52 protein-coding genes and 7 tRNA genes (1 of these 59 running past the window's edge) are annotated in these 55,707 nt (G+C 70.6%); 16 read left to right on the forward strand and 43 right to left on the reverse strand.

The features are described from left to right. Nucleotides 1-731 carry the 5' portion of a histidine--tRNA ligase gene (gene hisS, locus AC07FA_RS21045; protein ID WP_479077371.1) on the reverse strand. Its footprint begins 532 nt before the window's first position, so the window shows 731 of its 1,263 coding nt (coding positions 1-731); it begins with the start codon at nt 729-731; its stop codon lies off the left edge, out of view. 15 nt (nt 732-746) lie between these two features. Further along, nucleotides 747-1,433, reverse strand: coding sequence for an MBL fold metallo-hydrolase (locus tag AC07FA_RS21050; RefSeq protein WP_479077373.1), 687 nt, complete (start codon nt 1,431-1,433; stop codon nt 747-749). A 148-nt stretch (nt 1,434-1,581) separates the two neighbouring features. Between AC07FA_RS21050 and AC07FA_RS21055 the strand changes: the two genes are divergently transcribed. Together AC07FA_RS21055 and AC07FA_RS21060 are read left to right on the forward strand one after the other, a co-directional pair. Next, on the forward strand, nt 1,582-2,370 hold the full coding sequence (locus tag AC07FA_RS21055; protein ID WP_479077374.1) for a peptidylprolyl isomerase: 789 nt from the start codon (nt 1,582-1,584) through the stop codon (nt 2,368-2,370). Nucleotides 2,371-2,560: 190 nt separating this feature from the next. Then, entirely contained in the window at nt 2,561-3,790 is a 1,230-nt protein-coding gene (locus AC07FA_RS21060) for a DUF349 domain-containing protein (protein WP_479077375.1), read from the forward strand. Between the two features lie 80 nt (nt 3,791-3,870). On the opposite strand, the gene AC07FA_RS21065 is transcribed toward AC07FA_RS21060, so the two are convergent. The 15 genes from AC07FA_RS21065 to pgsA all read right to left on the reverse strand — a co-directional run bounded on the left by AC07FA_RS21065 (nt 3,871) and on the right by pgsA (nt 19,297). Then, nucleotides 3,871-6,198, reverse strand: a complete 2,328-nt coding sequence (locus AC07FA_RS21065) for a RelA/SpoT family protein (protein WP_479077784.1) — start codon at nt 6,196-6,198, stop codon at nt 3,871-3,873. A 538-nt stretch (nt 6,199-6,736) separates the two neighbouring features. Beyond that, nucleotides 6,737-7,288, reverse strand: a complete 552-nt coding sequence (locus AC07FA_RS21070) for an adenine phosphoribosyltransferase (RefSeq protein WP_479077376.1) — start codon at nt 7,286-7,288, stop codon at nt 6,737-6,739. Further along, nucleotides 7,285-8,397, reverse strand: coding sequence for a protein translocase subunit SecF (secF, locus tag AC07FA_RS21075; RefSeq protein ID WP_479077378.1), 1,113 nt, complete (start codon nt 8,395-8,397; stop codon nt 7,285-7,287). Before secF ends, AC07FA_RS21070 begins: the two co-directional genes overlap by 4 nt. A gap of 1 nt (nt 8,398) precedes the next feature. Beyond that, nucleotides 8,399-10,159 carry a protein translocase subunit SecD gene (gene secD, locus AC07FA_RS21080; protein WP_479077380.1) on the reverse strand — a complete coding sequence of 587 codons (1,761 nt, stop codon included), beginning with the start codon at nt 10,157-10,159 and terminating at the stop codon, nt 8,399-8,401. A 146-nt stretch (nt 10,160-10,305) separates the two neighbouring features. Continuing rightward, nucleotides 10,306-10,770 (reverse strand): preprotein translocase subunit YajC, encoded by a 465-nt coding sequence (yajC, locus tag AC07FA_RS21085; protein WP_479077381.1) that lies wholly within the window; start codon nt 10,768-10,770, stop codon nt 10,306-10,308. Nucleotides 10,771-10,936: 166 nt separating this feature from the next. Further along, nucleotides 10,937-12,052 (reverse strand): Holliday junction branch migration DNA helicase RuvB, encoded by a 1,116-nt coding sequence (gene ruvB / locus AC07FA_RS21090; protein WP_479077382.1) that lies wholly within the window; start codon nt 12,050-12,052, stop codon nt 10,937-10,939. 65 nt (nt 12,053-12,117) lie between these two features. Then, complete coding sequence (ruvA, locus tag AC07FA_RS21095) at nt 12,118-12,744, reverse strand: Holliday junction branch migration protein RuvA (protein ID WP_479077384.1); 627 nt, start codon at nt 12,742-12,744, stop codon at nt 12,118-12,120. After that, complete coding sequence (gene ruvC / locus AC07FA_RS21100; RefSeq protein ID WP_479077385.1) at nt 12,741-13,274, reverse strand: crossover junction endodeoxyribonuclease RuvC; 534 nt, start codon at nt 13,272-13,274, stop codon at nt 12,741-12,743. Before ruvC ends, ruvA begins: the two co-directional genes overlap by 4 nt. Before the next feature lie 132 nt (nt 13,275-13,406). Further along, nucleotides 13,407-14,159, reverse strand: a complete 753-nt coding sequence (locus tag AC07FA_RS21105) for a YebC/PmpR family DNA-binding transcriptional regulator (protein WP_328909077.1) — start codon at nt 14,157-14,159, stop codon at nt 13,407-13,409. A gap of 61 nt (nt 14,160-14,220) precedes the next feature. Next, on the reverse strand, nt 14,221-14,814 hold the full coding sequence (gene pdxT, locus AC07FA_RS21110; RefSeq protein WP_479077387.1) for a pyridoxal 5'-phosphate synthase glutaminase subunit PdxT: 594 nt from the start codon (nt 14,812-14,814) through the stop codon (nt 14,221-14,223). A gap of 6 nt (nt 14,815-14,820) precedes the next feature. Further along, complete coding sequence (gene pdxS / locus AC07FA_RS21115; protein ID WP_479077388.1) at nt 14,821-15,741, reverse strand: pyridoxal 5'-phosphate synthase lyase subunit PdxS; 921 nt, start codon at nt 15,739-15,741, stop codon at nt 14,821-14,823. A 112-nt stretch (nt 15,742-15,853) separates the two neighbouring features. Continuing rightward, nucleotides 15,854-16,399 carry a LemA family protein gene (locus tag AC07FA_RS21120; protein WP_479077389.1) on the reverse strand — a complete coding sequence of 182 codons (546 nt, stop codon included), beginning with the start codon at nt 16,397-16,399 and terminating at the stop codon, nt 15,854-15,856. 149 nt (nt 16,400-16,548) lie between these two features. Beyond that, nucleotides 16,549-17,709, reverse strand: coding sequence for a glycosyltransferase family 4 protein (locus AC07FA_RS21125; RefSeq protein ID WP_479077391.1), 1,161 nt, complete (start codon nt 17,707-17,709; stop codon nt 16,549-16,551). Beyond that, a complete protein-coding gene (locus tag AC07FA_RS21130; RefSeq protein WP_479077393.1) occupies nt 17,706-18,629 on the reverse strand; it encodes a phosphatidylinositol mannoside acyltransferase in 924 nt (307 codons plus the stop codon). Before AC07FA_RS21130 ends, AC07FA_RS21125 begins: the two co-directional genes overlap by 4 nt. Then, complete coding sequence (pgsA, locus tag AC07FA_RS21135) at nt 18,626-19,297, reverse strand: phosphatidylinositol phosphate synthase (RefSeq protein ID WP_479077394.1); 672 nt, start codon at nt 19,295-19,297, stop codon at nt 18,626-18,628. The genes AC07FA_RS21130 and pgsA overlap by 4 nt, the downstream gene beginning before the upstream one ends. A gap of 286 nt (nt 19,298-19,583) precedes the next feature. Here pgsA and AC07FA_RS21140 point away from each other — a divergent pair, with 286 nt between their 5' ends. Together AC07FA_RS21140 and AC07FA_RS21145 are read left to right on the forward strand one after the other, a co-directional pair. Next, nucleotides 19,584-21,806, forward strand: coding sequence for an elongation factor G-like protein EF-G2 (locus AC07FA_RS21140; RefSeq protein WP_479077396.1), 2,223 nt, complete (start codon nt 19,584-19,586; stop codon nt 21,804-21,806). A 102-nt stretch (nt 21,807-21,908) separates the two neighbouring features. Next, nucleotides 21,909-23,579 carry a hypothetical protein gene (locus AC07FA_RS21145; RefSeq protein WP_479077785.1) on the forward strand — a complete coding sequence of 557 codons (1,671 nt, stop codon included), beginning with the start codon at nt 21,909-21,911 and terminating at the stop codon, nt 23,577-23,579. 108 nt (nt 23,580-23,687) lie between these two features. Here the strand turns inward: AC07FA_RS21145 and AC07FA_RS21150 are convergent, their stop codons facing one another. Further along, entirely contained in the window at nt 23,688-24,260 is a 573-nt protein-coding gene (locus tag AC07FA_RS21150; RefSeq protein WP_479077398.1) for an HIT family protein, read from the reverse strand. Between the two features lie 66 nt (nt 24,261-24,326). On the opposite strand from AC07FA_RS21150, the gene AC07FA_RS21155 reads away from it, so the two are divergent. After that, on the forward strand, nt 24,327-25,004 hold the full coding sequence (locus AC07FA_RS21155; RefSeq protein ID WP_479077400.1) for a potassium channel family protein: 678 nt from the start codon (nt 24,327-24,329) through the stop codon (nt 25,002-25,004). A 29-nt stretch (nt 25,005-25,033) separates the two neighbouring features. Here the strand turns inward: AC07FA_RS21155 and thrS are convergent, their stop codons facing one another. From thrS to AC07FA_RS21170, 3 genes are all read right to left on the reverse strand, one after another. Continuing rightward, the gene (thrS, locus tag AC07FA_RS21160) at nt 25,034-27,010 is read right to left on the reverse strand and encodes a threonine--tRNA ligase (RefSeq protein ID WP_479077402.1); all 1,977 of its coding nucleotides are present in this window, start codon (nt 27,008-27,010) and stop codon (nt 25,034-25,036) included. Between the two features lie 99 nt (nt 27,011-27,109). After that, nucleotides 27,110-28,369 carry a hypothetical protein gene (locus AC07FA_RS21165; protein ID WP_479077404.1) on the reverse strand — a complete coding sequence of 420 codons (1,260 nt, stop codon included), beginning with the start codon at nt 28,367-28,369 and terminating at the stop codon, nt 27,110-27,112. After that, nucleotides 28,369-28,965 (reverse strand): DUF4365 domain-containing protein, encoded by a 597-nt coding sequence (locus AC07FA_RS21170; protein ID WP_479077405.1) that lies wholly within the window; start codon nt 28,963-28,965, stop codon nt 28,369-28,371. The genes AC07FA_RS21165 and AC07FA_RS21170 overlap by 1 nt, the downstream gene beginning before the upstream one ends. A 196-nt stretch (nt 28,966-29,161) precedes the next feature. Here AC07FA_RS21170 and AC07FA_RS21175 point away from each other — a divergent pair, with 196 nt between their 5' ends. Further along, entirely contained in the window at nt 29,162-29,887 is a 726-nt protein-coding gene (locus AC07FA_RS21175) for an exonuclease domain-containing protein (protein WP_479077406.1), read from the forward strand. A 79-nt stretch (nt 29,888-29,966) separates the two neighbouring features. Here the strand turns inward: AC07FA_RS21175 and AC07FA_RS21180 are convergent. Further along, nucleotides 29,967-30,038: transfer RNA gene (locus AC07FA_RS21180), tRNA-Val, on the reverse strand. A gap of 39 nt (nt 30,039-30,077) precedes the next feature. Further along, entirely contained in the window at nt 30,078-30,524 is a 447-nt protein-coding gene (locus AC07FA_RS21185; RefSeq protein WP_479077408.1) for an SRPBCC family protein, read from the reverse strand. 114 nt (nt 30,525-30,638) lie between these two features. Between AC07FA_RS21185 and AC07FA_RS21190 the strand changes: the two genes are divergently transcribed. Further along, complete coding sequence (locus AC07FA_RS21190) at nt 30,639-33,080, forward strand: SCO7613 C-terminal domain-containing membrane protein (protein WP_479077409.1); 2,442 nt, start codon at nt 30,639-30,641, stop codon at nt 33,078-33,080. A gap of 28 nt (nt 33,081-33,108) precedes the next feature. On the opposite strand, the gene AC07FA_RS21195 is transcribed toward AC07FA_RS21190, so the two are convergent. From AC07FA_RS21195 to AC07FA_RS21225, 7 genes are all read right to left on the reverse strand, one after another. Continuing rightward, entirely contained in the window at nt 33,109-35,865 is a 2,757-nt protein-coding gene (locus AC07FA_RS21195; RefSeq protein ID WP_479077411.1) for an exo-rhamnogalacturonan lyase family protein, read from the reverse strand. An 80-nt stretch (nt 35,866-35,945) separates the two neighbouring features. Further along, nucleotides 35,946-36,539 (reverse strand): DUF624 domain-containing protein, encoded by a 594-nt coding sequence (locus AC07FA_RS21200; RefSeq protein WP_479077413.1) that lies wholly within the window; start codon nt 36,537-36,539, stop codon nt 35,946-35,948. 7 nt (nt 36,540-36,546) lie between these two features. Beyond that, nucleotides 36,547-37,407, reverse strand: a complete 861-nt coding sequence (locus AC07FA_RS21205) for a carbohydrate ABC transporter permease (RefSeq protein ID WP_479077415.1) — start codon at nt 37,405-37,407, stop codon at nt 36,547-36,549. Continuing rightward, nucleotides 37,404-38,393 carry a carbohydrate ABC transporter permease gene (locus tag AC07FA_RS21210; protein ID WP_479077417.1) on the reverse strand — a complete coding sequence of 330 codons (990 nt, stop codon included), beginning with the start codon at nt 38,391-38,393 and terminating at the stop codon, nt 37,404-37,406. The genes AC07FA_RS21205 and AC07FA_RS21210 overlap by 4 nt, the downstream gene beginning before the upstream one ends. Beyond that, entirely contained in the window at nt 38,393-39,661 is a 1,269-nt protein-coding gene (locus tag AC07FA_RS21215; RefSeq protein WP_479077419.1) for an ABC transporter substrate-binding protein, read from the reverse strand. Before AC07FA_RS21215 ends, AC07FA_RS21210 begins: the two co-directional genes overlap by 1 nt. A gap of 269 nt (nt 39,662-39,930) precedes the next feature. Continuing rightward, a tRNA-Val gene (locus AC07FA_RS21220) sits at nt 39,931-40,002 on the reverse strand. A 54-nt stretch (nt 40,003-40,056) separates the two neighbouring features. Continuing rightward, nucleotides 40,057-40,509: a TIGR02611 family protein gene (locus AC07FA_RS21225; RefSeq protein WP_479077421.1), complete on the reverse strand. Its 453-nt coding sequence runs from the start codon at nt 40,507-40,509 to the stop codon at nt 40,057-40,059. Nucleotides 40,510-40,699: 190 nt separating this feature from the next. On the opposite strand from AC07FA_RS21225, the gene AC07FA_RS21230 reads away from it, so the two are divergent. Both AC07FA_RS21230 and AC07FA_RS21235 read left to right on the forward strand, forming a co-directional pair. After that, nucleotides 40,700-41,113: an SsgA family sporulation/cell division regulator gene (locus tag AC07FA_RS21230; protein WP_003959770.1), complete on the forward strand. Its 414-nt coding sequence runs from the start codon at nt 40,700-40,702 to the stop codon at nt 41,111-41,113. Between the two features lie 387 nt (nt 41,114-41,500). Further along, the gene (locus AC07FA_RS21235; protein ID WP_479077423.1) at nt 41,501-42,073 is read left to right on the forward strand and encodes a CGNR zinc finger domain-containing protein; all 573 of its coding nucleotides are present in this window, start codon (nt 41,501-41,503) and stop codon (nt 42,071-42,073) included. A 121-nt stretch (nt 42,074-42,194) separates the two neighbouring features. Here the strand turns inward: AC07FA_RS21235 and AC07FA_RS21240 are convergent, their stop codons facing one another. From AC07FA_RS21240 to AC07FA_RS21255, 4 genes are all read right to left on the reverse strand, one after another. Further along, nucleotides 42,195-42,350, reverse strand: a complete 156-nt coding sequence (locus AC07FA_RS21240; RefSeq protein ID WP_164711272.1) for a hypothetical protein — start codon at nt 42,348-42,350, stop codon at nt 42,195-42,197. Nucleotides 42,351-42,512: 162 nt separating this feature from the next. Then, nucleotides 42,513-43,484 (reverse strand): acetylxylan esterase, encoded by a 972-nt coding sequence (locus AC07FA_RS21245; RefSeq protein WP_479077425.1) that lies wholly within the window; start codon nt 43,482-43,484, stop codon nt 42,513-42,515. A gap of 61 nt (nt 43,485-43,545) precedes the next feature. Then, entirely contained in the window at nt 43,546-44,562 is a 1,017-nt protein-coding gene (locus AC07FA_RS21250) for a LacI family DNA-binding transcriptional regulator (RefSeq protein WP_479077427.1), read from the reverse strand. 346 nt (nt 44,563-44,908) lie between these two features. After that, nucleotides 44,909-45,358 carry a hypothetical protein gene (locus tag AC07FA_RS21255; protein WP_479077429.1) on the reverse strand — a complete coding sequence of 150 codons (450 nt, stop codon included), beginning with the start codon at nt 45,356-45,358 and terminating at the stop codon, nt 44,909-44,911. A gap of 154 nt (nt 45,359-45,512) precedes the next feature. Here AC07FA_RS21255 and AC07FA_RS21260 point away from each other — a divergent pair, with 154 nt between their 5' ends. Then, nucleotides 45,513-46,028: a DsbA family protein gene (locus AC07FA_RS21260; RefSeq protein WP_479077431.1), complete on the forward strand. Its 516-nt coding sequence runs from the start codon at nt 45,513-45,515 to the stop codon at nt 46,026-46,028. A 35-nt stretch (nt 46,029-46,063) separates the two neighbouring features. Here AC07FA_RS21260 and AC07FA_RS21265 read toward each other — a convergent pair whose 3' ends face one another. Genes AC07FA_RS21265 through AC07FA_RS21275 form a run of 3 tightly spaced genes read right to left on the reverse strand, consistent with a single transcriptional unit; the run spans nt 46,064 to nt 48,809 of the window. Continuing rightward, nucleotides 46,064-46,900 (reverse strand): GNAT family N-acetyltransferase, encoded by an 837-nt coding sequence (locus AC07FA_RS21265; RefSeq protein WP_479077433.1) that lies wholly within the window; start codon nt 46,898-46,900, stop codon nt 46,064-46,066. Between the two features lie 50 nt (nt 46,901-46,950). Further along, nucleotides 46,951-47,772 carry an aminotransferase class IV gene (locus tag AC07FA_RS21270; RefSeq protein WP_479077435.1) on the reverse strand — a complete coding sequence of 274 codons (822 nt, stop codon included), beginning with the start codon at nt 47,770-47,772 and terminating at the stop codon, nt 46,951-46,953. Then, on the reverse strand, nt 47,769-48,809 hold the full coding sequence (locus tag AC07FA_RS21275) for a chorismate-binding protein (RefSeq protein ID WP_479077786.1): 1,041 nt from the start codon (nt 48,807-48,809) through the stop codon (nt 47,769-47,771). The genes AC07FA_RS21270 and AC07FA_RS21275 overlap by 4 nt, the downstream gene beginning before the upstream one ends. Before the next feature lie 163 nt (nt 48,810-48,972). Between AC07FA_RS21275 and AC07FA_RS21280 the strand changes: the two genes are divergently transcribed. The 5 genes from AC07FA_RS21280 to AC07FA_RS21300 all read left to right on the forward strand — a co-directional run bounded on the left by AC07FA_RS21280 (nt 48,973) and on the right by AC07FA_RS21300 (nt 49,418). Beyond that, a tRNA-Gly gene (locus AC07FA_RS21280) sits at nt 48,973-49,045 on the forward strand. A gap of 37 nt (nt 49,046-49,082) precedes the next feature. Continuing rightward, nucleotides 49,083-49,156: transfer RNA gene (locus tag AC07FA_RS21285), tRNA-Cys, on the forward strand. Nucleotide 49,157: 1 nt separating this feature from the next. Then, a tRNA-Val gene (locus AC07FA_RS21290) sits at nt 49,158-49,229 on the forward strand. A 19-nt stretch (nt 49,230-49,248) separates the two neighbouring features. Further along, nucleotides 49,249-49,320, forward strand: a tRNA-Val gene (locus tag AC07FA_RS21295). A gap of 23 nt (nt 49,321-49,343) precedes the next feature. Next, nucleotides 49,344-49,418, forward strand: a tRNA-Val gene (locus AC07FA_RS21300). A gap of 116 nt (nt 49,419-49,534) precedes the next feature. Here the strand turns inward: AC07FA_RS21300 and AC07FA_RS21305 are convergent. The 4 genes from AC07FA_RS21305 to AC07FA_RS21320 all read right to left on the reverse strand — a co-directional run bounded on the left by AC07FA_RS21305 (nt 49,535) and on the right by AC07FA_RS21320 (nt 51,900). Next, a complete protein-coding gene (locus AC07FA_RS21305) occupies nt 49,535-49,831 on the reverse strand; it encodes a TFIIB-type zinc ribbon-containing protein (protein WP_328909105.1) in 297 nt (98 codons plus the stop codon). A gap of 65 nt (nt 49,832-49,896) precedes the next feature. Beyond that, complete coding sequence (locus tag AC07FA_RS21310; RefSeq protein ID WP_479077437.1) at nt 49,897-51,042, reverse strand: phosphotransferase family protein; 1,146 nt, start codon at nt 51,040-51,042, stop codon at nt 49,897-49,899. 205 nt (nt 51,043-51,247) lie between these two features. Beyond that, complete coding sequence (locus tag AC07FA_RS21315; RefSeq protein ID WP_479077439.1) at nt 51,248-51,454, reverse strand: hypothetical protein; 207 nt, start codon at nt 51,452-51,454, stop codon at nt 51,248-51,250. Nucleotides 51,455-51,642: 188 nt separating this feature from the next. Next, nucleotides 51,643-51,900: a hypothetical protein gene (locus AC07FA_RS21320; protein ID WP_479077441.1), complete on the reverse strand. Its 258-nt coding sequence runs from the start codon at nt 51,898-51,900 to the stop codon at nt 51,643-51,645. A gap of 205 nt (nt 51,901-52,105) precedes the next feature. Here AC07FA_RS21320 and AC07FA_RS21325 point away from each other — a divergent pair, with 205 nt between their 5' ends. After that, complete coding sequence (locus AC07FA_RS21325) at nt 52,106-53,455, forward strand: serine/threonine-protein kinase (RefSeq protein ID WP_479077443.1); 1,350 nt, start codon at nt 52,106-52,108, stop codon at nt 53,453-53,455. Between the two features lie 11 nt (nt 53,456-53,466). On the opposite strand, the gene AC07FA_RS21330 is transcribed toward AC07FA_RS21325, so the two are convergent. Together AC07FA_RS21330 and cobA are read right to left on the reverse strand one after the other, a co-directional pair. Continuing rightward, a complete protein-coding gene (locus tag AC07FA_RS21330) occupies nt 53,467-54,285 on the reverse strand; it encodes a TrmH family RNA methyltransferase (protein WP_479077445.1) in 819 nt (272 codons plus the stop codon). 64 nt (nt 54,286-54,349) lie between these two features. After that, nucleotides 54,350-55,603 (reverse strand): uroporphyrinogen-III C-methyltransferase, encoded by a 1,254-nt coding sequence (gene cobA, locus AC07FA_RS21335; protein ID WP_479077447.1) that lies wholly within the window; start codon nt 55,601-55,603, stop codon nt 54,350-54,352. Nucleotides 55,604-55,707: the final 104 nt, after the last annotated feature.

Genomic DNA, 55,707 nt, shown 5'->3' on the forward strand with positions numbered 1-55,707 from the left:
GCCGTCAGCAGGCCGCGGACCTCCTCGTGGTACGCCTTGCAGGCGTCGCAGAGGTAGTCGCGGAGCATCGGGGCGCCGACGAGCTGCTTCTGGACGTCGGCCCGCTTGTCGTCGAGCACCCGGAGCGGGTTGATCTCGATGCGCCGACGGGTCTCCTCGTCCAGATCCAGGTCGCGGAGGAAGCCCTGGAGCGCCTCCCGGTAGACGGGACGGCACTCCTTGTCGCCCAGCGAGTTCAGCAGGATGCGGAACTGCGTGAGACCCAGCGAGCGGTACGCCTGGTCGGCCAGGATGATCAGCTCGGCGTCCAGCGCCGGGTCCTCGGTGCCGATGGCCTCGGCACCGACCTGCGAGAAGTGCCGGTAACGGCCCGCCTGCGGCCTCTCGTAGCGGTAGTACGAGCCGGAGTACCAGAGCTTGACGGGAAGGTTGCCCGCCTTGTGGAGGTTGGCCTCCAGTGCGGCGCGGAGCACGGAAGCGGTGCCCTCGGGGCGCAGCGCGAGCTTGTCGCCGCCCTTGGTCTCGAAGGCGTACATCTCCTTGGAGACGATGTCGGTGGACTCACCGACACCGCGGGCGAAGAGGTTCACGTCCTCGAAGCCGGGCGTCTCGATGTAGCCGTACCCGGAGTCGCGCAGGGGCTTGGAGATGGCCTCGCGCACCGCCAGGAACTTCGCGGAACGCGGCGGGATCAGGTCGTACGTGCCCTTGGGGGCCTGGAAGGTACTCACAGGGTTTCTCTCTCGTCACATTCCTCGGCGGGGCGCGTCCATACCGTGCAGATACGGATTGGAGGCGCGCTCGCGGCCGATGGTCGTCTGGGGGCCGTGGCCGGACAGCACCACGGTCGAGTCGTCGAGCGGCAGGCACACACGGGCCAGCGACTCGAGCAGCTCGGCGTGGCTGCCGCCTGGCAGGTCGGTGCGTCCGACGGAGCCGGCGAAGAGCAGGTCGCCCGAGAACAGAACCTGCGGAACATCCGCGGCCTCGGGCATCCTGAACGTCACCGACCCCTTGGTATGGCCGGGCGCATGCGCGACTGCGAACTCCAGACCGGCCAGTTTCAGCACGGCACCGTCGGTCAGTTCCTTGACGTCGTCCGGTTCGCCCACGGTCAGCTCGCCCATGAGAGGCATTCCGAAGGAGCGGCCGATGCCCTTCTCCGGGTCGCTCATCATGTACCGGTCCTCCGGGTGGATCCAGGCGGGGACGTCATGGGCGCCGCACACGGGGACGACCGAGGCGACATGGTCGATGTGGCCATGGGTGAGCACGACGGCGACGGGCTTGAGCCGATGCTTCTTCAGCGTCTCCTCGACACCCTGGGCGGCCTGGTGCCCGGGATCGATGATCACGCACTCCTCGCCTGCGGCGGGGGCGACCAGGTAGCAGTTGGTCCCCCAGGCCCCGGCGGGGAACCCGGCAATGAGCACGATCGTCCTTAATGTTCGTCCGACGGGAGAGGGTGTTGAGACAGATCCGGCAGATCAGAGCCTACCGGCGCTCCTCATCCCACAGCTAACCCATATACGGTACGGGGCAACCCAGGCCGGATCACACGACGTACAAGGAGATCAACCGGTGGTCAGCAGCGATCAGCGGCGGCGGCAGCTCGCCCGCGAGAAGTTCGAGCGGCAGCAGCAGCGCAGGGAGGAAGCCCGCCGGAGGACCAGGCGTCTCACCGTGGTCATCGCGTCCGCGCTGGCCGTGGTGGCGGTCATCGGCGCAGGCGCGTACGTCTCCGTCGGCGGCGACGACGACAAGGACAAGACCGAAGCGGCGGCGAGCGCGAGCCCGTCGGCGACGCCCTCCGAGAGCGAGAGTGCCGCGCCGGAGCCCGCGATGAAGATCGACAAAAAAGCCACGTACTCGATGTCGCTCAAGACCAGCCAGGGCGACATAGCGTTCGACATGGACGCGGCGAAGACCCCGCACACGACGAATTCCTTCAAGGCCCTCGCGGACAAGGGGTACTTCGACGGCACGAAGTGTCACCGGCTGACCACGGAGGGCATTTTCGTCCTCCAGTGCGGTGACCCGAAGGGCGACGGAACCGGCGGTCCCGGCTACACGATCCCGGACGAGAACCTGACGGCGCTGGGCAAGGCGGGCAAGGACGGCACGGTCACCTTCCCCGCGGGCACCGTGGCGATGGCCAACACCGGCCAGCCGAGCACCGGCGGCAGCCAGTTCTTCCTGGTGTACAAGGACACCAAACTCCCGCCCACGTACACGCCGTTCGGCACGATGGACGAGGCCGGGCTGAAGACCGTCAAGAAGGTCGCCGAGGCGGGCGTCACCGGTGGTGCGGCCGACGGTGCGCCGAAGAAGACCGTCACCGTCGAGAAGGCCACCGTCGACAAGGCCTGATGCGGCCGGGCGGCCGGCCCACCCCGGCACGTGGCGCGGACCGAAGAATTTCAGCCGCGCTGAGTGCGGACAGCCGGGTGGCCGGTCGCCTAGATTGACGTTGTGCAGGGCGGGCGATGCCCGCCCCAGGAAACTGTGGACGATGCCCGGGGGGCGAACCCCCTCGCAGGCATCAGGTGGAGGAGGCGCTGTGAGCAGCGACCCGTGGGGCCGCGTCGACGAGACGGGCACCGTGTACGTGCGTACAGCCGATGGCGAGCAGGTCGTCGGATCGTGGCAGGCCGGTTCTCCCGAGGAGGCCCTGGCCTACTTCGAGCGCAAGTACGAGGGCTTGGTGGTCGAAATCGGCCTCCTCGAACGGCGGGTGAAGACCACCGATCTCTCGTCCAAGGACGCGATGGCCGCAATCGATCACCTGCGCACGCAGGTTGACGAGCATCACGCCGTCGGTGACCTCGCCGCGCTGCGCACCCGGCTGGACGCGCTCGTCGCGACGGTCGACTCGCGGCGCGAGGAGCGCAAGGTCCAGAAGGCGAAGCAGACCGACGAGGCGCGCCACGCCAAGGAGGCGCTCGTCGTCGAGGCCGAGGAACTGGCGCAGAGCGAGCAGTGGCGCTCGGCCGGCGAGCGGCTGCGGGCTCTGGTCGACACCTGGAAGGGGCTTCCGCGCCTCGACCGCAAGTCGGACGACGAGCTGTGGCACCGCTTCTCGCATGCCCGTTCCGCGTTCTCCAAGCGCCGCAAGGCCCACTTCGCGGCGCTGGACGCCCAGCGCGAGGACGCGCGTAAGGCCAAGGAGAAGCTGGTCGCCGAGGCCGAGGCGCTCTCCGGGTCCACGGACTGGGGTACGACGGCGGCCCGTTACCGCGACCTGATGACCGAGTGGAAGGCCGCGGGGCGGGCGCAGCGCGAGTCCGAGGAGGAGCTGTGGAACCGCTTCCGTGGTGCGCAGGACGTGTTCTTCGCGGCCCGCAGCGGAGTGTTCGCCGAGCGGGACGCGGAGCAGGGCGAAAACCTCAAGCTCAAGGAGGAGCTCGCCGTCGAGGCCGAGAAGCTGGTGCCGGTGAAGGACCTGAAGGCGGCCAGGGCCGCGTTCCGTGCCCTCAACGAGCGCTGGGAGGCCGTCGGCCACGTGCCGCGTGACGCCCGCCCGAAGGTCGAGGGGCGGATGCAGGCGGTGGAGCGTGCGCTCCAGGAGGCCGAGGAGAACGAGTGGCGCCGCTCGAACCCGGAGGCGCGTGCGCGCGCCGCGGGTCTGACCGGTCAGCTCCAGGCGGCCGTCGACAAGCTGCACCAGCAGATCGACACGGCGCGCGCCTCGGGCAACAACGCCAGGGCCGACAAGCTGGCCAAGGAGCTTGAGGGCCGGCAGGCACTGCTGGACCAGGCGCTGAAGGGCCTGGAGGAGTTCAGCGGCTGACACCGGCCATCGGATACGAGAGAGGGGCTCCTGTAGGTGACGTACAGGAGCCCCTCTCTCGTGCTCTCTGGTGACCCGGGTTACGGCCTGCGGGCCGAGGTCACCCGGTACACGTCGTAGACGCCTTCCACGCCCCGTACTGCCTTCAGCACGTGTCCGAGGTGCTTCGGGTCGCCCATCTCGAAGGTGAAGCGCGAGGTGGCCACCCGGTCCCTGGACGTCTGGACGGCCGCGGACAGGATGTTGACGTGCTGGTCGGACAGGACGCGGGTGACGTCGGAGAGCAGGCGGGAGCGGTCCAGCGCCTCGACCTGGATGGCGACCAGGAAGACCGAGGACTGGGTGGGCGCCCACTCGACCTCGAGGATGCGCTCCGGCTGCTGGGACAGCGAGTCCACGTTGACGCAGTCGGCGCGGTGCACCGAGACGCCACTGCCGCGGGTGACGAAGCCGATGATCGGGTCGCCCGGTACGGGGGTGCAGCAGCGGGCCAGCTTGACCCAGACGTCCTCGACGCCCTTGACGACCACACCGGGATCGGCGTTCGCGCGGCGCTTGCTGCGGCCGTGGGAGGGCGGGGTGGACTCGGCCAGATCCTCGTTGGCCTCGTCGTGGCCGCCGAGGGCCTGCACCAGCTTCTGCACGACGCCCGCCGCCGCGACATGGCCTTCGCCGATCGCCGCGTACAGCGAGGAGATGTCGGGGTAGCGCATCTCGTGGGCGAGCGTGACCAGCGAGTCTCCCGTCAGAATCCGCTGGATCGGCAGGTTCTGCTTGCGCATGGCGCGCGCGATGGAGTCCTTGCCCTGCTCGATCGCCTCGTCGCGGCGCTCCTTGGAGAACCAGGCGCGGATCTTGTTCCGGGCACGGGGCGACTTGACGAAGCCGAGCCAGTCCCGTGAGGGTCCGGCGCCGGTCGCCTTGGAGGTGAAGACCTCGACGAGGTCCCCGTTGTCCAGGGTCGATTCGAGCGGTACGAGGCGCCCGTTGACCCGTGCCCCTATCGTCCGGTGGCCGACCTCCGTGTGGACGGCGTACGCGAAGTCGACGGGGGTGGCGCCGGCGGGCAGCGCTATGACGTCGCCCTTGGGCGTGAAGACGAAGACCTCGTTGCGGGAGAGGTCGAAGCGCAGGGACTCCAGGAACTCGCTGGGGTCCTCGGTCTCCTTCTGCCAGTCCAGGAGCTGGCGCAGCCACGCCATGTCGTTGACGGTGTCCTGGCCCCGGCCGGTGTTCTTGGGCACGTCGGTACGGACCTTGGAGGCACCCGCGGAGGGCTCCTGCTTGTACTTCCAGTGCGCGGCGATGCCGTACTCGGCGCGGCGGTGCATGTCGAACGTACGGATCTGGAGCTCGACGGGCTTGCCGCTGGGGCCGATCACCGTGGTGTGCAGCGACTGGTACATGTTGAACTTCGGCATCGCGATGTAGTCCTTGAACCGGCCGGGGACCGGATTCCATCGCGCGTGGACGGTGCCGAGGGCCGCGTAACAGTCGCGGACCGTGTCGACGAGTACACGGATACCCACCAGGTCGTAGATCTCGGCGAAGTCCCGGCCTCGCACGATCATCTTCTGGTAGACGCTGTAGTAGTGCTTCGGCCGTCCCGTGACGGTGGCCTTGATGCGGGCGGCGCGGAGGTCCGACTGGACCTCGTCGGTCACTATGGCGAGGTATTCGTCGCGCTTGGGGGCCCGCTCCGCGACGAGACGGACGATCTCGTCGTACATCTTGGGGTAGAGGATCGCGAAGGCGAGGTCCTCCAGCTCCCACTTGATGGTGTTCATGCCCAGGCGGTGAGCCAGGGGCGCGTAGATCTCAAGGGTCTCGCGGGCCTTCTTCTCCTGCTTCTCCCGCTTGAGATAGCGCATGGTGCGCATGTTGTGCAGGCGGTCGGCGAGCTTGATGACCAGGACCCGGGGGTCCTTCGCCATGGCGACGACCATCTTGCGTACGGTCTCGGCCTGCGCGGCCTCGCCGAACTTGACCTTGTCGAGCTTGGTGACGCCGTCGACCAGCAGCGCGACCTGGTCGCCGAAGTCCTTGCGCAGCGTGTCCAGGCCGTACTCGGTGTCCTCGACCGTGTCGTGCAGCAGCCCGGCCATCAGCGTGGCCGGGTCCATGCCGAGCTCGGCGAGGATCGTCGTGACGGCGAGCGGGTGCGTGATGTACGGGTCGCCGCTCTTGCGCTTCTGACCCCGGTGCCAGCGTTCGGCGACCTGGTAGGCGCGCTCGATCTGGCGCAGGGTCGCCGACTCGATCTTGGGATCGTTGGAACGGACGGTCCGCAGCAACGGTTCGAGCACGGGGTTGTACGGGCTGGAGCGCTGGACGCCGAGCCGGGCCAGGCGGGCCCGCACCCGGTTGGACGATCCGCCGGAGCGGGGCACCGAGCCGGCCGGGACCACGGGCTTGGCCGCGGGCTTCGCCGGGGGCTGGGCGGCCTGCCCTGCCGGGGGCGCGGGATTCGCGGGCCCCGGAGCCGCGGGGGGCTTGGGCGGTGCGTCTGCCGTGCGCTTCGGCGGTGCGTCCGCGGAGGGCTTGGCCGGTGCGTCTGCCGCGCGCTTCGGCGGTGCTTCAGCGGGCCTCGGCGGGACGGCGGGGCCGGGCGGGGCCGCCTCGGGGTCAGCGGCTGGTGCCTTCCCGGGGCTCCCCGCGGACTCGCGCGCCGCAGGCTCCGGCGTGCCGGCCGGCTGCGCCTTTCCGGGCGTGGCTTGGTCCGCCGCGGGCTTGTCGGGCTGCGGGGCGGCGACTGGCTGGGCCTCGTCTGGCAAGAGCGCTCCTCGTGCGGAACCGGGGTACCCGGAAACCCCATGGTATCGACCCGGTGGCGCGTCGACGCCCGGGGACCGTGAGACCTCGCACAACGCGGGACGGGCACCCGGATGTTCCCGGGTGCCCGTCCTGTGTGTCCGGCTGTCGTGCGCCGGCCGGCCCTGCCGTCCGTCAGACGGTGATCAGGGCCTCCAGCGGGGCGCCTCGCAGCGCCGGTTCCAGTCGTGCGCGGCCCGGCAGGAAGCCGAGCTCCATGAGGACCGCGACGCCCACGACCTGGGCGCCGGCCCGCCGGATGAGCTCCAGCGAGGCCTCCGCGGTGCCACCGGTGGCGAGGACGTCGTCGATGACCATGATCCGGTCGTCGGCCGACAGGTCCTCCGCGTGGATCTCGATCTCCGCGGACCCGTACTCCAGCTCGTACGCCTGGCTGAGCGTGGCTCCGGGCAGCTTTCCGGCCTTGCGGACCGGTACGAAGCCGAGGCCCGCCCGGACCGCGACCGGTGCCGCCAGGATGAAGCCGCGCGCCTCCAGGCCGACGATCTTGGTGGCGCCGTGGCGTACGCACAGCTCCGCGAGGGTGTCGGTCAGCAGGGTGAAGGCCACCGGGTCCGCGAGCAGCGGGGTGATGTCCTTGAACATCACGCCCGGCTTCGGATAGTCCGCGACATCACGGATGCGGCTGAGCAGCAGTTCGCGCGTCGATTCAGTGGTGCTGGTCATCGACGGTTCCCCGGAGTCCGGCCGTGGCCCCTGGGCTGCTGACGCTGGCCCACGACGGCGCCCGCGGTCGCGGCTTCGTCGGTGAAGCCGTCCTCCGGCCGGTCGTCGCCCTCCTCCTCGACGGACTCGCCCTTGGCGGCGGCTGCCGCGCGCTTGGCGAGAATCCGCTTCTTCAGGGCCTTCATCTGCGGTTCGCGTTCCTTGAGGTCGGCGACGAGCGGAGTGGCGATGAAGATCGAGGAGTACGCACCGGCCGCGAGGCCGACGAAGAGCGACAGCGAGATGTCGTTGAGCATGCCCGCGCCCAGGACACCGCCACCGATGAACAGCAGGCCGGCGACGGGCAGCAGCGCGACGACGGTCGTGTTGATCGAGCGGACCAGGGTGCTGTTGATGGAGCGGTTCGCGACCTCGCTGTAGGTCCAGCGGGTCTGCTTGGTGATCCCCTTCTGGCCCTCCTTGAGGCTGTCGAAGACGACGACCGTGTCGTAGAGGGAGTAACCGAGGATCGTCAGCAGACCGATCACGGTGCCCGGGGTGACCTCGAAGCCCACCAGGGCGTAGATGCCGACCGTGATCGTGATGTCGTGGATCAGCGCGACCAGGGCCGCGATGGCCATGCGCCACTCGAAGGCGATGGCGAGGTAGATCACCACGAGGATCATGAAGATCCCGAGACCGGTCCACGCCTTGTTGGCGATCTGCTCACCCCAGCTGGGGCCGACCAGGTCAGCGTTGATCTTCGCCTCGGGCACTCCGAGGTCCTCGGAGAGCTGGGTCTTGATCTCGTTGGCCTTTTCGGTCCCGACCTCGGTGATCTGGATCCGCATGTTGCCGTTGCCGAGCTCCTGCACGATCGCCTCGTGGCCGGAGGCCTCGACAGCGCTCTCGTGGGCCTGGGAGACCGAGACCTTGGGCTTCTCGTCGGTCGTGAAGACCGCGCCGCCCTTGAACTCGATGCCCATGTTCAGGCCGCTGACCGCCAGGCCGACGATGGCCGTGATGGTGATCAGGATCGAGACGCCGTACCAGATCTTGCGCTTGCCGATGAAGTCGTAACCGACCTCGCCACGGTAGAGCCGGGCGCCGAGATTGCCGAGTCGCGACATCTCACGCCTCCTTCGGGTGGTCGGTGGGGACGTTGGTCCGGCGCGTGCGGCGCAGCGGCGGCTTGGCACCGAGCCGCTTCGGGTCCAGCCCGGACCACGAGTTGCCGCTGGAGAAGAACTTCGTGCGGCCCATCAGCGTCATGAGGGGCTTGGTGAACAGGAACACCACGACGACGTCGAGCAGCGTGGTCAGGCCGAGCGTGAACGCGAAGCCCTGGACCTTGCCGACCGTCACGAGGAAGAGCACCGCGGCGGCGAGGAACGACACGAAGTCGGAGACCAGGATCGTGCGCCGGGCACGCGGCCAGGCGCGCTCGATGGCCGGACGCAGCGTGCGGCCCTCGCGGATCTCGTCACGGACTCGTTCGAAGTACACGATGAAGGAGTCCGCCGTGATACCGATCGCCACGATCGCTCCACAGACCGCGGGCAGGTTCAGCGCGAAGCCGATGGCCGGGCCGAGCAGGGACATGATCGTGTACGTCAGGATGCCGGACACCGCGAGGCTGAGGAGCGCGATGAGCGCCAGTCCGCGGTAGTAGGCGACCAGGTAGATGACGACCAGGGCGAGGCCGATGGCGCCGGCGATCAGGCCGGCCTGCAGCTGCTCGTCACCGAGGGCGGCGGTCACGGTGGTGACGCTCTGCTGCTGGAAGGACAGCGGGAGGGCACCGTAGGAGAGCACGTTGGCCAGGTCCTCGGCGGACTGCTGGGTGAAGCTGCCGGAGATCTCGGCGCTGCCGCTGAGGGTCTCGTTCACCTGCGGGGCCGAGACGACCTCGCCGTCGAGCGAGATCGCGAACTGGTTCTGCGGCGGCTGCTGCGACGACAGCTTCTGCGTGATCGTCTGGAACTTCTTGGAGCCCTTGTCGGTGAACTCCATCGAGACGAGCCAGATGCCCCGCTGCTGGTCGAACTGGGCCTTGGCGTCGTCGACGTCCGTACCGGAGACCTCGGCCGGGCCGAGGATGTACTTGGCGTCACCCTCGGCGCCGCAGGCGACCGTGGGGTCCTCGGGCTTGACTCCCTCACCGGCCTTGGCGCGGGCCGACTTGTCGGTGCAGTCCAGCTCGGTGAACTTCTTCTGCAGCGCGGCGGTGGCCGGGTCGGGCGTCTCGGCGGCGGGCGGCTCGGTCGACGCCGGGGCGTCCGTGGTGCTCGCGCCGGGGGTGGGCGTTCCGTCCTTCTTCAGGCCGTCGGTCACCGCACGGCCCTGGGAGGTGGCACTCGATGAGGGAGTGGCCTTCGAACCGGAAGCGGTCTCCTCGTCGCCTGCCTTCGCACTGGGCGTGGCCTTGGGCGTACTCGAACCGGTCGCCGAAGGGCTCTCGGAACCCGTGGGCGTCGGCGTCCCGGCGGTGACCGTGATCACGGGCCGGAAGTAGAGCTGGGCGGTCGTGCCGACCTGCTCCTGCGCCTGCTTGGAGTTCGTTCCCTTGGGGATGTTGACGATGATGTTGCGATCGCCCTGGGTCTGGACTTCCGCCTCGGAGACACCCAGACCATTGACACGGCGCTCGATGATGCTGACCGCGGTGTCCATGTTGGTCTTGTTGATCGCGTTCGGCTTGCCCGGCTGGTTCTTCGCCTCGAGCGTGATCGATGTCCCGCCGGCCAGGTCAATACCCAGCCGGGGGGTGGTGTGACCGGACAGGAACATCCCGCCAGTGAGCGCGACCATGGCGATCAGGATCAGAACCAGGGCACGCCCCGGCCTGCTCTGACCGCCCGCCGGCCCTCGGCCCTTCTTCGGTGCTGCCACCTTCTCGTTTCTCCCTGTCCAACCGCCCCGCGCCGGGTACGCGCCCGAGCGGCCACGAAGTGATGTGGGGACCTGCCCCCGCAGAAGACCGCACGCTCCGTCGGACGTCGCGTACCTGTGGGCACGCGACGTCCTCGGATCGTGAACTACTTCGTGTCGCCCTCGCCGTCGGCCTTGGCGTCCTTCGGGTCGACGTCCTTCTCCTCGGCGTCCTCGGCCTTCTTGCCCAGGTCGATCTTCGCGTCGTCCGAGGCGTCGGCGTCGGAGTCCGTGGTGAGCGAGGAGGCGTCGTCGGGAACGACCGCGCCGTCGACCTTCAGGTCCTCGTCGTCGCCGTGGACGATGCGGTTGTACTCCGCGTCGTCGAGGACGGCACCGATCGAGTTCTTGGCGTAGACGGCGTGGACGCCGGGTGCGACCTCGAGGAGAACCGTGTCGTCGTGAAGCTCCTTGACGGTGGCGTACATGCCCCCGATCGTCCGGACGCCGGTGCCGGGCTGCATGTCGTTACGCATCTGCGCAGCCGCCGCCTGCTTCTTCTTGGCGGACCGGGTCATCAGGAACATGGCCCCGATGAGCACGATGAAGGGGAGGAGAGTCACGATATTCACGGGACGGAAATTCCTTCGCACGACCGCGGTGGAAATGCGGCCTGGTCTACGGGGGTGGGTACACCGACCTGTACGGGCGGCATCGGCGGAGTCTAAGCGAGTCCGCATCATTGGAACAACGCCCAGCATGGCACCGTGGTTCCTCTTCAGGCCAACCCGTGATTCTTCACGCCCCGAACAGGCCCTGTTGTCCCTTTCCGCCGTGCTGTGGCGGAACGAGGCCCAGATGTGCCCAGGCCGCGGGGGTGGCGACCCTGCCGCGCGGGGTTCTGGCCAGCAGTCCCTCGCGTACGAGAAAGGGCTCGGCGACCTCTTCGACGGTCTCGCGCTCCTCCCCCACCGCGACGGCGAGGGTGGAGAGGCCCACGGGTCCGCCGCCGAAGAGTTTCAGCAGGGCGCCGAGCACCGCGCGGTCCAGGCGGTCCAGGCCGCGGGCGTCGACCTCGTACACCCGCAGGGCCGCGGCAGCGATGTCCTGATCGATCCGGCCGTCGGCCTTGACCTGGGCGTAGTCCCGGACGCGGCGCAGCAGCCGGTTGGCGATGCGGGGGGTGCCCCGGGAGCGTCCGGCGATCTCCGCGGCCCCGGCCACGTCGATCTCGACGTCGAGGAGGCGGGCGGAGCGGTGGATGACCCGCTCCAGTTCGGCGGGGGCGTAGAACTCCATGTGCCCGGTGAAGCCGAAGCGGTCGCGCAGCGGGGGCGGCAGCAGGCCGGCGCGGGTGGTGGCGCCGACCAGGGTGAAGGGCGGCAGTTCCAGGGGGATCGCCGTGGCGCCGGGGCCCTTGCCGACGATGACGTCGACCCGGAAGTCCTCCATGGCCATGTAGAGCATCTCTTCGGCGGGCCGCGACATGCGGTGGATCTCGTCGAGGAAGAGGACCTCGCCCTCCTGGAGGGAGGACAGGATCGCCGCGAGGTCGCCCGCGTGCTGGATGGCGGGGCCCGAGGTGATCCGGATCGGGGCGTTCATCTCGGCCGCGATGATCATGGAAAGGGTGGTCTTGCCGAGGCCGGGGGCGCCGGAGAGCAGGACGTGGTCGGCGGTGGCTCCACGGGCCCGGGCCGCCTTGAGGACCAGATCGAGCTGCTCACGGACCTTCTCCTGGCCGACGAACTCGTCGAGGTCCTTGGGGCGCAGCGCCGCCTCGACCGCGGTGTCCTCGCCGTCCGCCCCGGCGTCGACCAGCCGGTCGTCGAGCCCGCCGTCGAGCCCGTTGTCGAGCCCGTCGCCGAGGTGCGGGCGCTCGTCGGTGTCGGGTCCGGTCTCGTCCCAGTTCATTCGGTCAGTCCCGCCTAGGGTGTCTCGGTGCCGAGCCGTGCCCGGCACCGGTGTGGTGCGTGGGGTCAGCGTGCGCGGTTGAGCGTCTGCAGTGCGGCACGCAGCAGTTGCGGTACGGGCGGCTGGGCGCCCCCGGCGATCGCGGACTCGGCCTGCGGGGTCACGGCGGCGACCGCCTCGTCGGCCTCGCGGGTCGCGTACCCGAGTCCGATCAGGGCGGCCTGGAGCTGGTCGCGCCAGCCCGAGGTGACCGCGGTGCCGATGCCCTGCTGTCCGATGTGGGCGCCGACCGGCTCCCCGAGTCTGTCCTTCAGCTCCAGGAGCAGCTTCTGGGCGCCCTTCTTGCCGATGCCGGAGACGGCGGTGAGCGCCTTCTCGTCGCCGGTGGCGACAGCGATGCGCAGGGCGTCGGGGCTGTGGGTGGCGAGCATGGCCTGGGCGAGCCGGGGGCCGACGCCGCTGGCGGTCTGGAGCAGTTCGAAGACCTGGCGCTCGTCGTCGTCGGTGAAGCCGTAGAGCGTGAGCGAGTCCTCCCGTACCACCAGGGAGGTCGCCAGTCTGGCGTCCTTGCCGATCCGTAGACCGGCAAGGGTGTGCGGGGTGCACTGGACGGCCATGCCGATGCCGCCGACCTCGATCACGGCCGTGTTCGGAGCGAGGGCGGCCACCGGGCCTGAGACGAAGGCGATCATGCGGTACGGCCTTTCAGGGTGCGATGGGCGGCGACGGCCTGCTGGAGCCGGTTCTGTGCGGGGGCCCGCCAGATGTGACAGATGGCGAGCGCGAGGGCGTCGGCGGCATCGGCCGGCTTGGGGGGCGCGTCGAGCCGCAGGAGCCGCGTCACCATGGCACCCACCTGGTCCTTGTCGGCACGTCCGGAGCCGGTGACGGCGGCCTTGACCTCGCTGGGGGTGTGCAGGGCCACGGGGATACCGCGCCGCGAGGCGCAGAGCATGGCGACCGCGCTGGCCTGGGCGGTGCCCATCACCGTACGCACGTTGTGCTGGGCGAACACCCGCTCCACGGCGACGCATTCGGGCCGGTGCGTGTCGAGCCATTCCTCGATGCCGCGCTCGATGGCTACCAGCCGGTGGCCGAGCTCCGCGTCGGCGGGGGTGCGGACGACACCGACACCGAGCATCGTCAGGGGCCGCCCCGCGACGCCTTCGACGACTCCCACCCCGCAGCGGGTCAGCCCCGGGTCCACGCCGAGTACACGCATGGAGCGCCCCCTCCCCTCACCGATCGGTCAACTGTTCCCGCAGGCTATCGGCTCGCACTGACAATGCGACGGGCCGACGGGGTGTGTCCCCGTCGGCCCGTCGGCTGCGCCTGTGCGGCGACTGCCCGGTTGTCAGGCGTCGACCTTCTCCATGACCTCGTCGGAGACGTCGAAGTTGGCGAAGACGTTCTGCACGTCGTCGCTGTCCTCCAGCGCGTCGATGAGCTTGAAGATCTTGCGTGCGCCCTCTTCGTCGAGGTCGACCTGCATGGTGGGCAGGAAGTTGGCCTCGGCGGAGTCGTAGTCGATGCCGGCGTCCTGGAGCGCGGTACGGACCGCGACCATGTCGGTGGCCTCGCTGACGACCTCGAACGTCTCACCGAGGTCGTTGACCTCCTCGGCACCCGCGTCGAGCACGGCACCGAGGACGTCGTCCTCGGACAGCTCGCCCTTGGGGACGATCACGACGCCCTTGCGGTTGAAGAGGTACGAGACCGAACCCGGGTCGGCCATCGAACCGCCGTTGCGGGTCATCGCGACCCGTACGTCGGACGCGGCGCGGTTGCGGTTGTCGGTGAGGCACTCGATGAGCACCGCGACACCGTTCGGGCCGTAGCCCTCGTACATGATCGTCTCGTAGTCGGCGCCGCCCGCTTCGAGACCGCCACCGCGCTTGACCGCGGAGTCGATGTTCTTGTTCGGGACGGAGCTCTTCTTCGCCTTCTGGATGGCGTCGACGAGCGTCGGGTTGCCTTCGGGGTCCACGCCGCCGGAGCGGGCCGCGACCTCGATGTTCTTGATCAGCTTCGCGAAGAGCTTGCCGCGCTTGGCGTCAATCACGGCCTTCTTGTGCTTCGTCGTAGCCCATTTAGAGTGGCCGGACATCTGCCTTCTCCTTCGCGTCACCAAAATCGATCCGAACCCGAGAGATCCTACCGGGGTCGAGTCAGCGGACTGCGCGCACCATGTCGACGAAGAGTGCGTGAACCCGGTGGTCTCCGGTCAGTTCCGGGTGGAATGACGTGGCAAGGGCGTTTCCCTGCCGTACGGCGACAATGTGACCGCCGTGTTCGGCGATGACCTGCGCCTGCGCTCCGACGGATTCGACCCAGGGTGCTCGGATGAACACGCCTTCGACCGGCCCGTCCGCGATTCCGTCGACCTCGACGGCCGCCTCGAACGATTCGTTCTGCCGTCCGAAGGCGTTGCGGCGCACGATCATGTCGATGCCGCCGACGGTTTCCTGGCCCGAGCGCGGGTCGAGGATCTTGTCGGCGAGCAGGATCATGCCGGCGCAGGTGCCGTAGACCGGCATTCCGGCGCGTACACGCTCACGCAGCGGGTCCAGCATGCCGAAGAGGACGGCGAGCTTGGACATGGTGGTGGATTCGCCGCCGGGAATGACGAGACCGTCGACCTCGGCGAGCTCCTCGGGACGCCGGACCGGCCTGGCCAGGGCGTCAGCCGAGGCCAGGGCGATCAGGTGTTCCCGTACGTCGCCCTGGAGAGCCAGGACTCCGATCACAGGGGTGTCGCTCATCAGTGACTACCAGCCGCGGTTGGCGTAGCGCTCGGTCTCGGGCAGGGTGTCGCAGTTGATGCCGACCATGGCCTCGCCCAGGTTGCGGGAGGCGTCCGCGATGATCTTCGGGTCGTCGTAGAAGGTGGTGGCCTTCACGATCGCGGCGGCGCGCTTGGCGGGGTCGCCCGACTTGAAGATGCCGGAGCCGACGAAGACGCCCTCGGCGCCGAGCTGGCGCATCAGCGCGGCGTCGGCGGGGGTGGCGACGCCGCCCGCGGAGAAGAGGACGACGGGCAGCTTGCCGAGCTCGGCGACCTCCTTGACCAGCTCGTACGGGGCGCGGAGCTCCTTGGCGGCGGCGTACAGCTCGTTGTTGTCGTAGCCGCGCAGCCGGGCGATCTCGTTCTTGATCTGGCGCAGGTGACGGACGGCCTCGACGACGTTGCCGGTACCGGCCTCGCCCTTCGAGCGGATCATGGCCGCACCCTCGGCGATGCGGCGCAGGGCCTCGCCCAGGTTGGTGGCGCCACAGACGAAGGGGGTCGTGAAGGCGAACTTGTCGCTGTGGTTGACCTCGTCGGCCGGGGTCAGGACCTCGGACTCGTCGATGTAGTCGACGCCGAGGGACTGCAGGACCTGGGCCTCGACGAAGTGGCCGATGCGCGACTTGGCCATGACCGGGATGGAGACGGCCTCGATGATCTCTTCGATCATGTTGGGGTCGGACATCCGGGCCACGCCGCCGTCCTTGCGGATGTCGGCGGGCACCCGCTCCAGGGCCATGACGGCCACGGCGCCCGCGTCCTCGGCGATCTTCGCCTGCTCGGCGTTGACGACGTCCATGATCACGCCGCCCTTGAGCTGCTCGGCCATACCGCGCTTGACGCGGCTGGTGCCGATGGCCGGGGAGTCGGTGGACTGCGGGGTGCTGGGAAGCGTGGACACGGAACGACCTCACTCGGAGAAAGACGCTGACTGGTGCAACGCCGAGCAAACGCCCTGGGGCCAGTCCACAGCAAGGGCCAATAAGTACCCCGTGGATCGTTTTGGCCCGCTCTCAGGTGCCGGGGCGGTCCGCGAGCGCCACCGGTGGCTCGTCGTCCATCTCGAACGCGAGGGGGAACGGCGCGTGGCCGGCCAGCCGGAACAGCCGCACCGTACGGTGTCTGCGCAGTGCGCGGGCCGCGCGCACCGCGTCGTTGTGGAACCGCCGGGCCATCGGCACCCGGCGCACCGCGGCGGCCAGTTCGGCCGCCGCCTCGACGCCGCCGGGGATCTCCTTCACGGCTTCGACCTGGGCCGTCTCGCCGAAGACGGCGCGCAGCGCGGTGCTCAGTTCGCTCTCGGCGACCTCCCGGTGTTCCTCCTCGGCCTGCCGGGCGGCGTGCGCGGCCTCGTACAGGACGATGGAGGCGGCCGGGTCGAGGACACCGGACGTGGCCAGTTCCTGGGTGACCGAGGCGCGCCGCAGCAGTTGGGCGTCGAGCGCGGCCCGGGCCGCGTCGATCCGTGCGTGCAGCCGGTCCAGCCTTCCGGCGGTCCAGCTGAGGTACAGGCCGATCGCGACAAGCGCGACGGCGGTCCAGATCAGGGTTGCGGTCACGGGCCGCAAGGCTACCGTCGCGCGGGCCGCGCCCCGGCCGCTCCCCGCCCCACGGCGGCCGGACCCGCATCACTCCCGGCGCCCGGCTCCGGCGAACAGGCCCCGCAGCCCAAGGAGTTGGGGCCCGCGGCCGGATACCAGGCGGGCCCTCAGTCCCGGGCCAGCCCGAACCGCGCCCGCAGCCCCGTGCGCTCGTCCGCGGCCACCGACGCCGCCCCGTCCGTCACCGTCTCGTACACCGCCAGGATGTCCGCGCCCACCGTCGTCCAGTCGAAGCGGCGCACGTGCGCGCTGCCCCGCTCCCGGAGCCCGGCACGCCGCTCCGGGTCGCCCAGGAGGCGGATCGCGGCCGAGGCCAGCGCGTCCGCGTCCTCGTTGGCGAAGAGCTCACCCGCCGAACCTTGGTCCAGCACCTGCGCGAACGCGTCCAGATCGCTCGCGAGCACCGGCGCCGCCGCCGACAGCGCCTCGACCAGGATGATGCCGAAGCTCTCGCCCCCGGTGTTGGGCGCGACGTACACGTCGACGCTGCGCAGCAGCCGCGCCTTGTCCTCGTCGCTCACCATGCCGAGGAACTCCACGCGGTCGCGCAGCTCCTCGGGCAGGGAGGCGACCGCCTCCTCCTCGTCCCCGCGCCCCGCGACCAGCAGCCTGGTCTCCGGGCGGGCGGCCAGGATCGCGGGGAGCGCCTTCATCAGGACCGGCAGACCCTTGCGCGGCTCGTCGATACGCCCTATGAACCCGATCGTCCCGCCCTGCCACTCGGCCTTGGGCTCCGCCCCCGCGAAGAAGTCCACGTCGACCCCGTTGGGAATGACGACCGCGTCGCCGCCCAGATGCTCGACGAGGGTCCGGCGCGCGTACTCGCTCACCGCGATGCGCGCACGGATCTTCTCCAGCGCCGGCTGAAGGATCGGATAGGCCGCGATCATCGCCCGGGAGCGCGGATTGGACGTGTGGAACGTGGCGACGATCGGCCCCTGCGCCGCCCAGCAGGCGAGCAGCCCCAGCGAGGGCGAGGTGGGCTCGTGGATGTGGATCACGTCGAACGTGCCGTCGTGCAGCCACCTGCGTACGCGCGCAGCCGACAAAAAACCGAAGTTCAGCCGTGCGACGGACCCGTTGTACGGGACGGGGACGGCCCGGCCCGCCGAGACGACGTACGGCGGCAGCGGTGTCTCGTCGTCCGCGGGCGCCAGCACGGAGACCTGATGGCCGAGACGGATCAGATGTTCGGCCAGGTCGCGGATGTGGAACTGCACCCCGCCCGGTACGTCCCAGGAGTACGGGCAGACAATGCCGATCTTCACGGCTGTTCCCCTCGGGGGTCCAGATCGGAGGTCCAGAGGCGCTGCAGCATGTGCCAGTCCTCCGGATGCTCGGCGATTCCGGCGGCGAAGGCATCGGCCAGCGCCTGTGTCATCACCGACGTCTTCTCGGCGCGGTCACCTGTCCCGGGCTCCTCGACAGGCGGATGGATGCGCGCCTTCATGACCGGGGTGCCGTCGTACCAGAGCGTGACGGGGAGCAGGAGCGCCCCGGTCTGCTGCGCCAGCAGCGCCGGGCCCGCAGGCATCCGCGCGGTGTCACCGAAGAACGTCACCTCGACACCGGACGAGGACAGATCACGGTCGGCGACCAGACAGACGAGGCCTCCGGCCCGTAGCCGTCGCGCCAGCGTTCCGAAGGCCGCGCCGCCGCTGTGCGGCAGGACCTCCATGCCGAGGCCCTCGCGGTAGGCGACGAACCGGTCGTAGAGCGTCTCGGGCTTGAGGCGTTCGGCGACGGTGGTGAAACCGACCTTGAGGTCGGTGGTCACCCAGGCACCCGCCAGATCCCAGTTCGCCAGATGCGGAAGGGCCACGACGACGCCCTTCCCGGCGTCGAGGCCCTCCGTCAGATGGTGGACGTCCCGCACGTCGATGCTGTCCTTGATGCGTCGCGGGGTCCACGTGGGCAGCCGGAAGGACTCCAGCCAATAGCGCATGTACGAGCGCATACCGGCCCTGGACAGCTCGGCGAGACGGGCCGCGTCCGCGTCCGGCACCACCCGCGCCAGATTCGACTCCAGGCGCAGCACGCTCTTGCCGCGCCGCTTCCACACCTGGTCGGCGATGGTGCGGAAGAGCGCCCGGGCCACGGGCTCGGGGAGCTTCTTGACCGCGCCCCAGCCGAGCCCGTACAGCCCGTCCGTCACCCGTTCCCGCAGACCGTCATCGGTGCCGCTCACTGGGCGGCCTCGCTCCCCTGGTCCGCCGACGCGGCGGCCGCGTCGGCCTCAGCGGACTCCCGGCGCACGGTCACCACACGCTGGATCAGCGTCACCAGGCTGCCCACGGCGACGATCCACAGCGCGATCGGCAGCAGGACCTCGATCCCGGGGACGCCGAAGGTGTGCAGACCGGCGAGCCCCGCCGCGACCAGCGAGATCACCAGCCGCTCGGCGCGCTCCACCAGTCCGTTGACCGCGACCGGCAGACCGATCGATTCTCCGCGCGCCTTCGTGTACGAGACCACCTGGCCGCTCGCCAGGCAGAAGATCGCCACCGCGCACAGCACGTTGTCGTCGCCGCTGCCCGCGTACCAGAGCGCGAAGCCGGCGAAGATCGCCCCGTCGGCGACGCGGTCGAGCGTCGAGTCGAGGAACGCGCCCCACCGGCTGGAGATCCCCGCCTGCCGGGCCATATTGCCGTCGACGAGGTCCGAGAAGACGAAGATCGTGATGACGATCGTGCCCCAGAAGAATTCCCCCATCGGGAAAAAGACCAGCGCACCTGCCATCACTCCGGCCGTGCCGATGAGCGTGACCGCGTCGGGGCTGACCCCGAGACGGAGCAGCAGAGCGGCGAACGGTGTGAGGACACGCGTAAAAAATGCACGCGCGTACTTGTTCAGCATGGCCTTCCCGAGGTTCGGCGGGCCGCGCGGCCACTGCGGCCACCGGCTGGCCCATCGTAGTCACGACGCGTGTGCTCCACCGGACGGGCACCCGCTCCGGGGGTGTCCCGCCGCCCCGGCCGCTCGCGCATCCCGTATGGACGCCGCCCGATGTGAGTGGAAAGCTCGGAAATACCGCGGGCGTCGACGAAGCCGCCGCGACGGCTCCCCCGTGCCCGTGCACACCTCTCTCCCCTCACCGCGCGGCGCTCCCCCGCACCGCGCACTCCACCGGGAGGCACACATCATGGGCGACAGGGCACACACCCGCACCGGGGCCGCCGGCAGGGCGCCGACGGCCGACCGGCCCACCTCCGTACGCAACGTGGTCCTGGTCGGCCACAGCGGTTCAGGCAAGACCACCCTGGTCGAAGCACTCGCGCTGACGGCGGGAGCGGTCAACCGGGCCGGCCGGGTCGAGGACGGCGGAACCATCTCCGACCACGACGAGATCGAGCACCGCGGCCAACGCTCCGTACAGCTCTCGCTCGTCCCCGTCGAATGGGGCGGCTGCACCATCAATCTGCTGGACACCCCCGGCTACGCGGACTTCGTCGGGGAGCTCAGGGCCGGTCTGCGCGCCGCGGACGCGGCCCTCTTCGTCGTCTCGGCCGCCCAGGAGGCGGACGCCGTCGCGGGCACGACCCGCGCCGTGTGGGAGGAGTGCGCGGCCGTCGGAATGCCGCGGGCCATCGTCGTCACCCACCTCGACACCGCCCGCACCTCCTTCGACGGCATGACCCGGGTCTGCGCGGAACTCTTCGGCGGCGACGACCCCGACGCCGTGGTGCCGCTCCATCTGCCGGTCCACGGCCCCCAGGCACCGGACGGGCACGCGCCCCTCACCGGGCTCACCGGCCTGCTCTCGCAGCGGATCTCCGACTACTCCTCCGGCGAACGGCAGGAGTCCCCGCCCGCGGACGGTCAGCGGCAACCGCTCATGGACGCCCGCAACCGGCTCATCGAGGGGATCATCGCCGAGAGCGAGGACGAGACCCTGATGGACCACTATCTCGGCGGCGGGGACATCGACGTCAAGTCCCTCGTCGACGACCTGGAACGTGCCGTCGCACGCGGCGTCTTCCACCCCGTCCTCACCGCCGCCCCCGCCGCCGACGGCGCCCGCCAGGGCGTCGGAACCGTCGAACTCCTGGAGCTCATCACCGGCGGCTTCCCCAGCCCGCTGGAGCGCACGCTCCCCGCCGTCACCACCCCGCAGGGCGCACCGCGCCCCGCCCCCGTCTGCGATCCCCAGGGCCCCCTGCTCGCGGAGGTCGTCAAGACGGCGTCCGACCCGTACGTCGGCCGGATATCCCTCGTACGCGTCTTCTCGGGCACCCTGCGCCCCGACGACACCGTGCACGTCTGCGGCCACGGCCTGACCGGCCGGGGAGACGACGAGCGCCCCGCCCACGAGGCCGAGATCCGGGTGGGCGCGCTCACCTCGCCCTTCGGGAAGCAGCAACGGCCCCTCGACCGGTGCGTCGCGGGAGACCTCGCCTGCGTCGCCAGACTCGGCGCCGCGGAGACCGGCGACACCCTCTCCGCCAAGGACGACCCCCTGCTGATCGAACCGTGGACCATGCCCGACCCGCTCCTGCCGGTCGCCATCCTGGCCCACGGCAAGGCGGACGAGGACAAGCTCTCGCAGAGTCTGACGCGGCTGGTCGCCGAGGACCCCACGATGCGCCTCGAACAGAACCAGGACACCCACCAGGTCGTCCTGTGGTGCATGGGCGAAGCACACCGGGACGTCGCCCTGGAACGGCTGCGCAGCCACTACGGCGTCCAGGTCGACGCCGTCCCCCACCGCGTACCCCTGCGCGAGACGTTCGCCACCCGGTGCACCGGGCACGGCAGGCACGTCAAACAGTCCGGCGGCCACGGCCAGTACGCCATCTGCGAGATCGAGGTGGAACCGCTGCCGCCCGGTGCGGGCATCGAATTCGTCGACAAGGTCGTCGGCGGATCAGTACCGCGCCAGTTCATCCCGTCCGTCGAGAAGGGCGTACGCGCCCAGGCCGCCCGTGGAGTCGCCTCGGGCCACCCCCTCGTCGACGTACGCGTCACCCTGCTGGACGGAAAGGCGCACTCGGTGGACTCCTCCGACGCGGCCTTCCAGACGGCGGCGGCGCTGGCCCTGCGCGAAGCGGCGGCGGACACCCGCATCCAGCTGCTCGAACCGGTGGCCGAGGTCAGTGTGCTGATCCCCGACGACTACGTGGGAGCCGTCATGAGCGACCTGTCCGGTCGGCGCGGCCGGGTCGTCGGCACCGAGCAGGCACCCGGCGGACGCACCGTCGTACGGGCCGAAGTGCCGGAGCTGGAGATCGGCCGGTACGCCGTCGACCTGCGGTCCCTCTCGCACGGCACCGGACGCTTCGACCGCTCGTACGCCCGTCACGAAGCGATGCCGCCCCAGCTCGCCGACCGCGTCCGCGGGGAAGGGGAGGGAACACCGGACCAGTGATCCGGCCGGAGCGATACGCTGGGGGCCCAGCTCAGAAGGTGTGCCGCATACGGTAGTTGGGAAGAGCGCCAAGGGCAGACCGTGCGGCGAGTGGGGGCGGCAGTGGCCAACGACGGATTCGATTTCTCTCCCGGAGCACAGATCCCGCTCCAGGGCTCGGCGGGACAGGCGGTGGCGACCAACGCCCTCGCCTCCGCGGCGTACCGCGACAGCCCGGTGGAGGAAATCCTCAAGGCCAACAACGAGTGGCACACGTCGGAAGTGAAGGGGGGCGATTCCAAGCTCTTCAAGTCCGCCTACTTCAAGCCGAATCTCGGTGAGGCGTTCTCCCGAGCCGTCCAGGAACGCATGCTGGGCGGCGACCGCAAGGCACTCATCCAGTCCTTCGGCACCGACCCGCAGACCGTCGTCGAACACTGTCTGTCCGCGACCGGCCTCCGCAAGGCGCGGGACACCAGACTGACCGTCGTCACCGCGGTGTTCGGCTTCGCGTTCCTCCCCGGCCTGCTGCTCTGGGTCATCGCTTTCCGGCTGCGCGACTCGCTGAACAAGTCGAAGGACACCGCCTTCCGCGCACTGGGCGGCATCCTGCTCGCCGTCTTCGGGATCGGCGCCCTGGTCCTCTTCATAAAGCTCCCGGTCACAGGAGTGCTCGCGCTCTACCTGCGCGGGATGATCATCGCCCCCGTCATCGGCTGGCTCCTCGCCAAGCGGATCGCGGAGGCCTCCGCCAGGGACATGCGGTCCCGCTGGGAAGGACTCCTCTCCGGCGCCGGCGTCATCGCCAAGATCCCCGACTCCGTACCCAAGAATCCGAACGAGACCGCTCGCGAGGCGCTTCGCCAGGGTCTGGAGAAGCTCTCCGCCGAGCAGCAGTCCAACTCCGTCTTCTACGCGGGCCCCAAGGGCATCCTCGGCATGGGAACCCGCTGGGGCAGCTGGCAGCTCGCCGAAGAACTCGTCCCCAAGGACCCGGCCAGGGAGATCCACCAGTTCCGCAGCTGGGACCTGATACGGGTCATCCACGACCAGCTGAAGATGCTGGAGCGCGGCCCGCTCAACACCGGCGGCTTCCCCACGCCGTCCGTGAAGCACTGGATCGTCTCCCCCGTCGGCGAGAAGGCGGACTCCGTCTCCCGCCCCGAGGGCGAGGACGTCGCCACCTTCCAGGTCAAGCCGCACGAGATACAGCGCATCTGCAACCACCAGCAGTTCGGCAGCGGCGACCGGCACTACCTGGGCGTCCAGTTCACCCTCTGGGACGGCCAGCTGGTCATCACCATGATGATCACCGTCACCGTGCTCCACGAGACCCTGCGCATCGAGGTCACCGGCCACGCGCTGGGCCCCGTGCACGGGCTCTTCCTCACCAAGCCGGAGGCCGAGACCAAGACGGTGAAGAAGGCCGTCAGGTTCTGGGAGACCCGCAAGATCACCCTGCCGCTCGTCAAGGCCCACGAAGTCGTCAGGCTCGCCCTGCGCGCCCCCCTCACCTGGTACCCGCCGCTCCTCGACTACCTCGGCGGCAAGATCGTCCTGCCCGAACCCTTCGGCCTGCGCCACGCCTGGGCTGCGCAGCCGTGGAACCACCGGTTCATGGCGGACGACGCCCTGCGCGCGGCGGCCCCCGTCCTGCGCGCCGTGCACTCCGCGGCGCTCCGGGTCCTGGACGAGAACGGCGTCGACACCGAGCGCTTCGACAACCGCTCCATGATCCTCAGCGGCCTCGTGCAGGACGCGGCCCCGAGGAAGGCCGACGTGTACGACGCGTAGGGACGGCCCGCCACGCGCGAAAGGGGCGCCCCCGGCACACACGCCGGGAACGCCCCTTTCGCCGGCCGGAGAGCCGAGCAGGAGCCAAGCAGGAGCCGAGCGACCGGGTCAGACAGCCGGCAGGACGGCGGGCCAGGCACCCGCGAGCATCGCGCGGGTGTCACCGAGCAGCTGCGGCAGCACCTTCGTATGACCGACCACCGGCATGAAGTTGGTGTCCCCGCCCCAGCGCGGCACCAGATGCTGATGCAGATGCGCGGCGATGCCCGCACCCGCCACCGCACCCTGGTTCATCCCGATGTTGAAGCCGTGCGCCCCCGAGGCCACCCGCAGCGCGATCATCGCGCGCTTGGTGAAGTCGGCCAGCTCGGCGGTCTCCGCGGCGTCCAGGTCCGTGTAGTCGGCGACGTGCCGGTAGGGGACGACCATCAGATGCCCGCCGGTGTACGGATACAGGTTGAGCACGGCGTACACGCGCTCACCGCGCGCCACGACCAGCCCGTCCTCGTCCGATTTCGCGGGGATCACACAGAACGGACAGCCGTCCTCGGCCCCCGGACCGCTGGGCTTGTTCTCCCCCTGGATGTAAGCCATCCGGTGGGGCGTCCACAGGCGCTGGAACGCGTCGGGCGTTCCCACTCCGATCTGCTGCTCCGGCTCACTCGTCATGCCGATCAGCATATTGCTTCGGTCCCGCGAAGCGTGTCGCCGGGGCCAGGCCCGACAGCGGCCCGCGATGCTGTGGCCATGAACGACCGCCCCACCCACTCCGCCCCCGGCAGGCTGACCCACTGGGAGAAACGCACCGAAGTGCCCCTCTTCGTGGCCTCGCTGTTCTTCCTCGCCGGATACGCGGTCCGCGTCCTCGCCCCCCGGGGCACCGAACTCTGGCGCGATCTCGCCCTCGCCCTGGTCGGCCTCACCTGGCTGCTCTTCCTCGCGGACTACGCGGTACGGCTCCGGCTCAGCGGCCTGGGCCTCCGGTTCGTCCGCGTCCACTGGCTGGACACGGTGGTGCTCGTACTGCCGCTCCTGCGCCCTCTGCGCATGCTCCGGGTCTACTCCGCCGTCCAGGAGCGCCGGGACCACCCGCGGCTGGACCTGTACGCGCGCGTGATGGCGTACGCCGGTATGACGTCGGTGCTGCTCGGCTTCTCCGCCGCGCTCGCCGTCTACTACCAGGAGCGTGGCGCGCCAGGTGCCACGATCCGTACCTTCGGCGACGCGGCCTGGTGGGCGTGCGCGACCCTCACGACGGTGGGGTACGGGGACGCCTACCCGGTCACACCGGTCGGCCGGTCGGTCGCGGCCCTGCTGATGGTCTGCGGTCTTGCGCTGCTGGGGGCGGTGACGGGGTCGTTCTCCTCATGGCTGTTGCAGGTGTTCACACGGGAGGACGAGAAGAGGCCCCCGGAACGCGGTTAGCGCTCCGGGGGCCTCTCACGGTGTGCGGATCAGACCTGGACGCGGTCCTCGACGGCCTTCGCGATCTTGGCGATGGCGTCCTCGACCGGGACGCCGTTCTCCTGCGAACCGTCGCGGTAGCGGAAGGAGACGGCACCGTTGGCCATGTCCTCGTCGCCCGCGATGATCATGAACGGAACCTTGGCCTTCTGCTGGTTGCGGATCTTCTTCTGCATCCGGTCCGAAGAAGCGTCGACGTCGACGCGCAGCCCCTGCTTCCGCGCCTTGGCCGCGAACTCCTGGAGGTACGGGATGTGCGCGTCGCCGATCGGGATGCCGACCGCCTGGACGGGCGCGAGCCACACCGGGAACGCGCCCGCGTAGTGCTCCAGCAGCACCGCGAAGAAGCGCTCGATGGAGCCGAACAGCGCGCGGTGGATCATGACCGGGCGCTGCTTGGTGCCGTCGGGGCCGGTGTACTCCAGGTCGAAGCGCTCCGGCAGGTTGAAGTCGAGCTGCACCGTCGACATCTGCCAGGTGCGGCCGATGGCGTCCTTGCACTGCACGGAGATCTTCGGGCCGTAGAACGCGGCGCCGCCCGGGTCGGGAACGAGCGGCAGGCCCTGCTTCTCGGCGACCTGACGCAGCGTCTCGGTGGCCTCTTCCCAGACCTCGTCCGAGCCGACGAACTTCTCCGGGTCCTTGGTGGAGAGCTCAAGGTAGAAGTCGGTCAGACCGTAGTCACGGAGCAGGTTCAGCACGAAGGTGAGCGTCCTGTCGAGCTCCTCCGCCATCTGCTCCTTGGTGCAGTAGATGTGCGCGTCGTCCTGCGTGAAGCCGCGCGAACGGGTCAGACCGTGGACGACACCCGACTTCTCGTACCGGTACACCGTGCCGAACTCGAAGAGACGCAGCGGCAGTTCGCGGTACGAACGGCCACGCGCGTCGAAGATCAGGTTGTGCATCGGGCAGTTCATCGGCTTGAGGTAGTAGTCCACCCCGTCGTCGAGCTGCATGGGCGGGTACATGCCGTCGGCGTACCAGTCCAGGTGGCCGGACTTCTCGAAGAGCTTGCCCTTGGTGGCGTGGGGGCTGTAGACGAACTCGTAGCCCTCCTCCTCGTGGCGGCGCCGCGAGTAGTCCTCCATGGCCCGGCGGATGACGCCGCCCTTGGGGTGGAAGACCGCGAGGCCGGGGCCGATCTCGTCGGGGAAGGAGAAGAGGTCCAGCTCGTTGCCGAGCTTGCGGTGGTCGCGCTTGGCGGCCTCCTCGAGGAACTCCAGGTGCGCCTTGAGCTCGTCCTTGGTGGGCCACGCGGTCCCGTAGATGCGCTGGAGCATCGGGTTCTTCTCGCTGCCGCGCCAGTACGCCGCGGCGTTCCGCATCAGCTTGAAGGCGGGAATGAACCGGGTGGTGGGCAGGTGCGGGCCCCGGCAGAGGTCCTTCCAGCACAGCTCGCCGGTCTTCGGGTCCAGGTTGTCGTAGATGGTCAGCTCGCCGCCGCCCACCTCGACGTCCGCGCCGTCGTCCGAGGAGGCCGAGCCCTTGATGCCGATGAGCTCCAGCTTGTACGGCTCGTCGGCGAGCTCCTCGCGGGCCGCCTCGTCGGTGACGACCCGGCGGGAGAAGCGCTGCCCCCGCTTCTGGATCTCCTGCATCTTCTTCTCGATGGCCTTGAGGTCCTCGGGAGTGAACGGCTTCTCGACGTCGAAGTCGTAGTAGAAGCCGTCCTTGACCGGCGGGCCGATGCCCAGCTTGGCGTCGGGGTGCAGCTCCTGGACCGCCTGCGCCATGACGTGCGCCGTGGAGTGCCGCAGGATGTTCAGGCCGTCCTCGGAGGAGATCTCGACGGGCTCGACGGTCTCGCCGTCCTTGAGCTCGTACGCGAGGTCCTTCAGCTCGCCCTCGACACGCGCGGCGACGACGGTGCGCTGACCGGGGAAGAGCTCGGCCGCCGTAGTCCCCGTCGTCACCACGCGCTCTTCCCGCTCGGAATCGCGTTGGATGATCACACGGACGTCTGACACCGGTCTCTCCTGACTGAGGGGGTGCGGCGCTTCGTATCGCGCGCGCAAGACGAATCGTACCGAGCCAGGAGCCCCCTTAGCGAAAGGGATACCGCGCGGCTACGTCTCCTCCCCCGTGCACGCCTCCTCGAAGAAGTCCAGGTTCTCCTGGAGCGACTTCATCAGCCGGTCCCGTTCCGTCTCGTCGACCTGGACGGGAGCCACCTGCGAGGCGTCGCCCAGGCGCCGGAACCCGCCCCGGCTCTCCAGCAGGCCGTCCACCCGGATCGGCAGCCCGACCAGGTGGGCGTGGCCGGCGATGCGGTACGCCTCCTCGTCCAGCTCCAGCCGTACGTGGGCGACCTCGGCGCCCGCCAGCACCCTCAGCCGTACGATCCCCGCACCGCGCGGTCCGGAGCGGCGCATCCGGACGACGGCGCCGGTGATCCGTACCGGGACGGCGGGCTCGTCCTGGAGGTAGCGGACGCCCGCCCGGCGCAGGGCGGGCAGGTCGCCGGGCGAGAACTCGACGGGTTCGGGGCGGGCCGGGCAGCCGTCGGGGGTGCCGGCGGCGGGCGCCCACTCCAGGGCGATCCCGGCCCCCTCGGAGCCACGGACCAGGGCGATGACCGCCTCGGTCAGTTCCCGGCTGACGCCCGCGGCGACCGCGGAGTCGAAGGCGTCCATGCCTCCCGTGGCCCGCTGGTAGTCGACGGCCTCGCGGGTGGCGTGCAGGGCCTGGTAGAGCTGTACGGCGACGGCCCGGCCCGAGGCGACGGGTACGAAGACGGTGAGTCTGCGTCCGCCCGGCGCGGGCCCGACCAGGGTGTCCTCCAGTGCCGCCCGGGCCTTTCGGCGGTGGCGGGTGCCGTGGTAGCCGGCCGGGCCGCGGACGGCCAGGGCGCCGGCCAGCAGGATCTGCCGGGCCGCCGAGCGCAGGTGATCGTCCTGGGTCCAGCCGGCCGCTCCGGCGGCGCCGGCAGCCGACTCGGGGACGTCGCGCCACCACCGGATCTCGTCGCTGGGCACCGTGAGGGAGACGAGGACGTCCCTGGCGGAGGGTGCGGCGCTCCGGGCGAGCGCGGTGAGTGCCTCCCCGATGAGGTCCTCACTGTCAGGGAACGCGGCGGTTTCGGGCACCAGCAGGCTCGTGGCGCCGCCCGGCGGCCCGGGCGGGGTCCAGCGGCTGTAGCGTCCGGCGGCTCCGCCGCGCCGCTGCCAGCCGTGCCGGTCCAGGAGCGCGCCGAGCACGGCGGGGTCGACGAGGGCGGGATCGGGGACGTCCCCGGTGGTCCGCGGTGCGTCCGGGTGTTCGCCCGGGTGTGATCGTGGGCCCGAAGGCGTCGCTCGGTGGAACGGTTCGTCCGTCGACCGGTGCATCAGGGTCTCCCTCCCGCCCCGACCCGGGCCATGATCTCGCAGAGTGCTCGGTCGTCGAAGATCCGCGAGGTCGGGATGTGCACGGTGGTCCTGTGCCGGCCCGTCACCGCGTGGCCGGCCAGGTTGGTCCAGTAGCAGCAGTGCCGCAGGTCGAGCTGTTCGTGTCCGGCGCGCAGCCAGTCCTCCCGGCTGCGGGGCACGAGCATCACGACCAGGATCTTGTGCACCGACACGGGGGTCCGGGCGAGCTTCACGAGGTGAGCGTTGTCGAGAGTGAAGGAGAACGCCGGGCCGCGTGGGTGCGCGGGGATCTGGTAGGTGCATTTGAGCTGCACCTTGATGGTCACCTCGTCGTCGACGGTGTGGTCGGGGGCACCGTGGCTGACGTGCCAGTCGATGCCGTTGTCGGGAAACGGCTGAGACAGGGAGCATCCCGCCGCTGCGGCTACCGCGTGCAAGTAGCCCACCTGGAGGGTCTCCATGCAGGCGGTGGTGGCGAGGGTGCCGCGCAGCGGGGTGATCCGCTGCGGTGGCAGGACTCCTCCGTGGTCTTCGGCGCGGGAGGGGCCCCCTGGGTTCGGCTGCGCGAGCGCCATGGCTCCGTGTGCCTTCCGGGCTGTGCCGACCGGTTGTCCGGCCTCTGCCGACGGGCAGGTCAACTTCCGTTCCCGTCATCTGTGTTGTCACCGCAGGAGACGGGTCGCAAACGGCGTATCAGGCAAACACCCCGGGTATCACCGTTTCGGGCAGAGGAATCACTCCATCTGCCGTGCAGGTGCGAGGAGTTCGGGGATGATGCACTGGTTCGACGGGCCGTTGGCCGCTTTTGACACCGAGACGACAGGCGTGGATGTCGAGGAGGACCGGATCGTTTCGGCCGCCCTCGTCGTCCAGGACACCGCCGGCGGGCGGGCGCGGGTCACCCGCTGGCTGGTCAATCCGGGGGTTCCGGTGCCCGCCGGGGCCACCGAGATCCATGGACTGACCGACGATCACCTCCAGCGCAACGGCCGTTGGCCGGCGCCGGTGGTGGAGGAGATAGCCCGGGCGCTGGCGGAGCAGTGCGCGACGGGGCGCCCGCTGGTCGTGATGAACGCGCCGTTCGACCTGACGCTGCTGGACCGCGAGCTGAAGCGGCACCGGGCATCGTCGCTGAACCGCTATCTGCAGAACTCGCCGCTGTGTGTGCTGGACCCGCGCGTGCTCGACAAGCACCTGGACCGGTATCGCAAGGGCCGGCGCACGCTCACGGATCTGTGCGAGCTGTACGGGGTGACGCTGGACGGGGCGCACGACGCGGCGGCCGACGCGACGGCCTCGCTGGAGCTGGTACGGGCGGTGGGGCGGCGTTTCTCCGCACGGCTGGAGCGTCTGACACCGGCCGAGCTGCACACGCTCCAGGCCGTGTGGCACGCGGCGCAGGCACGTGGTCTGCAAGCGTGGTTCACCAAGAGCGGGACGCCGGAGACGGTGGACCCGGCGTGGCCGCTGCGCCCGGAGCTGCGCGCCGCGGCATGAGACCGGGCGTCCGGCCCGGCGGCGCACGGGAACGCGGAAGCCGGTCCGTCGATGGTGCTGACGGACCGGCTCTTCCCGGTGGGCGATACTGGTTTCGAACCAGTGACCTCTTCGGTGTGAACGAAGCGCTCTCCCACTGAGCTAATCGCCCGGGAACGGGATGAACCATACAGGGCTCTGCGGGCTGGGTTCAAACTCCTTGCAGCCGGGCCGTCAGACCGCGGCGTCCGGAGCGCATCATCAGCGCGTGGTTCGCGCGGAAGACGAGGCGTCCGGGCACGGCGAGGCGCCGCATCAGGGCCCGGCGGACGACGACCTCCTGGTGGTACGTGGCCCTGCTGCCGTCGGCGTGCGGAGCTACGGTCCAGCGGGCCCAGCCCTCCAGATCGCCGGTCATCGTCACTTCGAGGACCCGGGCGCGGGGGTCGCGGTGGCTCTGGCTCACGGTGACGACCAGGTCGTACGGCAGGAACGAGCGGAAGCGCGCGGTTCCGCTGGTCGCGTCGATGGTGGTCACCGCACGGACCTGGGGCCACCACTGCGGATAGTCCTCGGCGCGCTCCAGCGCGGCGTACACGGTGTCGGGCGTCGCGGGCACGTCCCAGACGCTCGTGAAGCGGTAGTGACTCCAGTCCATGGGTCCAGTCTGCGCGTACGGGCACGTACTCAGTCGGAGAACGCCGGGGGACATCGCGGAAACTGAGTATCCGAGCGCATGTACGAGGGTGTGGTGGGCGCCACACTCACGGACATGGAACATCTGCCGCCACCCGCCGAGGAATTGGTGCTCCTCGACCGTGAACTGGTGCAGCTGGACACCCGAAGGGTCCAGCTGCTCAACCGCCGCGCCTGGCTGCTGAGTGTGCTGCAGCAGCAGGCCGCGCCGGTCCCGCCCTTCCCCTCGCGCCCCGCGCCGCAGCCGGCCGGGCGCTACTCCGCGCCGCTGCGCCCGGGAGGTCCGGGCCAGGCGGCTGGGCCGCGCAGCGCGCAGAACGTGCTGCTGTCGCTCGGTGGTCTGCTGCTGATCATCGCCGCGATCGCGTTCACCCTGGTCAGCTGGGGTGCCATGGGGATCGGCGGCCGCTCCGCCGTGCTCGCGGCGGTGACGGTCGGCGCGCTCGTCGCGCCCGCCGTCCTGCTGAAGCGCAGGCTCTCGTCGACGGCCGAGGCGCTGGCCGCGCTGGCTCTGGTGCTGACGGTGCTCGACGCGTACGCGCTGCACGCGGTGGCGGCGCCTGACGCGGACGGTCTCGTGTTCGCGGCGGTCGCCTCGGCGGTGCTCGCCACGGGGTGGGCGGTGTACGGGCTGGCGCTGCGCACGCTGCGGCTGCCGTTGCCGGCGGCGGTGGTGGCCGGTCAGCTGCCTCTGGTCCTGTGGGCGTGGGCGGCCGGGGCACCGGCGCTCGTCTTCGGGTGGGTGCTGCTGGTGACCGCGGCCGCGGACGGTGCGGTCGCGCTGTGGGGCAAGGGGCTCGCGGTGCGGGTCACGGCGGGTGCCGGAGCGGCGGTCACCGGGCTGGTCGCGCTGCTGCTGGGTCTGGTGGAGTCGGTGTCGGCGGACGGTCCGGTGGCGGCGGTGTGGCCTGGCCTCCTGTTGCTCGCCGGTGCCGCGGTGGCGCTGTGCGGTGCGTGGCGGGCCCGGCGTGAGTTCGCGCTCGTCGCGGGGTGCCTGTCCGGGCTGACCGCGGTGGCCGCGGTGGGTGGTGTGCTGCGGACGGCGGTGCCGCAGGACTGGTCGGTCGTGGCCTATCTGGTGTGCGGGGTGGCGCTCCTGGCCGCACTGCGGGCCCGGCTGCCGCGTCATGCGGGCCAGGGGGTACTGGCGGCCGCCGGGGCGGTGATCGCCGGTGCGGTGCTCTGGGCGCTGCCTCCGGTGGCCGCCGTGCTGCTGGGGCCGTTGTCGCTGCTGACGGATGTGTGGGCGGGCGCTCCGGACGGGATGCGGGAGGCGATGGGGGTGTCGGTGCCGTGGTCGGGCATGGCGGCTTCCCCGGTGGTGCTCGCGGTGGCGGCCGGTGTGCTGGGCGCGGCGCACCGGTACGGGTTCTCGGGGGCGCCGGTCGCGGCGCGTGCGGGCCGGCGTGACGGTGCCGCGGCCGGTGGGCTCTGCCTCGGCTGGGGTGCGCTGCTGGTGCTGCCGGCCGCGCTGGATCTCGGGTACGTGCCGGCGGTGGTCGTGCAGGTGGTTCTGGTGGCCGCGCTGCTGCTGGTGGCGGTGCGTGCCCTGTCCGCGGTGACGGTGGCGGCGATGGTGTGCGCGTTGGCCGGGGCGGCGGCTGCGGGGGTGCTGTCGCTGGCCGCGGAGGCGGTCACGTACGCGGTGTTCGGGGTGCTGCTGGTTCTGTTCGTGGGTGCGGCGGTCCGGTCGCGGGTGAGCGTGGTGCGGGCCGTGTTCGCCTGTGCGGCGGTGATGTGCGGGATCGTGGTGGCGTGCGCGGTCGGCACGTCGCTGGGTCTGGCCGCGTACGAGGGCGCGCCGGTCGTGCTGGCGGTTCCCGCGGTGACGGTGCTGCTGGGGTTCCGGCTGCGGGGCGGCCCGGTGGGGGCGGCGGTCGAGCTCTCGGGGGCGTTCGGTGCGGTGATCGCGGTGGCGATGGCGGTGCCGGACGCGCCGTTCCTGGCTCTGGTGCTGGCGTTGTGCGGGGTGCTGGCCGCGGGGACCGCGGTGCGTCCGGAGCGCAGGCGGATCGCCGGGTATCTGTCGGTGGGCCTGTTCGTGGCGGCCACGTGGGTGCGGCTGGCCGCCTTCGGGGTGTCGGTCCCGGAGGCGTACACACTGCCGGTGACGGTGCCCGCGCTGGTGGTGGGTGTGCTGCGGCGGCGCCGTGATCCGGCGGCCTCCTCGTGGACGGCGTACGGCGCGGGTCTCGCCGCGACGCTGCTTCCGAGTCTCTTCGCGGCGTGGGCCGACCCGGACTGGGTGCGGCCGTTGCTGCTGGGGGTGGCGGCCCTGGTGATCACGTTGGCGGGTGCCAGGTTCCGGCTCCAGGCGCTGCTTCTGCTGGGCGGTACGGTGCTGGCGCTGGTCGCGCTGCACGAACTGGCGCCCTATGTGGTGCAGGTGGCCGGTGCGCTGCCCAGGTGGCTGCCGCCGGCGCTGGCCGGGGTGCTGCTCCTGGTGGTGGGGGCGACGTACGAGCAGCGGCTGCGGGATGCTCGGCGGCTCAGGGACGCCCTGGGCCGGATGCGGTGACGCGTCCGGGCCCAGGGGTCCTGGGGCCTCAGGCCGGCATGCGGTCGCCGACGAGGGCGAGGTTCTCGATGGCGGCGAGCCCGTAGAGCGCGGTGTCGTTGGTGTAGACCCAACTGGCCTCGCTGCCGGGCACGGTGGTGACGGGGCCGGTGAGCTTTTCGGTCTTCCAGGGGGCGGTCTCCCGGTACCCGTCACTGTTGTAGAACTTCTCCCAGGCGCGGGCGGCGAGTTTCTCGTCGCCCGTCTGCACGGCGGCGTACGCGTCGAGCCGTGAGTGTCCCTGGAAGAGGAGCAGGCTGCCGAAGTTGGAGCCGTAGCGTGCGGCCTGTTCCGCCTTCGTGGCGTTGAAGTACCGGCAGTAGTCCAGGTAGGCGCTCTTGAACTCCGGCATGTCGACGAGGTCGATCAGTTCTGCGCACAGTTCGTTCAGGCCGAAGACCGCGGAGAGGTGCGAGACACTGACGACGGGCTTCTCCGCGACGGCGAACCTGCCGGTGTCCAGGTCGTAGAGGCCGGTTCCCTGGACGAATCCGTTGGGCTGGGCGGCGATGGTCTCCATGGTGGCGAGGACTCTGGCCCTGGCCTTCTCGGCCTGCGGGCCGCCGCGTTCCCATTCGGTGAGCCAGGCGGAGACGAGTCCGCTCCAGTCGGTTCCGAAGCCGACGGAGAGGGCGTGCCGGTCGGGTGTGTAGGGCTCGGTGCGGATCTTGCGGATCGGGTCGAGGACAAGGAAGGTCTCGTCGGAGTCGACGTTGGCGCGCATCAGGTCGCCGACGCGCTCGTCGGCGGTGAGGAAGTAGTAGATCCGCCGGTAGGTGGTGTTGGCGATGCGCTGCTGCTTGGCGCTGTCGGCGTAGTGCTGGACGCCGTGCCGTGTGCCGAGCCCGGCCCACTGGCCGAGGTGGTAGACGTCGACCTCTCCGGTGTGGCGGGTCATGGCCTCGGCGAAGCGGAAGATGTCGGCGCGGCCGGAGCGCAGGTAGGCGTACCAGAGCCAGAGGTCGGGCGAGAGCTCGGAGTTGTCCCAGGCGTAGCCGCCGACGTCGTAGCGCCACTGGTGGCGGGCGGGGTCGTACGAGTGCATGACGTCGCCGTAGTCCCAGAAGCCGTACCAGCGCCGCATGTCGACCTGGTCCTTGTAGTACGTGAAGAGGAAGTCGAGGTGGTCCTCGATCTTCGCCTTGGCCGGGGTGGAACGGTCGACCGGGGAGAAGAGTCCGCCGAAGACCTTGGCCTCGATGAGCTGGGACGGCGGGGCGGCGAGCTGCGGGAGGGTGCGGACGGCCTGGGCCTCCCGGCCGAGCGCTTCGGCACTGGGGGTGGAGTCGTGGGCCCAGAAGAGGAGTTCGCTGGTGCGGGCGATGCCGTACGGGGTGCCGAAGCCCGGCTCGTAGTCCTCGTAGGTGATGTTGAGGCCTTCGAGCTGTTCGGCGTACGTGTCCTGGCCGAGGCCGTCGTGGTAGAAGCGCAGGTCCATCGGTTCGGCCTCGGGCGACCAGAGCCAGAGGGTGACTTCGGCGGCGTCGGTGTGGGCGTCGCGGATGTCGAGCTGGGCGGGGTGCTTCTCCCAGAAGTCCCGCAGGCCGAAGGAGAGTCCGCCGCTGGCGCCGCCGACGTAGCCGAAGCCGGAGGCACGCCGGCCGCCGCCCGCCGCGATCCAGCCGTGGCCCTTTTTGGTCCGCTTGCGCAGTGAGAAGCCGTCGGCGGAGAGCTGGCTGAGGGTGTAGTCGCCCCAGGTGGGGATGAGGTGGAGGCGGCTGGTGACGCGCTGGTCCCAGGTGGCCGGGTCGGGAAGCCTGGTTCCCTCGAACTGGGCGGCCTGGACGGCGGCGCCCGGGTCGCGGCGCAGGCCCGTGATGCCCTTGACGGCCTCGCGGAGCATTCCGGTGCCGTCGCCGCCGATGCGGATGTGCCGGTCGTATGCCTCGTCGCGCATGGGGACGGTGAAGCGGACGCCGAGGCCGCGGATGAAGTCGCCGTCGGCCTTGCCGGGTTCCTGGGTGCCGTCGAAGGTGATGGTGTGCACCATGCGGAACGATTCCGCGCCCGCGTAGAAGTAGAGCCGTACGGAGAAGGGCAGCCAGGAGCGGCTGCCCCTGCGGTGTTTCCCCTCGACGCGGACGACGGCGCGGACGGGGCCGCTCTGTTCGACCTCGGTCCGGGTGATGGTGCTCTCGAAGCGTTCGTACTTCTCCTGGCCCTGGTCGCCGTCCTCGATCTCGCCCTGGCGGATCAGGACGAGCTTGCCGTCCTTGGCGATTTCGGTGGAACCGCGGGTGAGCGAGGGGATGAGGTGGGAGCCGCTCTTCCCGATCCTGGCGGTGATCACGCCGGTGGAGACGGTGATCGTGGAGCCGGTGCTCTTGACGGCGACCTGATGCGCCGGTGCGGCGGGCTCGCCGGCGGTGAGGGTGAACTTCCTGCCGGCCGCGGCCTCGGGACCGACGGCGTGCGCGGTCCATTTCAGGGAGCCGTCGGGCCAGGTGGCGGTGGCCCAGGTCTGTACGGGGATGTCCTTGCCGTCGGCGGTCGCCAGCGCGAACTTCTGGCCGGCCGGGAACCGCCCTCTGGCCCAGGGCACCCCGAAGGTGGAGCCGGGGGCGGCCCCGAGCCCGGCCTCCTCCAGCCAGCCGATCTCGACGGGGCCTTGCGCGGTCTCCGCCGCGGCGGTGCTTCCCGCGGCGGCGGCCGGCCGGGTGGTTCCGTTCAGCACCCAGGAGACGGAGGTCGCCGCGCCGGTGACGGCGGCGGCCTTGAGCACGGTACGACGAGGGATCGGGGACATCACGACTCCAGTTCGATCAGAAAGTGGGCATGCCGGATCGCGCGTTGGTGCGTGCGGGGGTCGTACGGAAGGTGGGCCGGTCAGCGGCGGTCGACGGCGACGGCCGCCGCCGCGAGCGCGCCGAACGCGGGGGCTGCCAGCGGCGGTACCTGCCAGGCGGTCAGGGCGAGTGCGACGAACCCGCCGATGAGCAGCAGCGAGCCGGCCGGGTCGGTCAGGGTCCGGCGGGCCGCTGTGCGTACGAGGGGTGCCCAGGACGCGCCGGGCCGCCAGGCGGCGGCCACGCGGAGGGCGGCGACGGCGAGTGCCAGTACGCCGAGCACGCTGACGGCGGCGAGCAGCCGCCCGCCCGGCAGCAGGCCGGACCTGGCGACCTGCCAGTCGAAGGCGAGCAGGGCGAGCGCCGCCCACCACAGCAGGGCGGCCCGCCATCCGGTGCGTACGGCTTCCCGCAGATCGGCGGCGAACTCCCGCAGCCCGCCGCGCCGGCCGTCGAGCTGCCGGCGCAGATGGGCGCAGCCCGCCGCGCACGCCGGCAGCAGGGTGATCAGCGGCAGCGCGGCGATGGTGACCCATACCCCGGTGAGCAGGCACTCGGCGAAGAGGGTGAACCGGGCGAGCTTCTCCGGGCGCCGTGCGCCTCGGACCGGGTGCCCCGCGGACGGTGACGCCATGGCGTCCTCAGCCCTTCAGTCCGGAGGTGGCCGCGCCCTCGACGAGGTAGCGCTGGAAGGCGAGGAAGAAGGCCAGCACCGGCAGGAGCGCGAGGAGGGACATGGCGATCATTCCGCCGTAGTCGGCCGCGCTGTCCTGGTCGATGAACATCTTCAGGCCCATGGAGACGGGGTACTTCTCGGGTTCGTTGAGGTAGAGGAGGGGTCCGAGGAAGTCGTTCCAGGACCAGATGAAGGTGAAGATCGCGCTGGTGATCAGGGCGGGCCGGCAGAGCGGCAGCATGATGTGCCAGTAGATCCGTGGGTGTCCGCAGCCGTCGAGCCGTGCCGCCTCGTCGAGCTCGCGGGGCAGGTTCCGCATGAACTGCATCATCAGGAAGACGAAGAAGGCGTCCGTCGCCAGGTACTTTCCGAGCAGCAACGGCACATAGGTGTTGATGAGTTCCATCTTCTGGAACAGCACGTACTGCGGAATGATCAGTACGTGGTACGGCAGCAGGAGCGTGCCGATCATCAGCGAGAAGAGCACGTTGCGCCCGCGGAAGGAGATCCGGGCGAAGGCGTAGGCCGCCAGCGAGCAGGAGAACAGGACACCGGCGACCGAACCGAACGCCAGCACCAGCGAGTTGACGAAGAACGTCGAGACCGGAATGTCGGCGATGCCGTCGGCGAGACGTTCGTAGTGGGTGAACACCGGGTGGGAAGGGAAGAGTTCCAGTCCGCCGACGATGTCCTCGTTGGGTTTCAGGGAACCCCCGATGACCCAGAACAGCGGGTACAGGACCACCATGAGCACGGCGAGCGCCCCGATGTGCCAGAGGGCCGAGCGCAGTCCGCGCCGCCGCCCCGGGTGGATGAGCGCGCTCATCGGGCGTCCTCCTCGTAGTGCACCCAGCGGCGCTGGGACCAGAACAGCACGGCCGTGACGAGGCCGACGGTGATCAGCAGCATCCAGGCCATCGCGGAGGCGTAACCCATCCGGAGGTTCGTCCAGCCCTGTTCGTACAGGTAGCAGGTGTAGACGAGGCCGGCGTCGGCCGGGCCGCACTTGCTGTTGGTGACGACGTAGGCGGAGGCGAAGATCTGGAAGGAGTGGATGGTCTCCAGGAGCAGGTTGAAGAAGAGCACCGGCGAGATCATCGGCAGGGTGATGGACCGGAATCGCCGCCAGGCCCCCGCGCCGTCCACCTCCGCGGCCTCGTACAGCTCGCGTGGCACCTGTTTGAGTCCGGCCAGGAAGATCACCATGGGGGCGCCGAACTGCCAGACGGTCAGCGCGACCAGGGCGTAGATCACCATGTCGGGATCGCCGATCCAGCCGCCGACGTCGACGCCGAAGATCTGCTGTGTGCGGTCGACGACCGCGTCGTCGGAGAAGAGTGCCCGCCACACGATCGCGATGGAGACGCTCGCGCCGACGAGGGACGGCGCGTAGAACGCGGCTCGGTAGAAGCCCTGGCCGCGCCGCTTCTTGGTGAGCAGCAGGGCCACGCCCAGGGCCGCCGCCAGCTTCAGCGGGGTGCCGACGACCACGTACGAGGTGGTGACCTCGACGGACTTCTGCCAGCGGGCGTCACCGAACATCTCGGTGAAGTTGTCCAGCCCCACCCACTGCGGGGTGTCGAACAGGTTGTAGTCGGTGAAGGCGAGATAGAGCGAGGCGAGCATGGGCCCGGCGGTGAGAAGGACGAAGCCGGCGATCCACGGGGACATGAACAGATAGCCGGCCAGGGTCTCCCCGCGCGCCCGCCGCCGGGCAGCGGCGGGCCGTCGTCCGGATTTCCTGGGCTGCTCGGGGCTCTCTTCGCGCACGAGGGGCGCGGGGGCCTGGAGGTCAGTCATCGCCGATCCCATCAGGAGCCGAGTGCCGTCTTCGCCTCGGAGAAGAACTGCTTGACGCCGTCGTCGACGGACGTCGTGCCCATGACGACGTCGGTGGCGATGCGCAGGAACGCGGCCTCGGCGATGTCGGCGCCCGCCGGGTGCGGAGTGATCGGCTCGACGTTGTCGGCGACCTTCTTCTCGTACTCGGCGATCTGCGCGGAGACGCCGACCGGCTCGTACGCCTCGAACTGCTCGTTCGTGGCGAGGACGCCCCGGTCGTAGCCCATGATCTTGCCGACCTCGGGGTCGTGGACCATGAAGTCGATGAACTGGGCGACTTCCTTCGGGTGCTTCGTACGGGCGGAGCCGCTGAGCATCAGCGAGGAGATGTACTGTCCGGTGCGCTTGCCGTCCGTCGTGGGGATCGGGGCGAGTCCGAGGGGGACCTTGGTCTCGGAGGTGTACCTGACCAGGAAGTTGTCCCAGGTGAACTCGCCCGCGGAGAGGTCCTTGGAGAGCGCGGACGTGGGCTTGGCCTGCTCGGCCTTCTTGGGGTCGGTGAACATTCCGGCCTTGGTCCGGTCGCGGCTCTCGCTCCACCAGTCCTTGAGGTCGGCCTCGGTGAAGCCGAGCCCGTCCTCGGTGAAGAACGCCTTGTCGTGCTGGCGGAGCACCAGGTCGTAGAGGTACATGATGCCGCCGTGACCGCTGTCGCCCGCGAGCTCGCCGCCGTCGCTGATCTTCTCGATGGCGGCGTTGTACTCGTCCCAGGTCCAGCCCTCCGCGGGGGTGACGCCGGCCTTCTTGTACTCGGCGGGGTTGTAGACGAGCGCGAAGGTGTTGCCGCCGACGGGTACGCCGAGGAGCTTGCCGTCGACGTCGCCCGCCTTCTCCAGGCCGGCGCGGAAGTTCTCCATGCTGAGGTTGCCCGCCTTGACCTGGGCGTTCAGGTCGAGCAGGACGCGCTTGTCGTCGTACTTGCGCAGGAAGGCCACGGAATTCTGGAACACGTCGGGGGCGTTGCCGGCAGATGCCTGGGTGTTGAACTTCTTCCAGAAGGCCTCGTAGTCCTGGAAGTCGGTCTTGACGTCGATGTCCGGGTGCTTCTCCTCGAACAGCGCGATCGTCTTGTTGATCATCTCGGCCCGCTCCTGGCCACCCCACCAGGAGTACCGGATCTCCGTCTTCCCGCCGGCCCCCGCTCCCCCGTCGCCGCCGCAACCCGAGGCCAACAGCCCCAGGACCGCCACGGACACACCGGCCGCACGCAGCCCCTGGGCACTCCGCCAAGACCTCATGACACACCCCTTCCGGGCAGGCTGCACCCGCTGCCACGGTCGATTGAATCGTTTAAGAAAGCGCTTGCTGGGACAAGCTAAGGACCCGATGCCGCAACGTCAACGGTTTGGGTCGAATCGCTTGAAGCGCTTCGACGAAACACTGGGGTAAGCGCGGCGCAACAACGCAGGTGGGAGCGGCCGGCACAGCAGCCGCAAGTCGCCGAAGGGGCCCGGAAAACGCCAGAGGGCCCGTGAGACTTCTCAGTCTCACGGGCCCCCTGTCCGGGTGGGCGATACTGGGTTCGAACCAGTGACCTCTTCGGTGTGAACGAAGCGCTCTCCCACTGAGCTAATCGCCCGGGCGCACCGCAAACATTACCCCATGTCAGCGGCGCTCCGAGACCATCCCCAGGTCACTCGGCGATCTTCCACGGCATCGTGATTCCGAACTTCCAGACGTAGACCGCGACCAGCGCAGCGATGATCACGAGCCCGACCGTGGTGAGGATGATGTTGCGCCGCCGCACCTTGGGATCGAGCGCCTTCTGCGCGGCCTCCGTGACCTTGCGCCTGGTCCAGCGGAGCACCAGCTGCGCCCACACGAACTCGGTCGCCCAGATCGCCATGCCGCCGAAGATCACGAGCCACCCGGGACCCGGCAGCGGCAGCATGACGACGCCCGCGGCCACCACGGCGAGGCCGACGACGAAGACGCCGACCTGCCAGCTCATGTGCAGCGGCCTCGACGCCTTGATGAAGGCCGGCGCCCGCGATCCCAGCTCCCGCTCGACCCTCACCGCGCCCCCCGCGGCGGACTCGGGGGCCTGTGTGGCGGTCCCATTCCGCTCGTCACTCTCCGCATTCATGGTCACCAACCTACCCGAACGGTCTTCGTCACCGGAATGGCCGCATAACTCAAAGTTACACGCCGCCGTACGAGGGACCCGAAGAGCCACAAATGGGTCAGAGGGGTTTACAACGCCACCGTAGGTGGCATGTCGATTTCGCCGACGTGCGAATCCCCGAGCGCACACTGAGCGAAAGGCCCTGGCGCTTATGAACACCACGGTCAGCTGCGAGCTGCACCTGCGCCTCGTTGTGTCGAGCGAGTCCTCACTGCCTGTACCCGCGGGCCTGCGGTATGACACGGCCGATCCCTATGCCGTGCACGCCACCTTCCACACCGGAGCGGAGGAGACGGTCGAATGGGTATTCGCCCGTGACCTCCTTGCCGAGGGGCTGCACAGGCCCACCGGCACCGGAGACGTCCGCGTCTGGCCATCACGTAGTCACGGCCAGGGCGTCGTCTGTATCGCGCTGAGTTCCCCAGAGGGCGAAGCCCTGCTCGAAGCCCCGGCAAGGGCCCTGGAGTCGTTCCTGAAGAGGACCGACGCCGCGGTTCCGCCGGGCACCGAGCATCGTCACTTCGACCTCGACACGGAGCTCTCACACATCCTGGCCGAGAGCTGAGCCAGATCCTGGCCGAGGGCTGAGCCAGACCGAACGCTGCAGGACGCCGTCCGACTCGGGGCGACGGCGTCTCGCGGACAACCGCATAGGGCATATACCGGCGCCGTCACCGCGGAATCCACCGCGGTGACGGCGCCGGTGCGCGTAGACCGGCCGGTCCCTGCGCTGCCCTCGCCCACGGCCCCGCGCCCGGCGCCCTGCCCGCGGCCGCCCGGAGCGGCCCGCGGAGACCCCTGCCGGGCCGCCACCGGCCGCCGGACCTCCCCGGCCGATCACGGCGCCCGGCCCGGCCCCCCGAGCGCGCTCCGGGCCGGATGAGCTCGTCCCGAGCCAGTAGAGTCAGCCGCCATCGGCGGCGCCCGCCCGCCGGATTTCAGGGAGCGAAGCGTGCTGATCCCACACGACACCCGGATCGCCCTCGACACGGTGGTTGATCTGGTGAACACCGCACCGGAGCACGAGCTGCCCGAGAGCGAGCAGACCGACGGACTCGCCGACGTCGAGGCGCTGTACGACTTCGCGCGGCGCCGGCTCATCAGCGGCGTCGGCGGGCTCGCCGAGAAGGACCTGCGGGCCGTACAGGAGGTACGCGGCCGGTTCGCGGAGATCTTCGCGGCACCCGACGCCCGTACGGCGGCCGATCTCGTCAACCGGCTGGTGGCCGCCGCGGGAACCACCCCGCAGCTCACCGACCACGACGGCTACGACTGGCATGTCCACTACTTCGCCCCGGACGCCTCGATCGCCGACCACCTCGCGGCCGACTGCGGCATGGCCCTCGCGTTCATCGTCGTGGCGGGCGAGCAGGAGCGGCTGCGGCGGTGCGAGGCACCGGACTGCCGACGGGCCTTCGTCGATCTGTCCCGCAACCGCTCCCGCCGCTACTGCTCCAGCCGCACCTGCGGCAACCGGCTCCATGTCGCCGCGTACCGGGCCCGGCGCAAGGAAGCGTCCCGCTGACGTCCCCCGCGCCCGGGCACCGTGCGCATGGAAGCGTCCCGCTGACGCCCCCGGCGCGGAGGCGCACGCCGCGGCGCCGCCCGCCCTGGCGGCGGGGCGGGCCGGGGTGCCGCTCCGGCGCTCACAGCAGGAAGAGATCGTGCAGCGCGGCCATCAGCAGCAGGCTGCCGATCACCGTGAGGAAGATCATCAGGGGTGGCTGGGAGAGCGCGAAGAGGCAGCCACGCGGCTCTTCGGCGGGGGGTGCGGGGGCTTCGCCCCGGGATGTGTCCACCATCTCGGGTTGATCATGACTCAGTTGACCCCCTTATGGCGATCAACACGCTTTTTCCGGACGGGAGTTCACCCCTGTCGTGGCCGGTAAGAATCGCTCCGGCGTCCGATCCGCCATCACACTTTCGGGACCTCGGGATTCCGCCGGCCCCGCTCCCACGTCCGCTCAGACGAGTTCGCGCAACGTGCGCAGCTGGACCGCCACTTGGGCCGAGGCGCCGCCCTCGTGGCCGTTCCAGGGGTAGACCTCGATCTCCTTCGGTCCCGCCCAGTGGTTGTAGGCGGCGAAGACGGTGGACGGCGGGCAGATCGTGTCCCTCAGCGCCACCGAGTAGAGCGCGCGGGCGGTGGCACGGGCCGCGAAGCTCATGCCGTCGAAGTACGAAAGCGTCCGGAACACCTGCTCGGCCGTGCCGTGCTGGGTGGAGAGGAAGCGGACGATCTCCTGGTAGGGGTCCTGGTCGGTGATCTCGACGGCGCGCCTGAAGTTGCTGAGGAAGGGGACGTCGATGAAGGCGGCGGACACACCCGGGCTCAGCGCGGCGGCGGCGTGCGCGATGCCGCCGCCCTGGCTGCCGCCGTGCACGACGATGCGCGCCGGGTCGACGGAGGGATGCGTACGGGCGGCCTCGACGGCCCGCACCGCATCGGTGAACACCCGCCGGTAGTAGTACTCGTCGGGGTCGAGAACACCCCGGGTCAGAAAGCCGGGCGACTGCGGGTTGGCGCCCCCGTGCGGGTCGGCGGTGGCGCCCGGGGTGCGGCCGTTGCCGGCTCCCTGACCGCGCGTATCGACCACGAGGACCGCCCAGCCGCCCGCCGGCCAGGTCAGATGCTCGTGGGGCAGGCCCCGGCCGACGCCGTACCCCAGGAAGTGGACCACGCATGGGAGGGGCTCCGCGGCTCCGGCCGGGACGTTCAGCCAGGCCCTGACGCGGTGGCCGCCCCAGCCGGCGAAGGACGCGTCGTAGACATCGACGTGGCTCAACGCCGCGTCGTACGGCACGAATGCGGGGTCGAGCGGGTAGTCGGCGGACGCCTTGAGCGTGCCCTCCCAGAACGCGTCGAAGTCGTCCGGCTCCTCGCGTTCCGGCCGGTAGGCGCGGAGTTGGTCCAGGGGCATGTCGAACAGGGGCACAGCGACTCCGTATCAGGACATCCGAAAGGAAGGTGCGGACGGCTGGGGGCCGGCAGACAGGTCAGCGCGGGGCGGCGCCGGCGGCGCTGGAGGCGCGCACGACGAGTTCCGGCTGGAGCACCACGCTGCGGTGCTCGTGGGTGCCGTCGTCGTCGGCCTCCTCCAGCAGAAGTTCCGCCGCCATCCGTCCCATCACCACGGCGGGCTGACGCACCGATGTGAGCGGTACGGCCGCCGCGGCGGCGAACTCGATGTCGTCGTAGCCGACGATGGCGACGTCCTGCGGGACGCGCACCCCGGCCGCGTACAGCGACTGCAGGACACCCAGGGCGAGGAGGTCGTTGGCGCAGAAGACAGCGGTCGGCCGGGGCACGAGGCCGAGCAGCCTGGCTCCCGCGTCGCGGCCCGCCGCGACGTCCAGGCGGTCGGAGGGGATCTCGACGAGGGCCTCCGGCGAAAGTCCGGCCTCGGCGAGCGCGGCCAGCGCCCCTTCGCGGCGGTCCCGTATCTGGTGGAGGTCGCCGGGGCCGCTCACATAGGCGACGGAGCGGTGGCCCGCCGAGACGAGGTGCCCGACGGCGAGTGCGCCGCCGCGGACGTCGTCGACGGAGACGGCGCAGGACTCGCCGCCGGAGGACACCCGGTCCACGAGCACGAAGGGAATCCGGTGGCGGCTGAACGCCTCGAGATTGCGGCCCGTGGCGTCGGCCGGGGTGACCAGCACTCCACAGACCCGCTGCTCGGCGAAGAGTCCGAGGTAGTCGGCCTCCTCGGTGGGGCTCTGGTCGCTGTTGCAGACCATGACCCCGAGCCCGGCCTGCCGTGCGGCCCGCTCGGCACCGCGGGCCACGTCCACGAAGAACGGGTTGCCCATGTCGAGGACGAGCAGCGCCATGATCCGGCTGCGGCCGGCCCGGAGCTGCCGGGCCGACTCACTGCGTACGTACCCGAGGTCCTCGATGGCCGCCAGCACCCGGGCCCGGGTGTCGGGCAGCACCGCCTCGGGCCGGTTGATCACGTTGGAGACCGTGCCCACCGAGACTCCGGCCTGCCGGGCCACGTCCTTGATCCCTGCCACACGCCCCACTAGCCCTGCCCCACTGACGCTTCCTGCCGCCGCGCACGGGCGCGGGGACTCCCATCGTACGGACGGTGACACCGGGAGTTCCGTCATCCTCGCCCATACCCGGTGTCCGTTCCGGCACCGGTTCGCGCCCTCGCGCGCCCTCGCGCGTCGACGCGCTTCGACGTACGGGACGACTGCCGGCCGACCCGTGACACCGAATGAATTGTTTCAATTCGATGGGGACGGTAACCCCCTCGATGCGGCGCGTCAAGCGGGGATGAATCGATTCATGGCCTCGTCGTGCCCGCAGGGCCGGGGTTCGGGCTCGCACCCGGCGCCCGGAGGCCGCGCTGCTTGCTCAGAGGCCGTGCTTCTTCAGGATGGCCTCAATGTCGCTGAAGTCGTCCCCCGGCGCCGCCGCCTGCTCCTTCTTCGGCTTCGCACGGGGTCGCTCCGCCGGGATGCCCGAGGTCAGCGGGGGCGCCGACGCGGCCGGGGCGACCGCCTCGTTCCGTGCCGCGCGGGCCGCCTCGCGCTCCTCACGGGTGGAACCGCGTCGGCGCTCCACCGCCCGAGTCGTCATCAAGAGCAGCCAGGCCAGCCCGAGCACCCCGAACCCGAGCCAGACACTCGGCTTGAAGGCGATATCCGACACCCACTCGACGACCCCGGTCATCACCAGGCCGACCGGCACGAGCGCGTACGCGGCGATGCGGGTGGCCGCGAGGAATCGCTTGCGGTACGCGGTGACCGCGGCGATGCCCAGGCCCGCCGCCGATGCCGCGGAACAGATGGTCTCGGCAAGCATCGGGGCCTCCAAGGCGCGGGGAAACGTCCCTTCCATCCTGCACCGCCATCCGCGCCGGAGCCACGACCCACAACCACATCAGGGACATTTCAGGGCCGTACTCCTCCCCAGGTGCCGATTGGGAAGCTCCCTCCCGGCCTGAAAGACTGATTTCATGAGCGAATCCACACCCCCGGCCCCGGTCGTCCTCGACATCTGGTGCGACCTCCAGTGTCCCGACTGCCATCAGGCCCTCACCGATGTACACGCGCTGCGCGCCCGCTACGGCGACCGGCTGGACATCCGGCTGCGGCACTTCCCGCTGGAGAAGAACAAGCACGCCTACGCCGCCGCCCAGGCCGCCGAGGAGGCGTACGAACAGGGCAAGGGCTGGCCCTACGCGGAAGCCCTGCTCGCCCGTACCTCCGACCTGTCCCGCGCGGGTGAGCCGACGCTGCTCGACGTGGCGCGCGAACTGGGCCTGGACGCCGAAGAGTTCGACACGGCCCTGATCGACGGCCGGCATCTCCTGGTCGTCGACGCCGATCAGGCCGAGGGCAAGGCCATCGGGGTGACCGGAACGCCGACGTACGTGATCGGCGACGAGCGGCTGGACGGCGGCAAGAGCCAGGAGGGGCTCCGCGAGCGGATCCAGGAGATCGCCGACCGGCTGCTCGCCGCGCAGGACTGACAGCCGGATCACCGCAGGGCTCGCCCGGTCGTCTACTACAACGGCTTGGCCAGGTTGTAGTGCGTCGCCTCGTAGCCGAGCGACTCGTACAGCCGGAGCGCCGGTGTGTTGGCGGCGAAGACATGCAGTCCGAGCCGGTCCGCACCGGCGGCCAGGGCCATGCCCTCCGCCTCCAGCATCAGCGCGCGGCCGTAGCCGCGCCCCCGGTGCTCCTCGCGTACCTCGACGTCGTAGACCCAGCCGATCCACGACCCAGGGGTCTGTTCGAGCCGTGCCACCCAGATGTGGCCGACCGTTTCCCCGTCGTGCACCAGGACATGCAGACGCACACCGTCCGAGGACAGTCCGTCCGGAAGCAGCCTGGCGTGGTCGGCCTCGGACTTCTGCGTGGCCTGGTCGGCGGGGACACCGCGGTCGATCCAGCTCCGGGCGTAGGCGGTGATGGCGTCGGCCTCCCACCGCCCGAACTCCTCCTCGGACATCGAGCGCGCGACGAGTCCGGCGGGCAGCGCGGGAGGGTCCTGCGGCAGCGGCTTGATCATGTTCCGGCTGCGCTCCGTGTAGCCGAGCGCGGCCGCCAGCCGCTGGGCGGCCTCGTTGCCCGCCGGGGCCTCCAGCCGGACCTGGACACAGCCCCAGCCCCTCAGTACCTCCTCGGCGGCGAGCGCGGCGATGATGCCGCGGCCCCGCCTCCGGTGGGAGGCGTCGATCCGCAGCGAGCGGAGCACCCCTGCCGTCGCGCCGAACGACGGGTCGGTGGCGATCTCCACGGCGCCGACTGGACGCCCGTTGTCGCACACGTCGTAGACGCGTTCCCGTGCGCCGTCGGCGCCTTGCTTGCTCGGCCCGGCCGGCCGCAGGGTGGTGGTCATCAGAGGTGTTCTATCCGCTGCGCGGCGGGCCGTCACCCGCTTTTACGTCTTTACGGGTCGAGATCGTCGCCCGCACGCTCGTCGAAGACGCGCATGGCCTTCGCCGTCACCGGGCCGGGGGCGCCGGGGAGCTCCCGCGCGTCGACCCGGTGAACGGCCTGGATGTCCCGCGTGGTCGAGGTCAGGAAGATCTCCTCGGCGTGCTCCAGCACCTCGGGCGACAGCTCGGTCTCCTGCGCTCCGGTCCATTCCACGGCCAGGGCGCGGGTGATCCCGGCGAGGCAGCCGGAGGCGAGCGGCGGGGTGTGGATCTGCCCGTCGAGGACCACGAAGACGTTGGAGCCGGTGCCCTCGCAGAGCTGCCCCGCCGTATTGGCGAAGAGCGCCTCGCTGGCGCCGTGGCTGTGCGCGCGGGCGAGCGCGACGACGTTCTCGGCGTAGGAGGTGGTCTTGAGCCCGGCGACCGCGCTGCGTTCGTTGCGCGTCCACGGGACGGTGATCACGGCGGTGGAGTCGGGGCGGCGGCCCACCTCCCCCAGGGCGACGACGAGACCGGGTCCGTTGTCGCCTCGGTCCGAGCCGAGCGGCGAGATTCCGCCGGTGAACGTGATGCGCAGCCTGCCGAGCGGGAGGGGTGTGGCGTCGATCACCGCCCGGGCGGCGCGGCGGATCTCGTCGTGGTCCGGGTCCGGGAGGCCGAGGCCCCTGGCCGAGCGGGTCAGCCGGTCCAGGTGACGGGTGAGGGCGAAGGGGCGGCCCCCGACGGTCTTGACCGTCTCGAAGACACCGTCCCCGACGGTGAGCCCGTGGTCGAGCACGGACACCCGTGCGTCATCGGCGTCGCGCAGCTCGCCGTTGACCCAGATCATCATGGTGCGGTCCTTCCTGTCTCCTCGTAGGCACCCGACGCTACAGCGAGCAGCCGCGACGCCTTCAGCTCGGTCTCGTCCCATTCCCGCTCCGGATCGGACCCCCAGGTGATGCCTGCTCCGGTGCCGAAGCGGAGCGTCGGCACGGCGGCGTCGGTGCGGTCGATCCAGAACGTCCGTATCCCGACGGCGAGGCCGGCGGTGGCGCGGTCGGCGTCCACCCAGCCGATTCCTCCGCAGTACGGCCCCCGGGGCGAGGTCTCCAGGGCTTCGATGATCCGGAGCGCGCTGGACTTCGGCGCTCCGGTGACGGAACCGGGCGGGAACGCCGCCGCGAGCAGTTCGGGCCAGCCCGCTCCGTCCGCCAGCCGTCCCCGCACGGTGGAGACGAGGTGGACGAGGCCGGGGTGCTTCTCCACCACACAGAGGTCGGGCACGGTGACACTGCCGGTCGCGCAGACCCGTCCGAGGTCGTTACGGACCAGGTCGACGATCATCACGTTCTCCGCGTGGTCCTTCTCCAGCAGATCGTCCTCGGTGCGGCCCGTGCCCTTGATCGGTCCGGACTCGACGGTGCGTCCGTCCCTCTTCAGGAAGAGCTCGGGGGACGCGGTGGCGATCTCGACGCCCTGCGCGGGGAGCCGGATCGTTCCTGCGTACGGAGCGGGGTTCCCCCGCGCGAGGAGCGCGGTGAGGGCGTCCACGTCACTGCCCACCGCGTCGGGCAGGGGCGCGGACATCACCCGGCAGAGGTTGGCCTGGTACACCTCACCTGCCGCGATGTGTTCACGGATGCGCCGCACACCGGCCATGTAGGCGGCCTTGTCCAGGGACGAGGACCAGTCCCCGACAGCGGGCCCGCGCCAGGCCCCGGGCAGGGGCGCGGGCACCGGCTCGGTCCGTACGTCGGAGAAGCGGGCGCAGACGAGAGCGCCTTCGAAATCGGCACAGACGGCCCAGAAGCCGGAGGAGTCGAGGGCCGCGGGATCACTGGTCACATCCCGCAGACCGGAGGCGACGAGGCCGCCGAAGCGGGCCATGGGAGCGAGGTCGTACACCCTGGTGAGTCTAGGACGGTGTGCCGTGACCTGCGTCGGGGCGAGTGCACCTCGGCAAGCTGCGCAAACGCGTTTTTGTACTGGCCCGGGAATCCGCTAGAGTTCAACACGTCGCCGGGACGCGCAAGCGGACCGGGAATGACAAGCGGACGTAGCTCAGTTGGTAGAGCGCAACCTTGCCAAGGTTGAGGTCGCCAGTTCGAACCTGGTCGTCCGCTCGCAGAAAGTGAGGGATCTTCCCGAATCCTCACTCCTGGTGGAGTGGCCGAGAGGCGAGGCAACGGCCTGCAAAGCCGTCTACACGGGTTCAAATCCCGTCTCCACCTCCAAGGACGATTAGCTCAGCGGGAGAGCACTTCCCTGACACGGAAGGGGTCACTGGTTCAATCCCAGTATCGTCCACTGGTCCGCAAGGATCCCCGCGCGATTAGCTCAGCGGGAGAGCGCTTCCCTGACACGGAAGAGGTCACTGGTTCAATCCCAGTATCGCGCACGCAGTACACGCAGGGTCACCCTGCGCGATTAGCTCAGCGGGAGAGCGCTTCCCTGACACGGAAGAGGTCACTGGTTCAATCCCAGTATCGCGCACCATCCGAAACCCCCGGTCGTCTCGACGACCGGGGGTTTCTGTGTTGCGCGGAGAGGCGCGAGAACGCGCCGCGGGCCCGGACGCGGTGCGTCCGGGCCGTGCTGCGGAGGTGTCCGGCTCAGGAGGAGAAGAGCATCCGGCCGAAGCTCTTCTGGCGGTGGTGGCCGTAGTGCCCGCCCTGGTGCTGCGGGGCGCCCCACGCGGGAGCGGGCGCGGCGGCGGCGGGGTACGCCTGGGGGGCCGGCGGCGCGGGAGCGGGCGGGGCCTGCTGCGTCCACTGCGACTCCAGGCGGGTCAGGGACTCCAGCTCGCCGTAGTCGAGGAATATCCCGCGGCAGCCGCTGCACTGCTCGATCTGGACGCCGTTGCGGTTGTACGTGTGCATCTGCGCGTGACACTTGGGGCACTGCATCATCTGGTCGGCTCCTCGCCGTCGGTTAGCCGTCGCCGGAATTCATGCCCGGCTGCGGTCGGTTCACCCTACGACGAGCGTTCGACGGCCAACTCGGGCGGGAGGGACGCAATTCGGGCACAGGCGTCGATCATCAGCTGCTCCACCTCATCCGGACTGCGCCCCTCCGCGGCGGACTTGGCGAAGGCGAGTGCGGCGGTCTGCACCGTGAGCGCCCGCGCGGGCACGTCCAGCTCGGGCCACGGGTCCCCCTCGCCGCGTACGGCCGGGCCGCCGGCGGTGCGGTAGGCGTCGAGGAAGCGCAGCCAGACATCGGGCGGCAGCAGTCCGGCCGCGTACCAGGCAGCGGGCCGCGCGAGGTCCCAGGCCGCGTCCCCGAGGCCCGTGTCGTCGACGTCGATCAGCAGCCAGGGACCGTGCGGTGCGGGGTAGCGGACCAGCTGTCCGAGGTGCAGGTCGCCGTGGCAGAGGAATCCCGCGCGGTGCGCGGGCGCGGGTGCCTCGTCGCGGGCCCAGGCGGGCAGGCTGCGCCAGGCGGCCAGTACCGGGTGGGTGGCCGGGTCGTCGGGACGGGCCGCGCGCATCCGGGCGACGGCGAGGGCGGCCTTGGCGGGGCCGCGCATCGGCGGGAGAGGCAGGGGTGGCCGCGTGCCGTGGAGGCGGGCGAGGAGGACGGCCGCCTCCTCCCAGGGGGCGGCGTCGGGGTCCGACGGGTCCACGGGGGAGCCGTGCGGCCAGAGTGTGACGGGGCGGCCGTGGAGGAGCGTGTGCGTGGGGTCCGACTCGGTGCGCGGAGGCTCCGGGGGGTGCCCGGTGGGCGGCCCGGCGTCGGCTGCGGGCACGTGGTGCCGGTCCTGGTCGCGCTCGGCCTGGTGGTGCCGGTCCAGGTGCTGGTTGGCCGGGCCGGGGCCGCTCGTCGTCGGTGGGGCCTCCGCGCGCGGTGACGGGGGCGGCGGGATGCGCCGTGCCGGGAGCGGAGGCAGGAGGATGCCGGCCAGGGCGGGCGTGGCGGCCAGGGCCAGGCGGGCCGTCAGGGCCGGGCCGTCGGTGCCCGGGGCGTGGGCCTTGGCCACGATCTTCCCTCTGCGGACGACCGTGCCGTCCGCGCGGTCCGCGAGCACCTGCGCCGGGGCGCAGTCGCAGGCCGGGACCCGTGGGTGGGCGCTGTCGTGCGCGAGGTCGCCCAGTGCGCGTACGACCGTGGTGGTGGTCATGGACTCCCCCGGCGATGGCGGGTCCGGCCCTCCGCCGGTCCGTGCCATGAGCGTACGTCGTGGGGCGTACGGGCCCGGACAGCGCGATGTCCGGCCAGCTCCCCAGCTGGCCGGACAAACGCTGCCGTCCGCCGCACCCCCGTCCCCACGGGGTTGTTGGCCGGATGTCCCGGTCCGGACCGCTCTTCCGGACCCGGGGCGCCGCTCAGCGCCCCAGCATCACGCCCACGGACGACGCCTGTGTGACCACCGCGTCCCAGCCGCCGAAGACGACTACGAGCAGGGCCGCCAGGGGAAGAACCATGGCCGTCGCCACCAGTGGGTGACGGCGGCCGGACGGACGGGCACCGAACGAGGCGTGTGCCTTGCGTCCCTGCGTACGGATCATGGTCCGCATTGCCGTGTCCGACATGGTTCCTCTCCTGACCTGATGTGGAGCGGCGGGCGTGTGACCTCGGGGGACGAGTGCTGCGCCCGCCGCTTGACCTCAACATTAGGGAACCCTCGCGCAGGGGTCGTCATGCCCGCGTACCGATTGCCGGGCCTCCCGGAGGATGAGCTGTCGGTAGTCGGCGTACTCCCCTGGGTGGAGACGCGGCGCTATACCTTGGGGACATCCCGGAGGGGACGCTCGGACGCGTCCTCCCTGGGAACCGGTTGTTCGACCAGGGCGAGGACCCTGGTCGCCATGAAGCGGGCGGTGCGGACGACTGATCCACTGCGGGTGACTTCACTCACTTCGACCACCCCCCGGCGGACGGCCGTCTCCACCCTGCGGCCTGCTCTGGAGGCCACCACCTCGTACGTCCTGGTCGTGTCTCCCGCGTCCACGACTATCTCCACGCGATCGCCCTTCACTGATCCAATCCCCCTTCTGCGACGGTCCATTGAGATCTCGCACGGGCCGGGGCGCCTGGATCCACCGCTCCCTGACCACTCCTCAAGTTTCCCACCCGGCACTGACAATCGATTCTCGGGCGAGGGCGCGGCCTCTGAGCGTGCCGGGCGCCGGGTACGTAAGCTGTGCCTCGTCAGGCGGACCAGGCAGCGGGGATGGGCAGACATGGCGATGATGCGGCTCCGGCGCGAGGACCCGCGTCTCGTCGGCTCGTTCAGGCTGCACCGGCGGCTCGGGGCGGGCGGCATGGGTGTCGTCTATCTGGGTTCGGACCGGCGTGGCCAGCGCGTGGCGCTCAAGGTGATCCGCCCGGATCTGGCCGAGGACCAGGAGTTCCGTTCACGTTTCGCTCGCGAGGTGTCCGCTGCCCGGCGGATTCGCGGCGGCTGTACGGCGCGTCTGGTGGCCGCCGATCTGGAGGCGGACCGTCCGTGGTTCGCGACGCAGTACGTGCCGGGCCCCTCCCTCCACGACAAGGTCGCCGAGGAGGGTCCGCTGTCGGCCGCCGAGGTGGCCTCGATCGGGGCCGCGCTCTCCGAGGGGCTGGTGGCGGTGCACGAGGCCGGTGTCGTCCACCGTGACCTGAAGCCGTCGAACATCCTCCTCTCCCCCAAGGGCCCGCGGATCATCGACTTCGGTATCGCCTGGGCGACCGGGGCGAGCACGCTCACCCATGTCGGTACGGCGGTGGGCTCGCCCGGCTTCCTGGCGCCGGAGCAGGTGCGGGGCGCCGCGGTGACGCCCGCCACGGACGTCTTCTCGCTGGGTGCCACGCTGGCTTACGCGGCGATGGCCGATTCGCCCTTCGGCCACGGCAGTTCCGAAGTGATGCTGTACCGGGTGGTGCACGAGGAGCCGCAGCTGTACGACGTGCACGACGCGCTCGCTCCGCTGGTCCGTGCCTGTCTGGCGAAGGACCCCGAGGAGCGGCCGAGCACGCTGCAACTGTCCATGCGGCTCAAGGAGATCGCGGCGCGCGAGGCACAGGGGCTGCACGACAGCCGGCCCCCCGCGCAGCGGTCCGCGCCGGACACGGACCGGCCCACCGGCCGGATGGAGAGCCCGTATGCCGAGCAGCCGACGCGGCGGTCGGCAGACAGCTCCGAATCGGCCTCCCGGCCGCAGGGGCAGCGGTCCTCCTCACGGTCCGCCCCGCCCCGTACCGGAGGATCGCGGCCGCAGGCGCCGCGCAGTACGACCCGCTCGGGGAAGCGTCCGCACGGTACGCAGGGGACGAACGGTGCGCAGGGACGTCCGGGCACCCGGCCCGGTGCCCGCACCACCTCGACCGGGCGGCGGCCCGCCAATCCCCGGCTGCTGCGGCAGCGGCTGGTCGTCTTCGTCGTCGTGACGTTGCTGGTGGCTCTCGGCATCGCGGCGGCCCAGGGGTGCCAGGGGCCCGCGCGCGGGCTGGGCGGCGGGCAGACGGTGGAGCAGCCCCGGGCAGAGGCGCAGGTGCAGTCCCGGACGCACGAGGAGGCCGCCGCCCCCGAACCGCCGCGGGCACGGCGGTAAGCGGTGTTCCGTCAGTCCTGCGGGCGTCCGGTCGCCACCGCGTAGAAGGCGACGGCCGCCGCCGCGCCCACGTTGAGCGAGTCGACGCCGTGGGCCATGGGGATGCGTACCCATTCGTCGGCGGCCATGAGCGCCTGGGTGGACAGGCCGTTGCCCTCCGCGCCGAGCATCAGCGCGACCCGTTCCAGCCGGTGAGGCGCGGCGTCGTCGATGCTCGACGCCTTCTCGTCCGGGGTGAGCGCGAGGAGTTTGAAGCCCGCCTCCCGTACGCCGTCCAGGTCCTTGGGCCACGTGTCGAGGCGGGCGTACGGGACGGAGAACACGGCGCCCATGGACACCTTGACCGAGCGCCGGTAGAGCGGGTCCGCGCAGTCCGGGGAGAGGAGGACCGCGTCCATGCCGAGGGCGGCGGCGCTCCGGAAGATGGCGCCGATGTTGGTGTGGTCGTTGACCGATTCCATGACGACCACCCGGCGGGCGGTGCGGAGGAGTTCGCCGGCCGTGGGCAGCGGCTTGCGCTGCATGGAGGCGAGGGCGCCGCGGTGCACGTGGTAGCCGGTCACCCGCTCGGCGAGCTCGGGGGTGACCGCGTACACCGGAGCGGGGACCTCGTCGATGACGTCGCGCATCACGTCGACCCACTTGGCGGAGAGCAGCATGGACCGCATCTCGTACCCGGCGTGCTTGGCGCGTCTGATCACCTTCTCGCCCTCGGCGATGAAGAGGCCCTCGGCGGGCTCCCGCCGACGCCGGAGTTCGACGTCGGTGAGGCCGGTGTAGTCGCGCAGGCGGGGGTCGTCGGGGTCGTCGACGGTGATGAGATCAGCCACAGGGTGATACTGCCTTGTCCGGTGTGAGGTGCCAACGGCTTGGATGAAGATCCGTTACCGCTGGTTACTCGGTGGGGGTGGCGATGGGGTCCGGGCCGACGTTCACGACGTCTCCGATGACGATCACGGCCGGCGGGCGTACGTCCTCGGCGACGGCCCGTTCGCCGACGGTCGCGAGGGTGGCGTCGACCCGGCGCTGGGCTGCCGTGGTGCCCTCCTGGACCAGGGCCACCGGGGTGTCGGGGGACTTGCCGTGGGCGATGAGCGCGGCGGCGATGGCACCGATCTTGTCGACGGCCATCAGGAGGACGAGGGTGCCGCGTAGTTGCGCGAGGGCCGCCCAGTCGACCAGGGAACGCGGGTCCTCGGGGGCCACGTGACCGCTGACCACGGTGAACTCGTGGGCGACGCCGCGGTGGGTGACGGGGATTCCGGCGGCGCTCGGGACCGAGATGGAACTGGAGATGCCGGGTACGACGGTGCAGGGGATGCCCTCGGCGGCCAGCGCCTGGGCCTCTTCCATGCCGCGGCCGAAGACGAACGGGTCGCCGCCCTTGAGACGGACGACGGCCTTGCCGGCCTTGGCGTGCTCGATCAGCGCCTGGTTGATCGCCTCCTGGGCCATGAAGCGGCCGTACGGGATCTTGGCGGCGTCTATGACCTCGACGTGCGGCGGGAGTTCGTCGAGCAGGTCGCGGGGGCCGAGCCGGTCCGCGATGACGACGTCGGCCTCGGCGAGGAGGCGGCGGCCCCTGACCGTGATGAGGTCGGGGTCGCCGGGGCCACCGCCGACCAGCGAGACGCCCGGGGCGTGCGTGCGGTGGTGCGGGGCGGCGAGGGTGCCGTCGCGCAGGCCCTCGACGATCGCGTCGCGGACCGCGGCGGAGTGGCGGGGGTCGCGGCCTTGCGAGGTGGTGGTGAGCACGGCGACGGTGACGCCCTCGCTGCGGCCGGTGGCCGGGGTCCAGGCGGTGGCGGCCTCGGCGTCGTCGCTGCGGACGCACCAGGTCCGGGTGCGCTCGGCCTCGGCGGAGGCGGCGTCGTTCGCGGCGTCGTCGGTGGTGGCGATGAGGGCGTACCAGGTGTCGGTGAGGTCCCCCTCCTGGTAACGGCGGCGCTCCCAGCGGATCTCGCCGGCGTCGGCCATCGCCTCGACGGAGGGGGTCGCGGACGGGGACACGAGGGTGATGTCGGCGCCGGCCGCGATGAGTGCGGGGAGGCGGCGCTGCGCGACCTGGCCGCCGCCGACGACGACTACGCGGCGCCCGCGCAGGCGCAGTCCGACGGGGTAGGCGGGGTGCTCGGCGTACTCGGCCATGGCTGTGCGGGCTCCTCGGGCAGGGTGCAGGTGCGGTGTGCAGTGCGGTGTGCGGTGTGCAGGTGCAGGTGCAGGGTGCAGGTGCGGTGTGCTGCGGGCCGCTG

The sequence above is a fragment of the Streptomyces sp. NPDC045968 genome, assembly GCF_056430475.1.

Coding starts and splice junctions, on each gene's coding strand:
- AC07FA_RS21190 (WP_479077409.1), top strand. CDS start 30,639: ATGGAACATCTGCCGCCACCCGCCGAGGAATTGGTGCTCCTCGACCGT.
- AC07FA_RS21070 (WP_479077376.1), bottom strand. CDS start 7,288: ATGACCAGCACCACTGAATCGACGCGCGAACTGCTGCTCAGCCGCATC.
- AC07FA_RS21170 (WP_479077405.1), bottom strand. CDS start 28,965: ATGGCGCTCGCGCAGCCGAACCCAGGGGGCCCCTCCCGCGCCGAAGAC.
- AC07FA_RS21155 (WP_479077400.1), top strand. CDS start 24,327: ATGAACGACCGCCCCACCCACTCCGCCCCCGGCAGGCTGACCCACTGG.
- AC07FA_RS21215 (WP_479077419.1), bottom strand. CDS start 39,661: ATGAGGTCTTGGCGGAGTGCCCAGGGGCTGCGTGCGGCCGGTGTGTCC.
- AC07FA_RS21195 (WP_479077411.1), bottom strand. CDS start 35,865: ATGTCCCCGATCCCTCGTCGTACCGTGCTCAAGGCCGCCGCCGTCACC.
- AC07FA_RS21255 (WP_479077429.1), bottom strand. CDS start 45,358: ATGCTTGCCGAGACCATCTGTTCCGCGGCATCGGCGGCGGGCCTGGGC.
- pdxT (WP_479077387.1), bottom strand. CDS start 14,814: ATGAGCGACACCCCTGTGATCGGAGTCCTGGCTCTCCAGGGCGACGTA.
- AC07FA_RS21305 (WP_328909105.1), bottom strand. CDS start 49,831: ATGATGCAGTGCCCCAAGTGTCACGCGCAGATGCACACGTACAACCGC.
- AC07FA_RS21325 (WP_479077443.1), top strand. CDS start 52,106: ATGGCGATGATGCGGCTCCGGCGCGAGGACCCGCGTCTCGTCGGCTCG.
- AC07FA_RS21105 (WP_328909077.1), bottom strand. CDS start 14,159: ATGTCCGGCCACTCTAAATGGGCTACGACGAAGCACAAGAAGGCCGTG.
- AC07FA_RS21205 (WP_479077415.1), bottom strand. CDS start 37,407: ATGAGCGCGCTCATCCACCCGGGGCGGCGGCGCGGACTGCGCTCGGCC.
- AC07FA_RS21265 (WP_479077433.1), bottom strand. CDS start 46,900: ATGACCACCACCCTGCGGCCGGCCGGGCCGAGCAAGCAAGGCGCCGAC.
- AC07FA_RS21210 (WP_479077417.1), bottom strand. CDS start 38,393: ATGGGATCGGCGATGACTGACCTCCAGGCCCCCGCGCCCCTCGTGCGC.
- AC07FA_RS21225 (WP_479077421.1), bottom strand. CDS start 40,509: ATGAATGCGGAGAGTGACGAGCGGAATGGGACCGCCACACAGGCCCCC.
- ruvB (WP_479077382.1), bottom strand. CDS start 12,052: ATGAACTGGGACGAGACCGGACCCGACACCGACGAGCGCCCGCACCTC.
- AC07FA_RS21275 (WP_479077786.1), bottom strand. CDS start 48,809: ATGGCCCGCTTCGGCGGCCTCGTCGCCTCCGGTCTGCGGGATGTGACC.
- ruvA (WP_479077384.1), bottom strand. CDS start 12,744: ATGATCGCCTTCGTCTCAGGCCCGGTGGCCGCCCTCGCTCCGAACACG.
- ruvC (WP_479077385.1), bottom strand. CDS start 13,274: ATGCGTGTACTCGGCGTGGACCCGGGGCTGACCCGCTGCGGGGTGGGA.
- AC07FA_RS21315 (WP_479077439.1), bottom strand. CDS start 51,454: ATGTCGGACACGGCAATGCGGACCATGATCCGTACGCAGGGACGCAAG.
- AC07FA_RS21150 (WP_479077398.1), bottom strand. CDS start 24,260: ATGCTGATCGGCATGACGAGTGAGCCGGAGCAGCAGATCGGAGTGGGA.
- AC07FA_RS21165 (WP_479077404.1), bottom strand. CDS start 28,369: ATGCACCGGTCGACGGACGAACCGTTCCACCGAGCGACGCCTTCGGGC.
- AC07FA_RS21200 (WP_479077413.1), bottom strand. CDS start 36,539: ATGGCGTCACCGTCCGCGGGGCACCCGGTCCGAGGCGCACGGCGCCCG.
- secF (WP_479077378.1), bottom strand. CDS start 8,397: ATGTCGCGACTCGGCAATCTCGGCGCCCGGCTCTACCGTGGCGAGGTC.
- AC07FA_RS21185 (WP_479077408.1), bottom strand. CDS start 30,524: ATGGACTGGAGTCACTACCGCTTCACGAGCGTCTGGGACGTGCCCGCG.
- AC07FA_RS21175 (WP_479077406.1), top strand. CDS start 29,162: ATGATGCACTGGTTCGACGGGCCGTTGGCCGCTTTTGACACCGAGACG.
- AC07FA_RS21230 (WP_003959770.1), top strand. CDS start 40,700: ATGAACACCACGGTCAGCTGCGAGCTGCACCTGCGCCTCGTTGTGTCG.
- AC07FA_RS21260 (WP_479077431.1), top strand. CDS start 45,513: ATGAGCGAATCCACACCCCCGGCCCCGGTCGTCCTCGACATCTGGTGC.
- AC07FA_RS21140 (WP_479077396.1), top strand. CDS start 19,584: ATGGGCGACAGGGCACACACCCGCACCGGGGCCGCCGGCAGGGCGCCG.
- AC07FA_RS21310 (WP_479077437.1), bottom strand. CDS start 51,042: ATGACCACCACCACGGTCGTACGCGCACTGGGCGACCTCGCGCACGAC.
- AC07FA_RS21240 (WP_164711272.1), bottom strand. CDS start 42,350: ATGGTGGACACATCCCGGGGCGAAGCCCCCGCACCCCCCGCCGAAGAG.
- AC07FA_RS21270 (WP_479077435.1), bottom strand. CDS start 47,772: ATGATGATCTGGGTCAACGGCGAGCTGCGCGACGCCGATGACGCACGG.
- pgsA (WP_479077394.1), bottom strand. CDS start 19,297: ATGCTGAACAAGTACGCGCGTGCATTTTTTACGCGTGTCCTCACACCG.
- cobA (WP_479077447.1), bottom strand. CDS start 55,603: ATGGCCGAGTACGCCGAGCACCCCGCCTACCCCGTCGGACTGCGCCTG.